49 protein-coding genes and 1 pseudogene (1 of these 50 only partly in view) are annotated in these 57072 nt (G+C 68.7%); 33 read left to right on the top strand and 17 right to left on the bottom strand.

All coding sequences use genetic code 11. The features are described 5' to 3' along the window. Together AC5Y7E_RS24055 and AC5Y7E_RS24050 are read right to left on the bottom strand one after the other, a co-directional pair. Nucleotides 1-1058: the 5' portion of an alpha/beta hydrolase domain-containing protein gene (locus tag AC5Y7E_RS24055; RefSeq protein WP_499917709.1), read on the bottom strand. 352 nt of this gene lie to the left of the window's left edge; the window shows 1058 of its 1410 coding nt (coding positions 1-1058); its start codon is at nucleotides 1056-1058; its stop codon lies off the left edge, out of view. Nucleotides 1059-1071: 13 nt separating this feature from the next. Next, nucleotides 1072-2206: pseudogene (locus tag AC5Y7E_RS24050) on the bottom strand (sigma-70 family RNA polymerase sigma factor). Here AC5Y7E_RS24050 and AC5Y7E_RS24045 point away from each other — a divergent pair. Genes AC5Y7E_RS24045 through AC5Y7E_RS24030 form a run of 4 tightly spaced genes read left to right on the top strand, consistent with a single transcriptional unit; the run spans nucleotide 2199 to nucleotide 6408 of the window. Further along, entirely contained in the window at nucleotides 2199-2993 is a 795-nt protein-coding gene (locus AC5Y7E_RS24045; RefSeq protein WP_499918222.1) for an alpha/beta hydrolase, read from the top strand. The pseudogene AC5Y7E_RS24050 and the gene AC5Y7E_RS24045 overlap by 8 nt on opposite strands. A gap of 36 nt (nucleotides 2994-3029) precedes the next feature. Further along, nucleotides 3030-3779, top strand: coding sequence for a DUF2786 domain-containing protein (locus tag AC5Y7E_RS24040; RefSeq protein WP_499917710.1), 750 nt, complete (start codon nucleotides 3030-3032; stop codon nucleotides 3777-3779). After that, nucleotides 3776-4288: a TIGR04338 family metallohydrolase gene (locus tag AC5Y7E_RS24035; RefSeq protein ID WP_499917711.1), complete on the top strand. Its 513-nt coding sequence runs from the start codon at nucleotides 3776-3778 to the stop codon at nucleotides 4286-4288. The genes AC5Y7E_RS24040 and AC5Y7E_RS24035 overlap by 4 nt, the downstream gene beginning before the upstream one ends. 44 nt (nucleotides 4289-4332) lie before the next feature. Then, entirely contained in the window at nucleotides 4333-6408 is a 2076-nt protein-coding gene (locus AC5Y7E_RS24030) for a beta-glucosidase (RefSeq protein ID WP_499918223.1), read from the top strand. 42 nt (nucleotides 6409-6450) lie between these two features. Here AC5Y7E_RS24030 and mymT read toward each other — a convergent pair whose 3' ends face one another. Continuing rightward, nucleotides 6451-6597 carry a copper-binding metallothionein MymT gene (gene mymT, locus AC5Y7E_RS24025; RefSeq protein WP_067124138.1) on the bottom strand — a complete coding sequence of 49 codons (147 nt, stop codon included), beginning with the start codon at nucleotides 6595-6597 and terminating at the stop codon, nucleotides 6451-6453. 158 nt (nucleotides 6598-6755) lie between these two features. On the opposite strand from mymT, the gene AC5Y7E_RS24020 reads away from it, so the two are divergent. Beyond that, nucleotides 6756-7409 (top strand): O-methyltransferase, encoded by a 654-nt coding sequence (locus tag AC5Y7E_RS24020; RefSeq protein WP_499917712.1) that lies wholly within the window; start codon nucleotides 6756-6758, stop codon nucleotides 7407-7409. Here the strand turns inward: AC5Y7E_RS24020 and AC5Y7E_RS24015 are convergent. Continuing rightward, on the bottom strand, nucleotides 7406-8395 hold the full coding sequence (locus AC5Y7E_RS24015; protein ID WP_499917713.1) for a nitronate monooxygenase: 990 nt from the start codon (nucleotides 8393-8395) through the stop codon (nucleotides 7406-7408). The two genes, AC5Y7E_RS24020 and AC5Y7E_RS24015, sit on opposite strands and share 4 nt — an antisense overlap. A 160-nt stretch (nucleotides 8396-8555) precedes the next feature. Here AC5Y7E_RS24015 and AC5Y7E_RS24010 point away from each other — a divergent pair, with 160 nt between their 5' ends. Then, a complete protein-coding gene (locus AC5Y7E_RS24010) occupies nucleotides 8556-8996 on the top strand; it encodes an SPW repeat protein (protein ID WP_499917714.1) in 441 nt (146 codons plus the stop codon). 69 nt (nucleotides 8997-9065) lie between these two features. Here AC5Y7E_RS24010 and ilvD read toward each other — a convergent pair whose 3' ends face one another. Next, nucleotides 9066-10781, bottom strand: coding sequence for a dihydroxy-acid dehydratase (gene ilvD / locus AC5Y7E_RS24005; protein WP_499917715.1), 1716 nt, complete (start codon nucleotides 10779-10781; stop codon nucleotides 9066-9068). 69 nt (nucleotides 10782-10850) lie between these two features. On the opposite strand from ilvD, the gene ricR reads away from it, so the two are divergent. From ricR to AC5Y7E_RS23980, 5 genes are all read left to right on the top strand, one after another. Then, nucleotides 10851-11141 carry a copper-sensing transcriptional repressor RicR gene (ricR, locus tag AC5Y7E_RS24000; protein ID WP_112634682.1) on the top strand — a complete coding sequence of 97 codons (291 nt, stop codon included), beginning with the start codon at nucleotides 10851-10853 and terminating at the stop codon, nucleotides 11139-11141. Between the two features lie 134 nt (nucleotides 11142-11275). Next, a complete protein-coding gene (locus AC5Y7E_RS23995; RefSeq protein ID WP_499917716.1) occupies nucleotides 11276-12508 on the top strand; it encodes an MFS transporter in 1233 nt (410 codons plus the stop codon). Between the two features lie 118 nt (nucleotides 12509-12626). Continuing rightward, entirely contained in the window at nucleotides 12627-13670 is a 1044-nt protein-coding gene (locus tag AC5Y7E_RS23990) for a L,D-transpeptidase (protein ID WP_499917717.1), read from the top strand. 148 nt (nucleotides 13671-13818) lie between these two features. Then, a complete protein-coding gene (locus AC5Y7E_RS23985; RefSeq protein ID WP_499917718.1) occupies nucleotides 13819-14415 on the top strand; it encodes a TetR/AcrR family transcriptional regulator in 597 nt (198 codons plus the stop codon). Continuing rightward, a complete protein-coding gene (locus tag AC5Y7E_RS23980; RefSeq protein ID WP_499917719.1) occupies nucleotides 14412-16652 on the top strand; it encodes a molybdopterin-dependent oxidoreductase in 2241 nt (746 codons plus the stop codon). The genes AC5Y7E_RS23985 and AC5Y7E_RS23980 overlap by 4 nt, the downstream gene beginning before the upstream one ends. Here the strand turns inward: AC5Y7E_RS23980 and AC5Y7E_RS23975 are convergent. Further along, complete coding sequence (locus AC5Y7E_RS23975) at nucleotides 16636-18624, bottom strand: M13 family metallopeptidase (RefSeq protein ID WP_499917720.1); 1989 nt, start codon at nucleotides 18622-18624, stop codon at nucleotides 16636-16638. The two genes, AC5Y7E_RS23980 and AC5Y7E_RS23975, sit on opposite strands and share 17 nt — an antisense overlap. 41 nt (nucleotides 18625-18665) lie before the next feature. Here AC5Y7E_RS23975 and AC5Y7E_RS23970 point away from each other — a divergent pair, with 41 nt between their 5' ends. Both AC5Y7E_RS23970 and AC5Y7E_RS23965 read left to right on the top strand, forming a co-directional pair. After that, nucleotides 18666-19328, top strand: coding sequence for an Rv1363c family protein (locus AC5Y7E_RS23970; RefSeq protein ID WP_499917721.1), 663 nt, complete (start codon nucleotides 18666-18668; stop codon nucleotides 19326-19328). Beyond that, a complete protein-coding gene (locus AC5Y7E_RS23965; protein WP_499917722.1) occupies nucleotides 19325-20008 on the top strand; it encodes a hypothetical protein in 684 nt (227 codons plus the stop codon). The genes AC5Y7E_RS23970 and AC5Y7E_RS23965 overlap by 4 nt, the downstream gene beginning before the upstream one ends. A gap of 4 nt (nucleotides 20009-20012) precedes the next feature. Here AC5Y7E_RS23965 and AC5Y7E_RS23960 read toward each other — a convergent pair whose 3' ends face one another. Both AC5Y7E_RS23960 and AC5Y7E_RS23955 read right to left on the bottom strand, forming a co-directional pair. After that, on the bottom strand, nucleotides 20013-20549 hold the full coding sequence (locus AC5Y7E_RS23960) for an XRE family transcriptional regulator (protein ID WP_499917723.1): 537 nt from the start codon (nucleotides 20547-20549) through the stop codon (nucleotides 20013-20015). Beyond that, nucleotides 20546-23581, bottom strand: a complete 3036-nt coding sequence (locus AC5Y7E_RS23955) for an MMPL family transporter (RefSeq protein ID WP_499917724.1) — start codon at nucleotides 23579-23581, stop codon at nucleotides 20546-20548. The genes AC5Y7E_RS23960 and AC5Y7E_RS23955 overlap by 4 nt, the downstream gene beginning before the upstream one ends. A 342-nt stretch (nucleotides 23582-23923) precedes the next feature. Here AC5Y7E_RS23955 and AC5Y7E_RS23950 point away from each other — a divergent pair, with 342 nt between their 5' ends. Then, on the top strand, nucleotides 23924-24466 hold the full coding sequence (locus AC5Y7E_RS23950; RefSeq protein WP_499917725.1) for a hemophore: 543 nt from the start codon (nucleotides 23924-23926) through the stop codon (nucleotides 24464-24466). Between the two features lie 104 nt (nucleotides 24467-24570). Here the strand turns inward: AC5Y7E_RS23950 and AC5Y7E_RS23945 are convergent, their stop codons facing one another. Further along, complete coding sequence (locus tag AC5Y7E_RS23945; protein WP_499917726.1) at nucleotides 24571-25740, bottom strand: lysylphosphatidylglycerol synthase transmembrane domain-containing protein; 1170 nt, start codon at nucleotides 25738-25740, stop codon at nucleotides 24571-24573. 180 nt (nucleotides 25741-25920) lie between these two features. On the opposite strand from AC5Y7E_RS23945, the gene AC5Y7E_RS23940 reads away from it, so the two are divergent. Next, complete coding sequence (locus AC5Y7E_RS23940) at nucleotides 25921-27069, top strand: AI-2E family transporter (protein WP_499917727.1); 1149 nt, start codon at nucleotides 25921-25923, stop codon at nucleotides 27067-27069. A 36-nt stretch (nucleotides 27070-27105) separates the two neighbouring features. Here the strand turns inward: AC5Y7E_RS23940 and mmpL3 are convergent, their stop codons facing one another. From mmpL3 to trmB, 3 genes are read right to left on the bottom strand one after another with little or no spacing between them, the layout of a single operon-like run. Further along, entirely contained in the window at nucleotides 27106-29997 is a 2892-nt protein-coding gene (gene mmpL3 / locus AC5Y7E_RS23935; protein ID WP_499950929.1) for a trehalose monomycolate exporter MmpL3, read from the bottom strand. Between the two features lie 49 nt (nucleotides 29998-30046). Beyond that, nucleotides 30047-30760: an NYN domain-containing protein gene (locus AC5Y7E_RS23930; protein WP_499950928.1), complete on the bottom strand. Its 714-nt coding sequence runs from the start codon at nucleotides 30758-30760 to the stop codon at nucleotides 30047-30049. A gap of 13 nt (nucleotides 30761-30773) precedes the next feature. Next, the gene (gene trmB / locus AC5Y7E_RS23925; RefSeq protein ID WP_499918224.1) at nucleotides 30774-31553 is read right to left on the bottom strand and encodes a tRNA (guanosine(46)-N7)-methyltransferase TrmB; all 780 of its coding nucleotides are present in this window, start codon (nucleotides 31551-31553) and stop codon (nucleotides 30774-30776) included. Nucleotides 31554-31745: 192 nt separating this feature from the next. Here trmB and AC5Y7E_RS23920 point away from each other — a divergent pair, with 192 nt between their 5' ends. The 3 genes from AC5Y7E_RS23920 (at nucleotide 31746) to AC5Y7E_RS23910 (ending at nucleotide 36378) form a co-directional block, all read left to right on the top strand. Further along, a complete protein-coding gene (locus AC5Y7E_RS23920) occupies nucleotides 31746-32846 on the top strand; it encodes a hypothetical protein (RefSeq protein WP_499917730.1) in 1101 nt (366 codons plus the stop codon). Further along, entirely contained in the window at nucleotides 32843-34411 is a 1569-nt protein-coding gene (locus AC5Y7E_RS23915) for a hypothetical protein (RefSeq protein WP_499917731.1), read from the top strand. The genes AC5Y7E_RS23920 and AC5Y7E_RS23915 overlap by 4 nt, the downstream gene beginning before the upstream one ends. Nucleotides 34412-34551: 140 nt before the next feature. Next, nucleotides 34552-36378, top strand: coding sequence for a phosphoenolpyruvate carboxykinase (GTP) (locus AC5Y7E_RS23910; RefSeq protein ID WP_499917732.1), 1827 nt, complete (start codon nucleotides 34552-34554; stop codon nucleotides 36376-36378). Between the two features lie 21 nt (nucleotides 36379-36399). On the opposite strand, the gene soxR is transcribed toward AC5Y7E_RS23910, so the two are convergent. Then, complete coding sequence (soxR, locus tag AC5Y7E_RS23905) at nucleotides 36400-36867, bottom strand: redox-sensitive transcriptional activator SoxR (RefSeq protein ID WP_499917733.1); 468 nt, start codon at nucleotides 36865-36867, stop codon at nucleotides 36400-36402. 60 nt (nucleotides 36868-36927) lie between these two features. On the opposite strand from soxR, the gene AC5Y7E_RS23900 reads away from it, so the two are divergent. The 4 genes from AC5Y7E_RS23900 to AC5Y7E_RS23885 are packed head-to-tail and all read left to right on the top strand — an operon-like array spanning nucleotide 36928 to nucleotide 41217. Beyond that, nucleotides 36928-37644 (top strand): SDR family NAD(P)-dependent oxidoreductase, encoded by a 717-nt coding sequence (locus AC5Y7E_RS23900; RefSeq protein WP_499918226.1) that lies wholly within the window; start codon nucleotides 36928-36930, stop codon nucleotides 37642-37644. Continuing rightward, nucleotides 37641-38702, top strand: a complete 1062-nt coding sequence (locus AC5Y7E_RS23895) for an S-adenosylmethionine:tRNA ribosyltransferase-isomerase (RefSeq protein ID WP_499917734.1) — start codon at nucleotides 37641-37643, stop codon at nucleotides 38700-38702. The genes AC5Y7E_RS23900 and AC5Y7E_RS23895 overlap by 4 nt, the downstream gene beginning before the upstream one ends. A 34-nt stretch (nucleotides 38703-38736) precedes the next feature. After that, nucleotides 38737-40254, top strand: coding sequence for a fatty-acid--CoA ligase FadD4 (gene fadD4 / locus AC5Y7E_RS23890; protein ID WP_499917735.1), 1518 nt, complete (start codon nucleotides 38737-38739; stop codon nucleotides 40252-40254). A 3-nt stretch (nucleotides 40255-40257) separates the two neighbouring features. Then, the gene (locus AC5Y7E_RS23885; protein ID WP_499917736.1) at nucleotides 40258-41217 is read left to right on the top strand and encodes an enoyl-CoA hydratase/isomerase family protein; all 960 of its coding nucleotides are present in this window, start codon (nucleotides 40258-40260) and stop codon (nucleotides 41215-41217) included. On the opposite strand, the gene AC5Y7E_RS23880 is transcribed toward AC5Y7E_RS23885, so the two are convergent. Then, nucleotides 41202-41669, bottom strand: a complete 468-nt coding sequence (locus AC5Y7E_RS23880) for a CD225/dispanin family protein (protein WP_499917737.1) — start codon at nucleotides 41667-41669, stop codon at nucleotides 41202-41204. The two genes, AC5Y7E_RS23885 and AC5Y7E_RS23880, sit on opposite strands and share 16 nt — an antisense overlap. 83 nt (nucleotides 41670-41752) lie before the next feature. Next, nucleotides 41753-42895 (bottom strand): acyl-CoA dehydrogenase family protein, encoded by a 1143-nt coding sequence (locus AC5Y7E_RS23875; protein ID WP_499917738.1) that lies wholly within the window; start codon nucleotides 42893-42895, stop codon nucleotides 41753-41755. Nucleotides 42896-43063: 168 nt separating this feature from the next. Here AC5Y7E_RS23875 and AC5Y7E_RS23870 point away from each other — a divergent pair, with 168 nt between their 5' ends. The 3 genes from AC5Y7E_RS23870 to AC5Y7E_RS23860 are packed head-to-tail and all read left to right on the top strand — an operon-like array spanning nucleotide 43064 to nucleotide 46594. Beyond that, nucleotides 43064-44074 (top strand): MaoC family dehydratase, encoded by a 1011-nt coding sequence (locus AC5Y7E_RS23870; RefSeq protein WP_499917739.1) that lies wholly within the window; start codon nucleotides 43064-43066, stop codon nucleotides 44072-44074. Nucleotides 44075-44105: 31 nt separating this feature from the next. Continuing rightward, nucleotides 44106-45287: a CoA transferase gene (locus AC5Y7E_RS23865; RefSeq protein WP_499917740.1), complete on the top strand. Its 1182-nt coding sequence runs from the start codon at nucleotides 44106-44108 to the stop codon at nucleotides 45285-45287. Beyond that, nucleotides 45281-46594, top strand: coding sequence for an amidohydrolase family protein (locus AC5Y7E_RS23860; RefSeq protein ID WP_499917741.1), 1314 nt, complete (start codon nucleotides 45281-45283; stop codon nucleotides 46592-46594). The genes AC5Y7E_RS23865 and AC5Y7E_RS23860 overlap by 7 nt, the downstream gene beginning before the upstream one ends. Before the next feature lie 6 nt (nucleotides 46595-46600). Here the strand turns inward: AC5Y7E_RS23860 and AC5Y7E_RS23855 are convergent, their stop codons facing one another. Continuing rightward, a complete protein-coding gene (locus tag AC5Y7E_RS23855) occupies nucleotides 46601-47500 on the bottom strand; it encodes an alpha/beta hydrolase (protein WP_499950927.1) in 900 nt (299 codons plus the stop codon). A 179-nt stretch (nucleotides 47501-47679) separates the two neighbouring features. Between AC5Y7E_RS23855 and AC5Y7E_RS23850 the strand changes: the two genes are divergently transcribed. The 7 genes from AC5Y7E_RS23850 (at nucleotide 47680) to AC5Y7E_RS23820 (ending at nucleotide 55217) form a co-directional block, all read left to right on the top strand. Continuing rightward, a complete protein-coding gene (locus AC5Y7E_RS23850; RefSeq protein ID WP_499918227.1) occupies nucleotides 47680-48408 on the top strand; it encodes an alpha/beta fold hydrolase in 729 nt (242 codons plus the stop codon). Nucleotides 48409-48721: 313 nt separating this feature from the next. Then, nucleotides 48722-49375, top strand: coding sequence for a class I SAM-dependent methyltransferase (locus AC5Y7E_RS23845; RefSeq protein ID WP_499917743.1), 654 nt, complete (start codon nucleotides 48722-48724; stop codon nucleotides 49373-49375). A 168-nt stretch (nucleotides 49376-49543) separates the two neighbouring features. Beyond that, nucleotides 49544-50749, top strand: a complete 1206-nt coding sequence (locus AC5Y7E_RS23840; RefSeq protein ID WP_499917744.1) for an alpha/beta hydrolase fold domain-containing protein — start codon at nucleotides 49544-49546, stop codon at nucleotides 50747-50749. Nucleotides 50750-50792: 43 nt separating this feature from the next. Then, entirely contained in the window at nucleotides 50793-52202 is a 1410-nt protein-coding gene (locus tag AC5Y7E_RS23835) for a WS/DGAT/MGAT family O-acyltransferase (RefSeq protein WP_499917745.1), read from the top strand. Nucleotides 52203-52343: 141 nt separating this feature from the next. Further along, complete coding sequence (locus AC5Y7E_RS23830; RefSeq protein WP_499917746.1) at nucleotides 52344-53135, top strand: crotonase/enoyl-CoA hydratase family protein; 792 nt, start codon at nucleotides 52344-52346, stop codon at nucleotides 53133-53135. 238 nt (nucleotides 53136-53373) lie between these two features. Further along, nucleotides 53374-54900 (top strand): class I adenylate-forming enzyme family protein, encoded by a 1527-nt coding sequence (locus tag AC5Y7E_RS23825; RefSeq protein ID WP_499917747.1) that lies wholly within the window; start codon nucleotides 53374-53376, stop codon nucleotides 54898-54900. A gap of 20 nt (nucleotides 54901-54920) precedes the next feature. Beyond that, on the top strand, nucleotides 54921-55217 hold the full coding sequence (locus AC5Y7E_RS23820) for a hypothetical protein (RefSeq protein WP_499917748.1): 297 nt from the start codon (nucleotides 54921-54923) through the stop codon (nucleotides 55215-55217). Here AC5Y7E_RS23820 and AC5Y7E_RS23815 read toward each other — a convergent pair. Continuing rightward, nucleotides 55200-55877: a TetR/AcrR family transcriptional regulator gene (locus AC5Y7E_RS23815; RefSeq protein WP_499917749.1), complete on the bottom strand. Its 678-nt coding sequence runs from the start codon at nucleotides 55875-55877 to the stop codon at nucleotides 55200-55202. The genes AC5Y7E_RS23820 and AC5Y7E_RS23815 overlap by 18 nt on opposite strands. A gap of 343 nt (nucleotides 55878-56220) precedes the next feature. Between AC5Y7E_RS23815 and AC5Y7E_RS23810 the strand changes: the two genes are divergently transcribed. Continuing rightward, nucleotides 56221-57036, top strand: coding sequence for a crotonase/enoyl-CoA hydratase family protein (locus AC5Y7E_RS23810; protein ID WP_499917751.1), 816 nt, complete (start codon nucleotides 56221-56223; stop codon nucleotides 57034-57036). Nucleotides 57037-57072 lie beyond the last annotated feature (36 nt).

The following is a 57072-nucleotide window of genomic DNA, read 5'->3' as shown; positions in this document are numbered from 1 at the left end:
TCGCCGGAGACGACCCAGTTATTCAGCGCAGCCACCGCCGCTTGCACCACATAGTGGTGCTGCGGGCCGAAGTTGATGTTGTGTGCCAGCCGCTGGCCCATCAACATGTTGGTCGGCGCGTAGCCCGCCACGATGGTCTCGAGCGGTGCCGAGCCGCTGTCGATGAACGCAACCTGAATCGTGTAGTTGTCGGCGTGTGCGGCGCCGGCGATCTCCCAGACCCGCAGCCGCTCACCGTCCGGCTGCCTGGCGAAGTAGTAGCCGTCGCGCGGACCGCCGAAGACATCCGTCTCGGTGATCACCGCCAGCAGCGGGACACGCAGTTCCGGGCGGAACATAACCGGCTGTGTCGCAGAGGATTCGTCGAAGATCGAGCTGCCGTCCAGCGGGGCGGCCGGGCCGAAGCGGGAGTGCACCAGGAATCCGTCGTAGATGTGGGTCAGCGGGTCGACGGCGTTGACGTAGGTCGTGAGAAACATCGCGGACTGGGATTCGCCCAGCGCGATGACGTGCCGGGCGGGCAACCCGCGCAGGATGGCGTCGTGTTCGCCGTCCTTGATGAGCCCGCCGATCTGGGAGAACATGTCGTAGGAGAACGCGTCGCCCGGATGGTGCAGGGTCGCATACCGTTGCGGGTCTTGGCTTTTCAACGACATGTCCGTGCCGAGCAGGCTTTCGCCGCCTTCGACTCCCACCCGCTGAGCCGAGACCGCGACGTAGGCGTAACCGGCGCGCAGCATCTCGCGGTGCGCCATCATCCACACCGCGGCGGCGTCGATGCCACCGCTCACGTTGAGCCATTCGACCAGCACCGTCCCGTTGAACCGGGCGGGATCGGACGGCGTCAACACCACCATTCGGGTGGTGAAATCGGCCGAGCCCGAAGGTGTTACGTCCCAGCGGCCATCGGGACCCAGCTCGCTCACCGGGCTGTAGCTGCGGGCCGTGCCGGCGACCAGGAACTCCTCGACGCAGTACCCGACGTCGGCCAGGTCGAAGGCGCTCAGCAGCAGCGCCGGCTTGCCCGGGGTGGGGGTCACCTGGGTCGTGTGCGTCATGGCGCCGTCCTTCTCAATGCCGTTCCGCGGGAAGCGAACTGGGCAGGCCGAATTTCGTGAACAACGTGTCGTCGAGGAAGGCCACCACGTGGGACACCTTGCCGCCCCGCACATCCAGCACCTGCAGCTGAAAGGGCATGTGCGCCTCGCCGTCGCGCATGTACATGGCCGCGGCGGGCTGGCCGTTGGCGATCAGCGGCAGCATGCGCATGTCCCCGCTGCCCTCGGCCGGGCACTGCTGATGAATGAGGGTGACGATGGCCCCCGCCCCCTGATACCAACCGGTGTACGGCGGCATCTCCCAGATCGCCTCGGCGGTGAACAGGTCGACCAGCCGGTCGATGTCGTAGGTTTCGAACGCGGCGATGTAGCGTGCCAGCAGGTCCTGCGCTTCGGCCGAATCCGGTTGCACCAGTTGGTCTTCGGTGCTGGGCCCCACCTCCTCGAGCTGAGACCTGGCCCGCTGCAGCAGGCTGTTCACGGCGGTGGTGGTGGTCCCGACCGCATCGGCGACCTCCGCGGAGCGCCACTGCAGCACGTCGCGCAGCAGCAGCACCGCCCGCTGCCGTGGCGGAAGGTATTGCAGCGCAGCGACAAACGCCAACCGCACGGACTCCCGCGACCCGACGACGACCGAAGGGTCGGCCGGATGCTCGGTCAACTCCGGCAGCGGCTCCAGCCACGGCACCTCACGCCGCTCCACCAGCTCGGCTGTCGGGTCCGAGCTCGGACCGCCCAGGCCCACCGGCAGCGGCCTGCGCTGGCGTCCCTCCAGCGCGGTCAGGCAGGTGTTGGTGGCGATGCGATGTAACCACGTCCGCATCGAGGACTTGCCTTCGAAACGGTCGTAGGCCTTCCAGGCCCGGAGCAGGGTCTCTTGCACCAGGTCCTCGGCGTCGTGTAGCGACCCGGTCATTCGGTAGCAGTGGGCCAGCAGTTCGCGTCGATAGGGTTCGGCGTGCTCCGAGAAACCCTCGCCGGTCACCGGGTCACCTTCAGAGTTTTGCGCGAGAAGGCTCATCCGCATGAGCCTACGCAGTGTCGGGCCATCCGGCCCGAATCAACAGCCACTACGCTGCCGGTAATGACGAGGACCTCCGAGTGAACCGCACCGAACGCAGTTTCGACGGCTTCGGCGGTGTGCGCATCGTCTACGACGTCTGGACGCCCGACACCGCCCCGCGAGCCGTCGTGGTGCTCTCCCACGGTCTGGGCGAATACGCCCGGCGCTACGACCACGTCGCACAGCGCTTCGGCGAGGCCGGCCTGGTCACCTACGCGCTGGACCATCGCGGGCACGGCCGCTCCGGCGGCAAGCGGGTGCTGGTGCGCGACATCCATGAGTACACCTCCGACTTCGACACCCTGGTCGGCATCGCCACCCGGGAACACCATGGCCTCAAGTGCGTCGTGCTGGGGCACAGCATGGGCGGCGGAATCGTCTTCGCTTACGGCGTCGAACGCCCGGACAACTACGACCTGATGGTGCTCTCAGGGCCCGCGGTCGCGGCCCAGGACCAGGTCTCGCCGCTGCTGGGGTTGGCCGCCAAGGTGCTCGGGGTCGTCATGCCCGGGCTGCCGGCGCAGGAACTCGACGTCGACGCCATCTCCCGGGACCCCGCGGTGGTGGCGGCCTACAAAGAAGACCCGCTGGTGTATCACGGCAAGGTGCCGGCCGGCATCGGCCGCGCGTTGTTGCTGGTCGGCGAGACCATGCCGCGGCGGGCGCCGGCCCTGACGGCGCCATTGCTGGTGGTGCACGGGGAGCAGGACCGGCTGATTTCGGTCGCGGGCAGCCGGCGCCTCGTCGAGTGCGTGGGGTCCACCGACGTCGAGTTGAAGGTGTATCCGGGGCTCTACCACGAGGTTTTCAACGAGCCCGAGCGCCAGCAGGTGCTTGATGACGTGGTCTCCTGGATCACCGCGCGCCTGTGAGACGGGCGTGTCGGCGGGCTCCAGTATTTTGGCGCCATGACTGACGACAAGATGCTGGCGCGCATCGCCGCGCTGCTGCGTCAGGCCGAGGGCACCGACAACACCCACGAAGCCGACGCGTTCATGTCCGCCGCGCAGCGGCTCGCGACGGCCGCTTCCATCGACCTCGCGGTGGCGCGCTCCCATTCCGCCCAGCGGTCGGCGGCGCAGGCACCGACGCAGCGCACCATCACCATCGGGGCCGCCGGCACCAAGGGGTTACGCACGTATGTACAGCTGTTCGTGCTCATCGCCGCGGCCAACGATGTGCGATGCGACGTGGCGTCGAATTCGACGTTCGTTTATGCCTACGGGTTCGTCGAGGACATCGACGCCAGCCACGCCCTGTACGCCAGCCTGGTCGTACAGATGGTCCGCGCGTCGGACGCCTACCTGGCCTCGGGTGCGCACCGTCCCACGCCGACGATCACCGCCCGGCTCAACTTCCAGCTGGCGTTCGGGGCGCGCGTCGGCCAGCGGCTGACCGAGGCCCGCGACCAGGCCCGGCGGGAAGCCACCAAAGATCGCAGCCGGGCGCCGGGCACCGCTATTGCGTTGCGGGACAAGGAGGTCGAGCTGGTGGACTACTACCGCGGCGCGTCGAAGGCGCGCGGCACCTGGCAGGCCGCCCGGGCATCGGCGGGGTATTCGTCGGCGGCGCGGCGCGCCGGGGACCGGGCCGGCAAGCGAGCGCGGCTCGGCAACAGTCCCGAGCTTCCCGGGGCGCGGAGCGCGTTGAGCGGGTGACCGCGGGGGACTCCCCGCGGCGGGATTCTCAACGCTCCAAGGTCTATGCGGCCGAGGAGTTCGTCCGGACGCTGTTCGACCGTGCCGCCCAGCACGGCTCACCGGTGGTGGACTTCTTCGGCACGCAGTTGACGCTGCCGCCGGAGGCGCGATTCGGTTCGGTGGCCTCCGCGCAGCGCTATGTGGATGACGTGCTGGCGCTTCCGGCGGTGCGGCAACGGTGGCCGGCCGCGTCGACCCTGCGGGTGCGGCAACGGCGCGCCGCCAGCGCCGCGCACTACGAAAACCGTGAGGGCACAGGCATTATCGCGGTTCCCGATCGCGACACCGCCGACTGGGCGCTGCGCGAGCTGGTGATGCTGCACGAAGTGGCGCATCATTTGTGCCAGGCCGAGCCGCCGCACGGCCCCGAGTTCGTTGCGACGATCTGCGAGTTGACGGAGCTGGTGATGGGACCGGAACTGGGGCACGTGCTGCGCGTGGTCTACGCCAAAGAGGGCGTGCGGTGAGCCAGGCCGATCCCGACGCGCGGGCCCGCGACGTCGAGGCCCGGATGACCGACGACGAGCGGTTCGGGCTGCTGGTGTCGGTGCTGGGGGCCGGCGAGATGTGGCCGGTCCGCGACGAGCGGATCCCCGCGGACACGCCGATGAGTGCGGGATACGTGCCGGGCATCCCGCGCCTGGGTGTGTCGGCGTTGCTGATGAGCGACGCCGGCCTGGGCATCACCAACCCGGGTTTCCGCCCGGGCGACACGGCCACTGCGCTGCCCGCCGGTCTGGCGCTGGCCGCCAGCTTCAATCCGTCACTGGCCCGGGCCGCGGGTGAACTGATCGGCCGCGAAGCGCGCAGCCGCGGGTTCAACGTGCAACTGGCCGGTGCGATGAACCTGGCCCGCGACCCGCGCAACGGCCGCAACTTCGAATATCATTCCGAGGACCCGCTTTTGACCGCCACGATGGCCGCCGAGTCGATCGACGGCATCCAGCGCCAAGGCGTGATCTCGACGGTCAAGCACTACTCGTTGAACTGCAACGAAACCAACCGGCACTTCCTGGACGCGGTCATCCATCCCGATGCCCACCGCGAATCCGACTTGCTGGCCTTCGAATTGGCGATCGAGCGCGCGCAACCCGGCGCCGTGATGACCGCCTACAACAAGATCAACGGTGATTACGCCGCGGCGAACTCCGTCTTGATCAACGAGGTCCTGAAGGATGCCTGGGGCTACCCGGGGTGGGTGATGTCGGATTGGGGTGCCACGCCGAGCTGGCGGTGCGCCCTGGCCGGCCTCGATCAGGAGTGTGGCGCCCAGATCGACACGCTGTTGCGGCAGGCCGAGTCCTTCGGTGCGCCGCTGCGCGACGCGTACGCCGACGGGCGGCTGACAAAGGAGCGATTGTCGGACATGGTTCGCCGGATCCTGCGGTCCATGTTCGCCGTCGGTGTCGACAATGCCGAGCCGGCGCCGCCACCGGACCTGGCCGCGCACAACGAGATCGCGCTGAACATCGCCCGGCAGGGAACGGTGCTCCTGACGAACCGGGGGCTGTTGCCGTTGGAGCCCGGGTCGAGTGTGCGTATCGCCGTCATCGGGGGATATGCGCACCTGGGTGTGCCGGCCGGATACGGTTCCAGCACCGTTCTGCCGCGAGGTGGGTACGCGGCCGTGGTGCCCATCGGCGGCACGGGCCTGGAGGCCGGTATGCGCAATCTGTACCTGCTGCCACCGAGTCCGCTGGAAGAGCTACGAAAACAGTTGCCACACGCGCAGATCGAATTCGACCCGGGCATCAGTCCCGCCGAGGCGGTGCGCGCGGCGCACAGGGCCGACATCGCGATCGTGTTCGCGGTCCGCGCGGAGGGTGAAGGCTTCGACATCGCCGACCTGTCGCTGCCGTGGGGCCAAGACGAACTGATCACCGCGGTGTCGGCGGCCAACCCCGACACCGTCGTGGTGCTGCAGACCGGCAATCCGGTGAGCATGCCCTGGCGCGAGACGGTGAACGCCGTTGTGCAGGCGTGGTTTCCGGGCCAGGCCGGCGCCCAGGCCATCGCCGAGGTCCTCACCGGCCGGGTGAATCCTTCGGGCCGGCTGCCGATCACCTTTCCGGTGGACCTCGACCAGACGCCGCGCCCGCAGTTGCCCGACCCCGGCGAACCGTGGGGGAAGGCGAGCACCATCGAATACTTCGAGGGCGCCGACGTCGGTTATCGCTGGTTTGCCACGCGAGGCCACCAGCCGATGTTCGCCTTCGGTCATGGGTTGTCCTACACCAGGTTTGACTACCACGACCTGGTGGCCAGCGGCGGCGAAACGATCCGTGCCAGCTTCACCGTCGTCAACGTCGGCGACCGCGCCGGGACGGACGTTGCCCAGCTCTACCTGACGGCCGCCGCCGGTGAACCGTGCTTGCGGCTGCTGGGATTCGCGCGGGTGGAGCTCGAGCCCGGGGCGACCCACCGGGTGAGTATCGAGGCGGACCCGCGCCTGCTCGCCCGCTACGACGGCGGCGCCAAAAGCTGGCGGATTAGCCCGGGCGCCTATACGGCGGCGGTGGGTGCGTCGGCGATAGCGATGCGGCTGGAAGCCACGGTCGAGGTGACCGGCCGTACGTTCGGGCGGTGAATCACACGGGCACACACCCGAACGCACGACCGGCCCGACGGACTACTTGACGGGGGTCAGCGCGTCGCCGCACGTGCAGCGGTAGGGCTCACCCGAACCCGAGCAGTGGCAGGGGACCTCGATGCGGACGCGACAGCCGCAGCCTTCGTGGCCGCAGGTCAATTCGGTCCCGGCCTCGTAAGTTGCCATGTAACTCACCCTTTTCTCGTTGTGGTGACTCGTGCGGTGCGGGTCGACCGCACCCTCACTATATACCCCCCGAGGGTATGTCGTAAACGGCCACCACCGGTCCGATACCGGTCCGGCTTGCCGTGCCAACCCGGTCGGGCGCGGCTAGCGTGGGCGAAATGACCGAGAAACCAACCCCCGAAGACGTCGACGCATTTCTGGACAGCACGGTGGTGCAGGACGATCCGTCCTTGAGCGCCGCCCTGGAGGCCAGCAGTGCGGCCGGATTGCCCCCGATTGCGGTATCGGTCCAGCAGGGAAAGTTCCTGAGCCTGCTCGCCGGTGCCACCGGCGCGCGCAGCATCCTCGAGCTCGGCACGCTCGGCGGTTTCAGCACCATCTGGCTGGCGCGCGGCGCCGGCCCGCAGGGCCGGGTGGTGACGCTGGAATACGAGCCCAAGCACGCCGAGGTGGCGCGGGCCAACCTCGAGCGGGCCGGCCTCGCCGATCGGGTGGAGGTGGTCGTCGGGGCCGCGCTGGACACGCTGCCGACGGTGACCGGTCCCTTCGATCTGATCTTCATCGACGCCGACAAGGAGAACTACCCCGCCTACCTGGAGTGGTCGGTGCGACTGGCCCGTCCCGGCGCGGTCATCGTGGCGGACAACGTGATTCGGCAGGGACAGATCCTCGACCCGGAATCCAACGCCCAGGCGCAGGCTGTCCGGCGAACGCTGCAGGCGATGGGCGAGGATCCGCGGCTGGACACCGCGGTGATCCAGACGGTGGGCGCCAAGCCTTGGGACGGCTTCGCGCTCGCGTTGGTGCGCTAGGTGTAGCGCGGGGTGAGGTCGGCGACGGCCTGCTCGGCGGAGGTGAGTTCGCCTATCCGCAAAGCGGTTTCGCCCGCGTACAAAGCCGCGCTGTCCAACCAGGAGTCGGGCACGCCCGCCACCGGCGCCAGCGGCGTGAAGAACGGGAAGGCGGGCGACTGCAGGCGCATCAGCGGCCCCGCATCGAAATAACCCAGAGCCGACAGCGGGCGGCTGGCCGCGTTCAGGGCAGAAGGGAGCGCCTTGGCCTTCCCGTCGTGGCCGCACCACCGCCGGGTGGCCGCGTTGGGCACGACGCGGTGGCGCAGCGGCCAGCTCAGCCCGAACAGGTTGGTTTCGATCGTGCTGTCCGCCTGCAGGATTCGCCGCTGGTACTCGCGGTTCGCGTTGGCTTCGTGCGTCAACAGGAATCGTGTGCCGGCGATGACACCGCTGGCGCCGGCATCCAGCGCGGCGCGGGTGTCGGCGCCGGTGGCGATGCCACCGGCCACGAAGACCGGGCGGTTGGCGGACACGGCGAGGGCGTGCGGTAAAAAATCAAGTGCCGCCATCGTGCCCACGAGATGCCCTCCGGCCTCGCGTCCCTGAGCGATCAAACCATCGGCGCCGCCGGCTATCGCGGCACGCGCTTGCGCCTCGGTGCCTACCATCACGAAGACGAAGACCCCGGCATCGCGCAGGTGCGCGACGAGCCCACGCTTGTCGCCGAACGCCAGGACGACGGCGTCCACGCCGGCGTCGACGCAGACCGCGACGTGACGACGATGAACGAAGGGCAGCAACAGGTTTACCGCCACGGCGCGGTCAGGCGCCTGCGCGCGCACCTGTTCGATCGACGTTCGTAGCCGGCGGGGCGTGTCGATGCCCAGCGTGCCGAGCCCGCCCGCCCGGGCGACCGCGCCCGCCAGCGCCGGGCCCGCCAGTCCGCCGCCCATGCCGGCCTGCCCGACTGGTACATCGAGGCGCAGCCGGTCGACGATATCCATGCCCTAAGACGCTACGCGCCTTATCGATACGACCCCGCGGAGCGGCCCAGTCGGGCGCCGCTTTTCGTTGCTGGCCATGGTGCGCCGGCGTAATCTTGACGCCAGATGGATGGGTGCAGTTGGGCTCAAAAGGCTTGCTGCATAACAGAAAGGTCACAAAATGAGTACAGTCCATTCATCAATCGATCACCATCCCGATTTGTTGGCTCTGCGTGCGCGCTATGAGCGCGTCGCCGAGTCGATGAGCGCGCATGTCACGTTCGGACTGGCCCTGCTGACGGGCCTGTATGTGGCCGCGTCGCCGTGGATCGTCGGATTCAACGCCACGGCATCGCTCACCACGTCCGACCTGATCGCGGGGATCGCGGCGGCGTTCTTGGCCTACGGGTTCGCGACCGCGCTGGATCGCGCGCACGGCATGACCTGGACGATGCCGGTTCTGGGCGGTTGGGTCATCGTCTCGACCTGGATCCTGCCGGGCGTCACGCTGAGCGCCGGCATGGTCTGGTCGAATGTCGTTGCGGGCGCGTTGTTGACGTTCTTGGGCCTCAACGCGACCTACTTCGGCATGCGCACTCGCGCGGCGGACACGCGCGCGTAGTCGCGAACTTCGCTAGACCGCAAGGCGGTTCGCCTGCCCCGGGCCGAACCTTACGGCCCGGGGCGGCGATCAGCCGCAGACCGCGCCGATCGCGGCCGAGCTGACCAGCTTCACGTACTTGGCCAGCACCCCGGTCTTGTAGCGGGGCTCCGGCGGCGTGAAATCCTTTCGGCGCGACTCGAATTCGGCAGGATCGGTCAGCACGTCGAGCACGTGGTTGGCCACATCCAGGCGGATGCGGTCGCCGTCTTGCAGGAAGGCGATCGGTCCGGCGTCGACCGCCTCGGGCGCGATATGTCCGACGCACAGGCCGGTGGTCCCGCCCGAGAACCGGCCGTCGGTCAGCAGCAGCACGTCCTTGCCCAGACCCGCACCCTTGATGGCGCCGGTGATGGCCAGCATTTCGCGCATGCCGGGCCCGCCCTTGGGGCCCTCGTAGCGGATCACCACGGCGTCACCCTTGGTGATGGTGCCGTCCTCCAAAGCGTCCAGCGCGGCCCGCTCGCCGTCGAAAACCCTTGCGGTGCCCTCGAACACGTCGGAATCGAAACCGGCCGACTTCACCACCGCCCCCTCGGGCGCCAGCGATCCGCGCAGGATGGTGATCCCGCCGGTCGGGTGAATGGGATTGCTCAGGGCGCGAAGCACCTTGCCGTCCGGGTCGGGCGGCGCGATCTCGGCCAGGTTCTCGGCAACCGTCGCGCCCGTCACCGTCAGGCAGTCGCCGCGCAGCAGACCGGCGTCGAGCAGCGCCTTCATCACGACCGGCACGCCGCCGATGTGGTCGACGTGGGACATGACGTGGCGGCCGAAGGGCTTGACGTCGGCCAGGTGCGGAACCTTCGACCCGATCCGGCTGAAATCGTCGAGCGAGAGCTCGACGCCGGCCTCGTGGGCGATGGCGAGCAGGTGCAGCACCGCGTTCGTCGAGCCGCCGAACGCCATCACCACCGCGATCGCGTTTTCGAAGGCCTCCTTGGTGAGGATGTCGCGGGCGGTGATGCCGCGCCGCAGCAGCTCGACGACGGCCGCACCGCTGCGCCGCGCGAACCCGTCGCGGCGGCGGTCGGTCGCCGGTGGCGCCGCGCTGCCCGGCAGCGACATCCCGAGCGCCTCGGCGGCGCTGGCCATCGTGTTGGCGGTGTACATGCCGCCGCACGCACCCTCACCGGGACAGATCGCGCGCTCGATGGCATCGACGTCCTCGCGGGGCATCAGGCCCCGGGCGCAGGCGCCGACCGCCTCGAACGCGTCGATGATGGTGACCTCGCGCTCGCTGCCGTCGGACAGCTTGGCAACCCCGGGCAGGATGGACCCCGCGTAGAGGAACACCGAGGCCAGGTCGAGTCGTGCGGCGGCCATCAGCATCCCGGGCAGCGACTTGTCGCATCCGGCCAGCAGCACCGACCCGTCGAGCCGCTCGGCCTGCATCACCGTCTCGACGCTGTCGGCGATCACCTCGCGGGAGACCAGCGAGAAGTGCATGCCTTCGTGGCCCATCGAGATGCCGTCGGACACCGAGATGGTGCCGAATTCCAGCGGGTAGCCACCGGCGGAGAACACGCCCTCCTTGACCGCCTTGGCGAGCCGGTCCAGGGAGAGGTTGCACGGGGTGATCTCGTTCCAGGACGACGCCACCCCGATCTGCGGCTTGGCGAAGTCTTCGTCTCCCATGCCTACGGCCCGCAGCATGCCCCGGGCGGCGGCCTTCTCCAGGCCGTCGGTGACGTCACGACTACGCGGCTTGATGTCGGCGGCGGGGGCCGAATCGGTGGTGGGGGGCATCGCTCAAGTATGCGGGAACGCCGTGGCCAGCTGACCGGGGGATACCCCAACGGGGTATAAGCTGGCGGGGTGACGAACGACCACGGGTATTCGCAGCAGAAGGACAACTACGCGAAGCGGCTGCGACGCATCGAGGGCCAGGTGCGTGGCATCGCCCGGATGATCGAGGAAGACAAGTACTGCATCGACGTGCTCACCCAGGTGAGCGCCGTCAACAGCGCGCTGCGGTCGGTCGCCCTGAACCTGCTCGACGAGCACCTGAACCACTGCGTCACCCGCGCCGTCGCCGAGGGCGGCGACGATGCCCAAGCCAAGCTCGACGAGGCGTCCGCCGCGATCGCGCGGTTGGTTCGTTCTTGATCGGTGATGCAGTTGAGACCTTCGCTACGGCCCTGATGCGGGGGGAGGCGTAGTTGCGGTCCGTACGGTAAGGCAGTGTGATCGCATTAGGCGCGACAACCCAGGAAGTGGGTAGTCCGGCCGATACAGAAGCCATGACTGCCGAAATCAACGCTGCCGCGCGAACGTGGACCCCACGGATCGCGGCTCAGTTGGCTGTGCTGGCGGCCGCGGCCTTCACCTACGTCACCGCCGAGATTCTGCCGGTGGGCGCGCTGCCGGCCATCGCTCGCGACCTGCACGTCAGTTTGTTCGCGGTGGGAACGCTGTTGACCTGGTATGCCTTCGTGGCGGCCCTGACGACGTTTCCGCTGGTGCGCTGGACCGCGCACTGGCCGCGGCGGCGCGCGCTCATGCTCAGCCTGACCTGCCTGACGGCCTCGCAGGCGATCTCGGCACTGGCGCCTAATTTTGCGGTGCTGGCCACCGGGCGGGTGCTCTGCGCGATCACCCACGGCCTGCTGTGGGCGGTCATCGCACCGATCGCGACCCGGCTCGTGCCGCCGAGCCATGCCGGGCGGGCCACCATGTCGATCTACGTCGGTACCAGCCTCGCGCTGGTGGTGGGGAGCCCGCTCACCGCGGCCTTGAGCCTGATGTGGGGGTGGCGCCTGGCCGTCGTGTGCGTCACCGTCGCGGCCGCCGCCGTCACGCTCGCCGCCCGGCTGATGCTGCCGGAGATGGTGCTCACCGAGGACCAGCTCGCCCACGTCGGCCCCAGGTCACGACACCACCGCAACCCCCGGCTGATTCTGGTGAGCGTGCTGGCGATGATCGCGGTCACCGGCCACTTCGTGTCCTACACGTTCATCGTCGAGATCATCCGCAACGTCCTCGGCGTGCGGGGGCCCAACCTGGCCTTCGTGCTGGCCGCCTACGGGCTGGCCGGTTTGCTGTCGTTGCCGCTGGTGGCGCGGCCGCTGGATCACCGGCCCAAGAGCGCCGTCATCCTGTGCATGACGGGGTTGACGGCGGCCTTCGTGGCGCTGACCGGGCTGGCGTTCGGTGGCCGGGCCGGCGTGGCCACAGCGCTGATCGGAACCGCCGCCATCGTGCTGTGGGGGGCGATGGCCACCGCGGTCTCGCCGATGATGCAATCCGCCGCGATGCGCAACGGGGCCGACGACCCCGACGGGGCGTCGGGGTTCTACGTCACCGCGTTCCAGGTCGGCATCATGGCCGGCTCACTGGTCGGCGGCCTGCTGTACGAGCGCAGCGTCACGATGATGCTGACGGCTTCGGCAGCGCTGATGGCCGTCGCGCTGGCCGGCATCGCGGCCAACCGGCGGATGCTGGACGTTGCTCCGACAAGCTCACCCGATTCATAGCCGCGCAGGTCAAGTGCGTGAACGCACTCCTTTAGTGTCGCGGCAATCCGTCGGTGACGGTAGCTGGCGTGGCTGCTATGCCACACTGTGTCGAGAACACCGAGTGGAGGTAATGCGTATGTCAGGCTGGACGAGGGCCGGGACGAGGAAGGGCCTTTTCGCCGCTCTGAGCACAACCGGTTTGGCGTCCGTCGTGGGCTTGGCGCTGGTGCTGAGTGCGGCTCCCGCATCGGCGGATCCGGACCCGGCACCCGCTGACCCGGGTGCCGTCGCCGCTCCGCCCGGGCCGCCCCCGCCGCCCGATCCGTTGGCGCCCCCGCCTCCGGCTGACCCGCTGGCGGCCCCGCCGCCGCCCAACCCGCTGGCGCCGCCGGCGCCGTGGGCTCCGCCCAACGCCCAGCCCGCAGCGACGTCGGCCGAGGGGCAGAACGCCACGCCGTTCACCGGCACGGCGCCGTTCGGGCCGCCGTCGTTCGTCCCCAAGAGCGGCTCGACGGTGGGTGTGGGCCAGCCGATCATCATCAACTTCCCCGGAACGGTCGAGAACGCCGACGCGGCGATCGGCGCCGTGCACGTCTCGTCGGTTCCGCCGGTGCCGGGCAAGTTCTACTGGATGACCCCGACCCAGCTGCGCTGGCGCCCGATCAACTTCTGGCCCGCGCACACCGCGGTGACCGTCGACGCCGGCGGCACCGTGTCCACCTTCCAGACCGGTGACACGCTGATCGCCACGGCCGACGACGCCACTCACCAGCTGACCATCACCCGCAACGGCACCGTGGAGAAGACCTTCCCGATGTCGATGGGCATGACGTCGGGCAACCACCAGACCCCCAACGGCACCTACTACGTGCAGGACAAGAAGGCCTCGGTGGTGATGGACTCCTCGACCTACGGGGTGCCGGTGAGCTCGACGTATGGCTACAAGGTGACGGTTGAGGACGCGGTGCGCTTCGACAACGTCGGCGACTACGTGCACAGCGCGCCGTGGTCGGTCGACGACCAGGGCAAGCGCGACGTCAGCCACGGCTGCATCAACATCAGCCCCAGCAACGCGAAGTGGTTCTTCGACAACTTCGGTCCGGGTGATCCCATCGTGGTGAAGAACTCCAGCGGCGGCTCGTACAAGAAGAACGACGGCTCCGCCGACTGGATGAACTAGACCCTTCGCGACAGCGCAGAATCGCCCATTTCCCTCGGAAATGGGCGATTTTGCGTCTTGGCGTTAAGGACGTGTGTGCGCGGGTCTTTCGCGGCCGCGGCGATTATGTATAGCATCATACATACGCCGAGACCGCTGAGGAGCTGCGATGCGTAGTCCACGCGAGCGGATGGTCGTCTCCGCCGCGCTGCTTATCCGGGAGCGGGGCGCGCGCGCCACCGCGATCTCCGACGTGCTCGAGCACAGCGGCGCGCCGCGGGGCTCGGCCTACCACTACTTCCCCGGCGGCCGCACGCAATTGCTCTGCGAGGCGGTCGACTATGCGGGTGAGCACGTCGCCGCCGTGATCGCCGGCGCCGACGATGGCCCGCAACTGCTGGACACGTTGATCGACAAGTACCGCCGGCAGCTACTCGACAGCGACTTCCGCGCCGGCTGCCCCATCGTGGCGGTCTCCGTCGAAGCGGGCGAGCAGCACGACGCCGAACGCATGGTGATCGAGCGCGCCGCCGCGGTCTTCGACCGATGGACGGATTTGATCGCCACGCGGTTCATCGCGGACGGGATTCCGCCGGAGCGGGCACGCGAACTGGCGATCCTCGCGACCACCTCCCTCGAGGGCGCGATCGTGCTGGCGCGGGTTCGTCGTGACCTGACGCCCCTCGACGTCGTCCACCGCCAGCTGCGCGATCTGCTGCTGGCGGCATCGCCCCCTGCGGGGCCAGGGAAAGGAAATCCGCGATGACCGGTGAATGGCAATCCAGCGCGTGCATCCTGTGCGAATGCAACTGCGGCATCGTCGTCCAAGTCGAAGACCGCCGGCTGGCCCGCATCCGCGGCGATAAGGCGCACCCGGCCTCGCAGGGCTATACCTGCAATAAGGCGCTGCGGCTGGACCACTACCAGAACAGCGGCGCCCGGCTGACCTCACCACTGCGCCGCCGCGCGGACGGCAGCTACGAGGAGATCGATTGGGACACGGCGATCGTGGAGATCGCCGAGGGATTCAAGCGCATTCGCGACAGCTACGGCGGCGACAAGATCTTCTACTACGGCGGCGGCGGCCAGGGCAACCACCTGGGCGGGGCCTACAGCGGCGCCTTCTTGAAGGCGCTGGGTTCGCGCTACCGCTCGAATGCGCTGGCGCAGGAGAAGACCGGTGAGGCCTGGATCGACGGACACCTCTACGGCGGCCACACCAGGGGCGAGTTCGAACACGCCGAGGTCGCGGTGTTCGTCGGCAAGAACCCGTGGATGTCGCAGAGCTTTCCGCGGGCCCGGGTGGTGCTCAACGAGATCGCCAAGGATCCGGCCCGTTCGATGATCGTCATCGATCCCGTGGTCACCGACACCGCCAAGATGTCCGACTTCCACCTGCGGGTCCGACCCGGCACCGACGCATGGTGTCTGGCCGCGCTGGCCGCCATCCTGGTGCAGGAAAACCTTTGCAACGAAACATTTCTCGCCGAGCATGTGCGCGGCGCGGATGCCGTGCGCGCGGCGCTGCGCGAGGTGTCGGTGGCCGACTACGCCGAGCAGTGCGGGGTGGACCAGGAACTGCTGCGCGCAGCGGCGCGGCGCATCGGCACGGCCGCCAGCGTCTCGGTGTTCGAAGACCTTGGCGTGCAGCAGGCACCCAACAGCACCCTGTGCTCCTATCTGAACAAGTTGCTCTGGATCCTCACCGGCAACTTCGCGAAAAAGGGTGGCCAGCACCTGCATTCGTCGTTCGCCCCATTGTTCGGCCAGTTCTCCGGCCGTACCCCCGTCACCGGCGCCCCGATCATCAGCGGACTGGTGCCCAGCAATGTGGTGCCCGAGGAAATCCTGACCGACCATCCCGACCGGTTCCGGGCCATGATCGTGGAAAGCAGCAATCCCGCTCACTCGCTGGCCAATTCGGCCGCCTGCCGGGAGGCTTTTCAGGCGCTGGAACTGATGGTGGTGATCGACGTCGCGATGACCGAGACGGCAAGGCTCGCGCATTATGTGCTGCCCGCGGCGTCCCAGTTCGAGAAGCCGGAGGCCACCTTCTTCAACCTCGAATTCCCGCGCAATACCTTCCAGCTGCGCCGTGCGTTGATGGAGCCCCTGCCGGGAACCCTGGACGAACCCGAGATCTGGGCGCGGTTGGTCCGTGCGCTCGGCGTCGTGGACGACGCGGATCTGCGGCCGCTGCACGAAGCGGCCCGACATGGCCGGCAGGCATACACCGAAACGTTCCTCGGTGCCGCCGCGACCAATCCCACTGTGGCGCAACTGCTGCCGTATGTGCTGTACGAAACGCTCGGGCCGACACTGCCCGAGGGGCTGCGCGGCGCGGCCGCCCTGTGGGGGCTTGCCCAGAAAACCGCACTGAGCTATCCGGATGCGGTGCGGCGCGCCGGGCACGCCGACGGCAACGCCCTGTTCGACGCGATCCTGGCCACCCCGTCAGGGGTGACCTTCACCGTGCACAACTACGAGGACGACTTCGCGCTGATCGGTCACGCCGATCACAAGATCGCGCTGGAGATTCCGTCCATGCTCGACGAATTGAAGACGCTGTCCCGCACCCCGTCCCGGCTCACCACCCCTGAATTCCCGATCGTGCTGTCGGTGGGGGAGCGGCGCGCCTACACCGCGAATGACATCTTCCGCGACCCGACCTGGCGCAAACGCGACACCGACGGCGCACTGCGGATCAGCGTCGAGGACGCCCAGATGCTCGGTCTGGCGCAGGGGTGCCGGGCGCGCATCAGCACAGCGGCCGGTAGCGCCGAGGCCACCGTGGAGATCACCGAGACGATGATGGCCGGTCATGCCGCCCTGCCCAACGGTTTTGGGCTCGACTACCGCGACGCCGAGGGGCGCACCGTCACTCCGGGTGTGGCCCCGAACGTACTCACGTCGACCGGGTGGCGCGACCCCTACGCCGGCACGCCGTGGCACAAGCACGTGCCCGCGCGGATCGAGGCCGTGAGCGTCAGTTCCAGATCTTGACCCGGCTGCCCGGCTCCAAAAACAGCGCGCCGGCGTCGGCGCCGTCGAAGGCGTCGTAAAAGGCATCCATGTTGCGCAGCACGCCGTTGCACCGGAACTCCGGCGGCGAGTGCGGATCCACCGCCAGGCGCCGGATCGCCTCCGCCTCACGGGATTTGGTGCGCCACACCTGGGCCCATCCGTAGAACACGCGCTGCACGCCGGTCAGGCCGTCGATCACCGGGGCGGGCCGGCCGTTCAGCGACAACTGGTAGGCCAGCAGCGCGATCGACAAGCCACCCAGGTCGCCGATGTTCTCCCCGACGGTGAAAGCGCCGTTGACGTGGTGGTCGCCGTCCAGGCCCCGCGGAGTGTAAGCGTCGTACTGCTCGATGAGAGCCTTTGTGCGGGAACCGAATTCGGTCCGGTCGGCATCCGTCCACCAGTCGACCAGGTTTCCGTCACCGTCGTATTTGGCCCCCTGGTCGTCGAAGCCGTGCCCGATCTCGTGCCCGATCACCGCGCCGATCCCGCCGTAGTTGGCCGCGTCGTCGGCCTCGGGGTCGAAGAACGGCGGCTGCAGAATCGCTGCCGGGAAGACGATTTCGTTCATCCCGGGGTTGTAGTACGCGTTGACCGTCTGCGGCGTCATGAACCACTCGTCCCTGTCCACCGGCCCGCCCAGCTTGGCCAGCTCACGATCGTGGTTGACCGCGTACCCGCGCAGGTAGTTGCCGTACAGGTCGTCGCGCTCGATCACCAGCGTGGAGTAGTCGCGCCACTTGGCCGGATAGCCGACCTTGGCGGTGAACTTCTCCAGCTTGGCCAGCGCCCGCTCCCGGGTCTGCGGCGTCATCCAGTCCAGGTCGCTGATGCTCATCCGGTACGCCGCACGCAGGTTGGCGACCAGCTCGTCGATGCGGGCCTTCGCCCCGGGCGGGAAATGCCGCTGCACATACAGCTTTCCGACGGCGTCGCCCATCAGGTTCTCCACCAGCGACACCGCACGCTTCCATCGCTCCCGGATCTGCTCGGCGCCGGTCAGCAGCCGGCCGTAGAAGTCGAAGTCCGCGGACACCAGCTCGTCGGTCAGCCAGGAGGCCCGTGCGCGGATCAGCCGCCACCGCGCCCAGCTCTTCCACACCTCGAGGTCCTCGTTGCGCCACAGCTCGGCGAAGGTGCGCAGGTAATCGGGTTGGCGCACAATCACTTCCGCCAGCGACTCGGGGCTCGCACCCAGCGCGGCGGCCCAGCCCGCCCAGTCGAAGCCCACCGACTCGTCACGCAGTTGCGCGAACGTGCGCAGGTTGTAGCTGAGCTCGGCGTCGCGGCGCTTGACCACATCCCAATGCGCCTCGGCGAGCTTGCCCTCCAGCGCGACGATGCGTTCGGCGGTTTGGACGTGGTCGGCCGGGTCCCCGCCGAACACCAGGGCGAACATCCGCGCGATGTGCGCCGGATAGGCCTCCAGCACCTGGAGGTGCCGCTCTTCGCGGTAGTAGGACTCGTCGGGCAGCCCGAGGCCGGACTGGGTGAAATGCACCAGGTAGCGGGCCGAGTTCTTGGCGTCGGTGTCCACGTACACCCCGACGCCGCCGCCCGCGCCGGTGCGCTGCAGCGCGCCGATGGCCCGGGCCAGCGCGTCGGCATCGGCGGCGTCGTCGATCACGGACATCTCGTCGCGCAGCGGCCGCACGCCGCGGCGCTGCACGGTGTCCTCGTCGAGGAAGCTGGCATACAGGTCGCCGATGCGCTGCGCGTCGTCGTCCGTGGCGGCCGAACCCTGCTGGCTGGCCTCCACGATCAGGTCGCGCACCTGTTCTTCGGCGCGGTCGTAGAGCTGGCGGAAGGCGCCGTCGGTCGCCCGGTCTGCGGGTATCTCGTATTCGGCCAGCCAGCGGCCGTTGACGTGACCGAACAGGTCGTCTTGGGGGCGGATGCTTTCGTCGACAAAGCTCAGGTCGATGCCCGAGCGGATGGCCGTATTCGTCACCCCGCCATCCTTCCATCTTTTCCGGGTGCGACGATCGGGCCATGTCCGACGGCGAGCGAACCGAGCAAGAAGATTCCGTTGACGTCGACCCAGACGAGGACTCGAACGACTCCAGCGACGTGGCAGACGAATCCGAAAGAGCCGAAATGTTTTCGCATTACGGCATCGCGTCGGCGGTTCTCGGTGTGCTGTCGGTCGCCGCGGTCGTGCTCGGCTACGTCATCTGGTCCGATCACCGCGACCAGATTGCCGAGCGCGGCTACCTGAGCCGCGCCATGCAGACCGCCGCGGACTGGGCGGACGTGTTGATCAACATGAACAGCGGAAACGTGGATGCCAGCCTGCAACGGCTGCACGACGGGACGGTCGGCGAACTCAACACCGACTTCGATGCCGCCGTGCAGCCATACAAGGCGGTCGTGGAGAAGCTGCAGTCGAAGAGCGCCGGCCGGATCGACGCGGTGGCGATCGAAACCGTGCACCACGACCTGGACACCCAGCCGGCGGGCGCGAGGCCTCCAAGAGAGATCGTCACCACCAAGCTGCCGCCGTTCGCGAGTCGAACCGACTCGGTGATACTGATCGCCACGTCGGTCAGCGAAAACGTCGGAGCCAAACCGCAGACCGTGCACTGGAGTCTGCGGCTGGACGTCTCCGACGTGGACGGCAAGCAGATGATCTCCGGATTGGCGTCGATCAAATGAGAAACATCTGGCGGCTGGCCGCCTTCGACATCTTGGCGCCGCTGGCCGCGATCGCGGCCCTGCTGGCCATCGGGCTGGTGCTCGGCTGGCCGCTGTGGTGGGTGTCGGCGTGCTCGGTGCTGATCCTGCTGATCGTCGAAGGCGTGGCGATCAATTTCTGGTTGTTGCGCCGCGATTCGGTCAGCCTCGGCACCGACGACGACGCGCCCGGGCTGCGGTTGGCGGTCGTCCTGCTGTGCACGGCCGCCCTGGGCGCGGCCGTCGCGACCGGCTACACGCACTGGACCGAGGCGGACAACGACTTCACCGACGACTCCCACCAAGTGGTTCAGATCGCGACCGGCATGGCGGAGGCGATGGCATCGTTCAGCCCCACCGCCCCGACCGGCTCCATCGACCGGGCGACGGCGATGATCGTCCCCGAGCACGCGGCCGCCTTCAAGGAGCAGTACACGAAGTCCAGCACCGAGCTGGCCCAGCACAATGTCACCGCGCAAGCCACCACGGTGTCGGCCGGAGTCGAGGCCCTGGGGCCGTCGGCGGCCAGTGTGGCGGTGGTCCTGCGGGTCACTCAGAACACCCCGGGCCAACCGCCGAGTCAGGCGGCGCCGGCGCTACGGGTGACGCTGACCAAGCGGGGCAGCGACTGGCTGGTCGCCGATGTGCAGCCGGTCAGATAGCGGGTCAGTTCGCTTCGGCTGAGCGAGCGGACTTCACCTTGACGAACCGATCCGACAACCGCCGGATCCGGATCATCAGGGCGGCCGTCGGGCTGGTGCTGCCGTCGAGATAGCCGTCCAGCTCCTCGGCAGTGACCCCGATGCGCGACGCGAACTCCTGCGGGGCCAGACCCGAGCGGTCGATCAGGAGCCCGACGTGACGCGCCACCTCGGCGCGCTCGTTGGCCTCCAGGTGGGTGCGGGCACGCTCGAGCACCTCCCACAGCGCCTTGGCGATGCCGTACGGCCGGGTGCCCTCGAGGACCTCTTCGACCTGTCGGGCGGTCCGCCCGTACGGGTCCCGCTTCAGCGCACCGGCGATGCGCTTCCACGTCGCGATGTCACCGCCCTGCAGGGCGGAACGGATGGCCGCGGTCGGCCAGAACTCCACGGGCTGTTCGGTGTCCTGGAGCGACCCGGACGGTCCGTTGCCGGGTTGACGTTGTGCCGGGGCCGGCCGGCGGGGCGGCGGCGCGGGGCGTCGGTCGGGTGCCAACGTCACCTCGCCTCCTCCAGCATCGCTACGGCCACGGACATGCAGCGTTGCCTGATTCCCTCCCAGTCCGAGTCGGCCTCGGCTTCCGATCCCTGGTCTTCCGGGTAGTCGCAAGGGTCGGGATCTGCGAGTCGACGGACCAGCTGGGTGGCGATCCACTGCTCCCTGGATGATTTACAACAGTAGTACCTGTCCATTCCGGCCAGCACCACCGCGGCGGTCTCGGGCTCCAACGTATCGACCATGTCTGCAAAGTCGGCGTAATCGCGCCGGCTGTTACGGCGCATGATCAGGTAGCCCTTCAGCCGCAGCGTCTCCGCACCGGTCGGGACCAGCAACCGGTCGCCGGTGGGCAACTGCACGTTGGTGGTCTCCACCGGGCTGCGCCGCTCGTATCTCGGCCCGTCGTCGACGGCTGCGCCGGTGTCGCTTTCCAGCGCGTCGATCGCGACCGACAGGCGTCCCCGCCACAACGTCACCGGGTGAACGGGCCTGCCCGTGATGGCCTTGGCGATGCCGTTGCGCGAGGTCAGGCCGTTGACCAGCTTCTTGGCCGCCAGGGAGCCGTTGGTGTGGCCGTTGGCGCCCGGCTTCCTGTCGGCCGCCACGCCGACGCTGACCTTCTCCTCACCCAGGGCGACCTGGTGGGGGATCTGCCCGGGTCCAAGACCACGGGACCGATCCTCGTCGGGGCCCAGCGCCGCCTGCGCGGTGCGGCCACAACCGGTGAAGGCCAGCGGATCGGCCACGCAGATCGCGTCGGGCGCCAGGTGTTTGAGCTTGGCGGCCGACTTGACCACCATCCGCAGGTCGGCGCTCGGGGCCACCAGCGCCGAGATGTCGTCGGGGATGACGACGACGTCGCCGAGGTCGACCTCGGGCAGCGGCCGGTCGAAGTCCACCGACGGCAGCACGCGGGACAGCCACGGCGGCAGCCACCAGTTCCACTGGGCGAACATCGCCATCAACGCCGGCACCATCACCAGCCGCACCACGGTGGCGTCCACCGCGATGGCGACCGCGCACGCCACGCCGATCTCCGCCACCAGCGGCATGCCGGCGAACGCGAACCCGACGAATACCGCGATCATGATCAGCGCCGCGCTGGTGATGGTCCGGGCGCTGGTGCTGACGCCGTAGGCCACCGCATCGCGGGTGTTGCCGGAATGCAGGAAGCGCTCCCGGATGCGGGTGAGCAGGAAGATCTCGTAATCCATCGACAACCCGAAGGTCATCGCGAGCACCAGCGGGGGAACGGTGCTGTCGATCGAGCTGATCTGGGCGAAGCCGAGGTCCTTCAGCCACCCCCACTGGAAGACCATCACCAGGCTGCCGTAGGCGGCGGCGACCGACAGCAGCGTCATCAGGACGCCCTTGAGCGCCAGGAACACCGAGTGAACCGACACCAGCAGCATCACGAACGCGATCAGCGCCACGATGCCCAGCACCAGCGGCTCGGTCTTGGACACCTGGTCGTCGAAGTCCTTGATCAGCGCCGTGGGGCCGCCGACGTCGACGCGCGCGGTGCCCACTTCGGGGATCTTGGGCAACTGCGCACGCATCCAGCCAACGGTCTCGCGGGCCTTCATGTCCTCGGGATCCACCGACAACACCGCGGACAGCAGCGCGCTGCCGTTGTCCTCGGCGAACTGCGGAGGCGACACCGAGACGATGTTGGGGGCCTGCGACATCCGCTGGCGGATCGCGCCGACGGTGTGGCTGTGTTCGGGGGAGGCGGCGCCGCCCTCGGGGAAGTTGATCAGCACGCGGATCGGGCCCAGCGCGCCGGGACCGAGGGCCTGGGCCGCGGCGCCGACGCCGGCGCGAATTTCGTGCGACGAGTCGAACTGGCGCAACAGGCTGTTGCCCAGCACCATCGAGGACGCCGGCGCGGCCATCACGAGCAGCACCAGCGACGCCGCCAGTGCGGACATCCACGGCCGGCGCATCACCCAGCCGATCCAGCGGTTCCAGAACCGCGACTGCGTGCTCTCGGGCCGTCGCGACCAGTGCAGGAAGCCCGACCGTTTGGCGGCCGCGCGGCCGAACGTCGCCAGCGCGGCCGGCGTCAAAGTGGTCGAGGTCAACATGGCGACCGCGACGGCCAGGATGGCGCCCGTGGCCATCGACTTCAGGGCGGGGGTATTGATCACGTAGATCCCGGTCAAGGAGGCCACGACCGTCATGCCCGACAGCACCACCGCCAGACCGGAGGTCGCCATCGCGGCGTCGACGGCTTCGCGGGGCTGGCGCCCGGTCCGCAGCTCCTCCCGGAACCGCATCAAGATGAACAGTGAGTAGTCGACGGCGAGCGCGATCCCGAACATGGACACCGTCGAGGTCACGAACACCGACATGGTGGTGTAGGCGGACAGCAGATAGACCAGGCCCATGGTGACCACGACTGTGCAGATCCCCAAGGCAAGCGGAATGGCCGCGGCGGCCAGCGAACCGAACACCGCGAGCAGCACGATCAAAATGACCGGCAGGTTCCACTTTTCGGCCGCGGCGATGTCGTGTTTGGTGTTGGCCGCGGCGGCGGCGGACAGCGCGCCCTGCCCGATGACATAGAGCCGCACGCGGCCGTTCGCGGTCTGGCCGGGCTGATCGCCCTTGATGCCGACCTTGGTGCGGAGCTGCTTGGCGATGTCGCTCGTGTTGCGGGAATCCAGCCGCACCGACAGCACGTACGGGCGGTCGGGCTGCGGCGGCCGCTGGGTCGGGTTGGGGATTTCGGCGGTGCCGGGGATGCCGCCGGCGATCTGTCGCAGCTGGGCGACGGCGTCGTTCATGTCCTGGTAGCTGGCGTCGGGCCGGGGCGCGGCTACCAGCGCCAGCGACGACCCACCCTGGTCGTGGTACAGCTCCTCGAGCTGGTCATGGACCGCCAGCGATTGCGATCCGGCGACGTCGAACCCACCGCCGGTGAGGTTGCCCGACTGCGTCAGCGCCAGGTACACCGCCGGAACCAATGCCAGCAACCAGCCTGTGAAGACCAACCAGCGGTACTTACGCAGGCTGCGGCTGAGGCGGATCATTAACTGCTGGATTTTGTCGCTCCCCGGTTCTCGCGTAGCGCGTGCTCGCGACGATACCGCAGCGGGCTGTGGAATATGTGGCTTATCTAGTTCCTGAGCTGCGGCGACGGCGTTGTTGCCAAGACGCTGCGAAGACGTTGTGAAGTGGTGACCAAAGCGGGATTTCGGTCACACGCTCCGTCCGAACTGGCAGCGGTGATACCGGCGGTGGCAGGATGTCGAATGGCCCGCCAGGCGGTCCCCGGGGTTCACGGGGATGCCCGCGCTCAGTGGGGCCGTCTGTTGCAGTCGTTTGCGCGGCGCCGATCCGGCGATCCGCCGCAAACTCTTAAGGAGTTATCGATGACGAGAGCCACCGCTGGACGGGGTCGCAGAATCTTCGCCGGGCTGATCGCCGCCACGGTGCCCGCGGTCGCCTTCGCGGTGCTCGCCGGAGCACCGGCGACGGGCGCCAATGACCCGTGCGCGGCCAGTGAGGTCGCCCGGACGATCGGCTCGGTCTCCAAGTCGATGGGTGATTACCTGGATTCGCATCCGGAGACCAATCAGACGATGACCTCGATGCTGCAGCAGCAGGCCGGGCCGCAGTCGGTGAACGGATTGAAGTCCTACTTCGAGGCCAACCCCAAGGTGGCCGGTGACATGACGTCGATCGCGCAGCCGCTGACCACCCTGTCGACGCAGTGCAAGCTGCCGATCTCGATCCCGCAGGCGATGGGCCTGATGCAACAGGCGCAGGGCGCGGCCGGTGGGCTGCCCGCGCTGCCCGGAAACCCTGCGGGCGCATCGCCGTTGGGTGGGACCACCGGAGGAGCCCCGGCCGCGGCGCCGCCCGCGGCGACCAACCCGCTGCCGGGTCCGCCGCGCGGAAACACCGTCGGCTAGTCCCGATGGTGGCGACCCGCTTCGCCCGGCTTGGACTATGCGGCGACCCGCCGCGCCCGGCTACGCCGCGCTTGCGATCGCCGCGGCCGCCCTCGCGATCGCCACTAGAGCTCGGTTTCGGGGTTTCGGTCGGGCGGCAACGGCCCCTGCAGCGCGGTCTCGGTCGGATCGGCCGGGGGGTCGCCCTGCGGCGGCACGACCGGTAGTGGACCCGTGATCGGGTCCTCGTCGGACTCCGCCACGTTCTCGGTGCGGAACACGAAGAAGAACACCACCCAGCCGATCGCGGAGATGAGCAACCAGCTGATCAGCCGGTAGATCAGCATCGCCGAGATCGCGTTGGGCAGCGACATCCCGCTGGACACCAGGCCGGGCACGAGCACCGCCTCGACGATCAACAGCCCGCCGGGCATCAGCGGGATGGTGCCGACCGCGCGGGCGGCGGCGTAGGCCACCGTCAACCCGGCAACCGAGGCGTGGTCCCCGGCGGCGTACGCGGCGAAGCCCAGGCAGGCGACGTCGGCGATCCAGTTGAACATCGACCAGCCGAAGGCCACCCCCAGGTCGCGCCGCCCCAGGCTCACCGATTCCAGCTGCATCAGCGTCTCGCGCCACTTGTCCAGGCCGGCGTCGGCCGGCCTGCCCCGGACCGAGTTGATCCATGCCAACACCCGGCTGCCGATGCCGTCGATCAGCTCCGGGCGTGACGCGACGGCCTGGGCCAGCAGCAGCAGCGCGACGAAGCCGCCGAGGGTGAACAGCAACGAGAACGGGTTGTTCTTCGCGCCCAGCAGGAAGGCGCCGCCCAGGCCGAGCAAAGCCAACCCGACCGCCTGCAGTACGCCCGACATCACCAACTGCCACGACGCCACCACGGTCGAGGCTCCCCACAGCCGCTGCTGGCGGAACAGGAACGTCGCCGACAGGACGGGCCCGCCGGGCAGCGTGGTGCTCAGTGAGTTGGCGGCATAGAAGGCCGCCTCGGAGCGCAACTGCTTGACGTGCACGCCAGCCGACTTGAGCAACGTGCGCTGGATCTGAGCAAAGCTGTGCATCGACGCGGCCGCGGCCGCCACCGACGCTAGCAACCACAACCAGTTCGCCTCGTACAGGCTCATCCAGGCTTTGGCCAGCTGGTCCCAGCCCAGCGAAACCTCGACGGCAAGCACGATGGCTACCGCGCCCAGGATCACCCAGCGCACCCACCAGTACTTGCCACGCGAAGTTTCTTCGCGCGGCAAGTCGAGGTTGCGGGCGGGCGCGTCGTGCGACACGTGATTTAGGGTAACGGTGCAGGTGGCGCCGCGATCGCCGCGGATCGCTTACCGTGTCTCGGACGTTCTTGGGTCGTAACCGGATCGTGCCGACGATTACCGGCTCAGCAGGCGCGCAGACAGCCTCGAGCCAGGCTTGGGCTACGTTTGACCGCGCGCCGCGGCGGATAGGCTGACCAGATGTCAGCAAACGTCGACGATGCCTCGGTCGAACCCCTTGTCCGCAAGACCGCAGCCTGGGCGTGGCGCTTGCTCATCATCCTGATCGCCGTGCTCGCGCTGTTGTGGGTGGTGAAAAAGCTCGAAGTCATCGTCGTTCCGGTCCTGGTGGCGCTGCTGCTGAGCGCACTCTTGGTGCCCGTGGTCGACTGGCTGGACAAGCGCGGCCTGCCCCGCGGCGGCGCGGTGGCCCTGGTGTTGCTGGGCGGCTTCGCGATCCTGGGCGGCATTCTGGCGTTCGTCGTCCTGCAATTCATCGACGGCCTGCCCGGCCTCACCGAACAGGTGACGAACAGCATCGAGTCAACGCGGCGCTGGCTGACTCACGGGCCGGCCCATCTGCGCAACGAACAGATCGACAACGTGGGCAACGCCGCCATCGAGGCGCTGCACAACAATCAGGCGAAGCTGACCAGCGGCGCGCTCTCCACCGCGGCCACCGTCACGGAGCTGGTCACGGCGGCGGTGCTGGTGCTGTTCACGCTGATCTTCTTTCTCTACGGCGGGCGCAACATCTGGCAGTACGTCGTGCAGATCATTCCGTCGGACGTGCGCGGCCGGGTGCACGAAGCCGGTACTGCCGGATACGGGTCGCTGATCGGGTACGTGCGGGCCACGTTTCTGGTGGCCCTGACCGACGCGGCGGGGGTCGGCACGGGTTTGGCGATCATGGGGATCCCGCTGGCGCTGCCGCTGGCATCGCTGGTCTTCCTGGGCGCGTTCATCCCGCTGGTGGGTGCATTGATCTCCGGCCTGGTGGCCGTGGTGGTCGCGCTGCTGGCCAAGGGCTTCGTCTACGCCCTGATCACGCTGGGCCTGCTGATCGCGGTCAACCAGATCGAGGCTCATCTGCTACAGCCGCTGGTGATGGGCCGCGCGGTCTCGATTCACCCGCTCGCGGTGGTGCTCGCGATTGCCACCGGAGGAGTGATCGCCGGGATCGTCGGTGCCCTGCTGGCGGTGCCGACGGTGGCCTTTCTCAACAACGCGATCCAGGTGCTGCTGGCACCCGATCCATCCGTCGAAGCCGAGAAGCAGACCGAGGAAGCGGACGAAAAGAACGCGATTTTGCAGGCCGAGCCCGACAAACCCAAGGACGAATCCGGCTGAGCCGCTAGTCCTTTCGGTGCCGTTGCGAAGACCTGGTTACAGCCGACCCTCGCGACGCAGCAGGTCTTGCGCGGACAGGCCGCCGCCGGAACGCCGGCGTTGCCGCGCGGGGTCGCCGTTCTCGCCCTGCCCGCGCGCGTCCGCCTGATCGGTGGCCGCGTTGGGGTCGTTGCCCTCCGGGCGCATCTTCGGCAGGGCGGTGGTGGGTTCGGCGGCGTCGCTGGTGTCGTCGGTCCGGTGGCCGGGCACCGGTATGGCCCGCGTCTGATCGCCGGACGGCGGGGCGGTCGGGGCCGGCGCCGGCGGTCGTTGGGCAGGCTGCGGTGCGGAGCTGGTCGCGGGGCGCGGCTCGGCCGGGCGGTCATGCCCGGGCACGCCCGGCGCGGAGAAGCGCGTCGTCTTGGCTTCGGTGGGCTGGCTGGAGCGGGCGGGGACGCGGGTGCCGCCCGCGGTTTCACCCGAAGACGGTTCCCGCGCGGGCCGTGGCTCGGCCGGACCCGGACGGGCCGGGCGCGGCGGCTCCAGCGCGCCGGGATGGGTGGGGTCATGCGGCGGCCGCGGTGCGGCCGCGACCAGGCTTGCGGCGACCGGCGGCCGCGCGGGCCGGCCGTTGAGCGTGGGCCGCTTGCGCTCGTCGGGCAGGTCGATCTCGCCGAGCCCGATCTTGTTCTGCAGGCGCCGGGCCCAGCGCGGCGCCCACCAGCAGTCGTCGCCGAGCAGCTTCATCACCGACGGCACCAGGAACATGCGGACGACGGTGGCGTCCAGCAGCAGCGCCGCCATCAGACCGAAGGCCAGATACTTCATCAACACCAGGTCGGAGAACACGAACGAGCCAGCGACCACCGCCAGCACCAGTGCGGCGGCCGTGATCAGGCGCCCGGTGGTCGCGGTGCCGATCCGGATGGCCTCGGCCGTCGACATGCCGCGCTCGCGCGCCTCGACCATTCGCGACACCAGGAACACCTCGTAGTCGGTGGCCAGACCGAAACCGACCGCGACGACCAGCGCGATGACCACGACCATCAGGGGGGTAGGCGTGAAGTTCAGCACGTTCGCGAAGTGCCCGTCGACGAAAATCCAGGTCAGGATGCCCATCGTCGAGCCCAACGTCAGCGCGCTCATCACCGCCGCCTTGATCGGCAACACCACCGACCCGAACGCCAGGAACATCAGCAACATGGTCGCGCCCAGCAGCAGCACCAGCATCAGCGGAGCCTTGTCGAACAAGCTGTGGATGCTGTCCTGCTCCAGGGCCGGCGTACCGCCGACGTACAGGTTGAGCCCCTTCGGAGGGTTGATCGAGCGAAGTTCGGCGAGCTTCTTGGCGGCGTCGTTCTTGTTGACCAGACCGTTCTGGATCACCCGCACCGAGCCGTCCTTGGGCACCGTCGTCCCGTTCGGTCCGGCGACGCAGGGGTTGCCGGCGATGGTCGGGCAGGCCCGCTCCTCCCACTGCTTGTCGGTGAAGCCGCCGATCGAGGAGATCCTGTTGCGGATGTCGGCGACCTGTTGGTCGGTGACCTTGCTGCCGTTGCTGCTCTGGATGACGACCGTCAGCTGCTCGGTCCGGTAACCGGGGAAGAGCTTGTCGAAGTGCTCCTGGGCCATGCGCACCGGGTTGTCCGGCGGCAGGTATTTCTCGCTCATGCCGCCGAACGACAGGTTGCCCAGCGGGATGACCAGCAGGATCATGCCGATGGCGATCGGCAGGGCGAACGCCAGCGGGCGCTTCATCACCCAGTTGACGAGCTTGCCCCAGAAGCCGGCCTCGACCTCTTCACGGGTCTTGGTCTTCTGCAACCGGTCGGCCAGCCAGTTCAGGTAGGCCCGCGAATATTTCCAATTCCGCAGGAAGGGCACCCGGAATGCGGTCCGGACCCCGAGCGCGTCGACGTGGCGGCCGAGGATGCCCAGGCAGGCGGGCAGGAACGTGATCGACAGCAGCGCCGCCAGGCCCACCGCGGCGAAGATCGCGTACGTCAGCGAATGCACGAAGCCCTGGGGCAACACCAGCAGGCTGGCGCTGGACGCGATGATCAGCACCGCCGAGAACGTCACGGTGCGGCCGGCCGTCATCACCGTTCTTCGCACGGCGGCCTCGGTGTCGTAGCCCTCGGCTATCTCCTCGCGGAATCTGCTCACCACGAACAGCCCGTAGTCGATGGCGATACCCAGGCCGATCAGCGAGACCACCGGCTGGGCGAAGAAGTGCACCGGCCCGAACACGGCGACCAGGCGCAGGATGCCCAGCGAGCCCGCGATGCTCAGGCCGCCCACGATGGCCGGCAGGCCGGCGGCGACCGCGCCCCCGAAGACGAGGAACAGCACGACGGCGACCAGCGGCACCGCGAGTACCTCCATGCGGCGCTGGTCGGTGGCGATGGTGCCCGTCAGGGCGTTGGCGATCGGCTCGAGGCCGGCCAGCTGCACGGTGCCCCCGTCGAGCTTCTGCAGATCCGGCTGGATGGCCTTGTAGTTGTTGAGGATGCTGTCGTCGTCGTCGCCCTTGAGCGGAATGCTGACGAAGGTGTGCTTTCGGTCCTCGCTGACCATCCCCTTGATGACCGGGTTGGTGCTGTTCGGCGCCGCGAGCCAGCCGGCCCAGCCGACGACCTGGTCGGGGTGGTCGGTCTTGAACTTGTTGAGTTCGCCGACGAGCTTGTCGCGCCACGCCGGGTCGTCGGCCGATTTGCCGTCGGGAGCGGTGAAGGTGGCCACGATGTGGCTGGTGCGGTCGCGGCCGTAGGTCTGGTCGCCCAGTACCGAGGCTTTGACGGATTGGCTGCCGTCGTCATAGAAGCCGCTCTGTGTAACATGCTTGCCCAGGCTTACTCCGAAGACGCCACCCAGCAGACACAGAGCTACCGTGACCCCGATCACGATGTACCGGTACCGGTACACAGTTCGACCCCACCAGGCGAACACGCAAGCTCCTTACTGGATCGTCAACGACCCGCGCATAGGTTTTCCAGTGTCACACACGGGCGGTCAGCAGCGCGGAGAGCGGCCGGAACGGCTGTAGCCACGCACCCTGGTCAGGCAGCGAATCTAGGCCGATCCGCGGCAACGGTTCCCGGAAGACACCAGCGATATCCTCCAGATCAACGAAGTCCAAGGTATCCGACGCTAGCGCCCAACTCGCATGTTCGCGAAATCCGATCACCTGGACGCTGACCCCGGTTCGTGCGATGTCTTCCAGCGGATGACGAAAAGCCTGGCCGTCGGCGGAGGCCACCACCAGCGCCGCCAATCCCTGGGTGCGCCGCAGTTCGATGTGGGCCAGCATGTCGCGGTCCACGTCGCTGTCCTCGTCGATCTTCGGCTTGGCGAACACCGCGAATCCCACGTTACGAAGCGCGTCCACCCAGGGCCGGACGACGTCGGCGCTGCCCGGTGCGATGTTGGTGAAGACGGTGGCCTCGGGTTCCACCACCACGCCGGGGCGACTGGCGCTGACCTCGGCCGTGCGCGACAACAGCCAGCGCCCCAGGGCGTCGAACCGCGGGCGTTCCAGGGCCGTCGGGCGGCGGCCGAGGATCGATCCCAGGCCCATGTCGAGGTTGGGTGCGTCCCACACCAGCAGTACGCGTCCACCTGGCGGGGCGTAGTCGGCCAGCTCGTCGCCGGTCAGCACCGCCGGCGGCGCGACGGGCTCCGCTCCCGCCGCGGTCTCTTCAGTCAGGCTCATACTCATCGCCTACTCATCGTCTAAGCCAAATGAATTCGGTGACGGCGCTGCCCGCTTCTTGAGCCTTCGTCTCGTACTTGGTGCTGGGGCGCACGATCGAGATCGGCAGCGCACTGTCGGGACCGGCCGGGTGCAGTCGGGATTCACCCGCGCCGACCTCGGCGATGTGCTCGGCGTAGCCGGCGTGGTCCGTCGCAACGTGCAGGACACCACCAGGGAGTAGCCGGTCGGCTATCAAGCCAATCGTGCCGGGCTGCAGGAACCGGCGTTTGTGGTGCCGGGCTTTCGGCCACGGATCGGGAAAGAAGACGCGAACCCCGGTCAGCGACCCCGGCGCGATGAGGCGTTGCAGGACATCGAGGGCGTTGCCGCGGATCAGCCGGATGTTGCTCACCTGGTCGCGGTCGATGGCGGACAGCAGTTGCGCCAGCCCGCGGCGGTAGATTTCCACCGCGACCACATCGACATCGGGCTCGTCTTTGGCCATCGCCAAGGTGGAAATGCCACTGCCGCAACCGATTTCGAGTACCACCGGGGCCTGCCGGCCGAACCACGCGGCCGTATCCAGCGGGGGCTCGGAGCTGTCGGGTTCGTCGGGGGTGGCCACTGACAGGCCGAGTTCGGGCCAGCGTCGCTCCCAGGTCTGGCGCTGGGCGTCGGACAGCGTCGAGCGTCGCGATCGGAACGCCGTTGCCGGGAGATAGCGCTGGTCGGGACGGTCGGAGTCCCCGGTCGACGTGTCGGCAGACATCGCCACCCCGCGCTGCGCGTGCATTTGTCCATGGTGGCCTATGAACCCCGGATGTAGCCGCCCCTGGTCCGGATTGATACCCAACAGTTGCGTTCAACTGGTAACTGATTAACGGTGGCTCGCTTCTTCGTGACGCGGATGCCACCATTCGGTGGGACCGCTCGGTCCCGGCGCTGCATCGCCTAGCGGTTGCGCCGGCCGGGCAGGGGGTCATCCAGACCGAACAGGCGGGATATGAGGGCACAAGGACACCGAACTTTCGTCGACGAGCTGGCGCGGTTCGCTGCCGGCCACGTCGACCCGCGCATCACGGCGATCGCAACGCGATCCGCCACCCCGTTGCGCGTGGCCGTTTGCGGCCGTCGGGGCGTCGGCTGCAGCACCGTGCGCCGCGCCCTGTCCGGCGCGGGACCCGCGGCGGGCATCGCGGTCGACGGCCCGGCGACGGATGGTCGCGTGGATGCGGTGGTCTACGTGCTCACGGAGGTGGTCAAGCCCGAGGACACCCGGGCGATCGCCCAACTCGCAGCGGCGGGGCGCCCGGTGCTGGCGGTGCTGAACAAGGCCGACCTGGCGGGCTCGCTGTCCGGCCGTGGCGGAGACGGCCCGATCGCCGCCGCGCGCGCGAGGTGCGTGGAGCTGTCGGCGCTGAGCGGCGTGCCCATGGAACCGATGACCGGCCTGCTCGCGGTCGCCGCGCTCGACGACCTGGACAGCACCCAGTGGACGGCGCTGTCCACGCTCGCCGCGCACCCCGGCGGCACCGCGTGTTTCGCCGGCTCCTTCGCCGGATTCCTGTCCGCCGACGTCCCCGTTCCGGTCGAGGTGCGGCGGCGCCTGCTGGACACCCTCGACCTGTTCGGCACCGCGCTGGCGGTCGCCGCGTTCCGGCAGGGCCGGACCCCGGCCCAGGTGCTGACCCTGCTGCACCGGATGAGTGGCATCGAGGCCGTCGTGGCCAGGATCGGCGCGCTGGGCGCCGAGGCGCGCTACCAGCGGGTGCTGGACGCCGTCGCCGAACTCGAGGCGCTGGCCGCCGGCGGCGGCAGGCTGGGTGAGCGCATCGGCGGGTTCCTGTCCCGCGACGAGACCGTGCTCGCAAGGATGGCGGCCGCGGTGGACCTGGCCGAGGCGGCCGGCCTGGAGCCGGGCGACCGGAAGGCCGTCGACGCCCATCGAGACCCGGCCGCGCACCTGCCTCGGGCGGTGCGGTGGCAGCGCTACAGCCGCGCGTCGGCCAGCGACCTGCACCGCGCCTGCGGCGCCGACATCGCCCGGGGGTCGCTGCGGCTGTGGTCCCAGGCCTGCGCGTCGCTGCCGGGGGAATCCTGGTGAGCGGCGAGACAAGCCACGATCCCGTCGCCGACGTGGACGCGTTGGTCGCGGCGGCCGGCCCCGGGCTGGATCCGCCGGCGATTCAGCGCCGCGACGCGGTGCTGGTGACCGGTCCGTGGATGGCCGGGGTAAGCGCGGTGGTCGACGCACTGCGTGAGCGGCTGCCACAACGCGAATTCGTCGAGTCGACGGACCTGGGTCCCGGCGAGGCACCGGTGGCTGTGGTGTTCGTCGTGTCGGCGGCGGCGAACCTGACGCCGTCGGACTGCGCGCTGCTGGACGCCGCGACCGAGCACACCGACGCGGTCGTCGGCGTGGTGTCCAAGATCGACGTGCATCTCAACTGGCGGGACATCGTCGCCGCCAACCGAGACTCGCTCGGCGCGCACGCGCCCCGCTACGGCCGGGCGCCCTGGGTGGGCGCGGCGGCCCTGCCCGACCTGGGTGACCCGGACGTCGACGACGTGGTCGAAGCCGTCACGGCGGTGTTGGAGGCCCCCGATCTCGCGCGCCGGAACCGGTTGCGGGCGTGGGAGTCTCGGCTTGAAACGATGGCGCGCAGGCATGAGCGCGAGGTCGAGGGGTCCGGCCGGCGGGCCCGGGTCGAGGCGCTGCGCGAGGAGCGCAGCACCGCGCTGAAACAGCAACGCCAGGCGAAAAGCGAGCGGACCATCACGCTGCGCGGTCAGATCCAGCAGGCGCGGGTCGCCCTGTCGCACTCGGCGCGTAACCGGTGTGCGGCGGTGCGCACCGACCTGCAGGAGCACGCGGCGGGTTTGTCGCGGCGCGGTATGTCCGGCTTCGAGGCGCTCACCCGTGATCAGGTGGATGCGGTGGTGGCCGAGGTCAGCGAGGGCGCCGACGCGCGCCTGGCCGAGGTGGCGCAGGTGGTCGGCCTGCCGATGGAGCTACCGCCGCCCGAGCGGCTGCCAAAAGTCGACATCTCGCCGCCGCCGCTGAAATCGCGCCGACACGAAACCTGGCTGATGATCGTGCTGGGCGTCGGGTTCGGCCTCGGGGTGGCGCTGACACTGAGCCGGCTGATGAGCGGCCTGGCCTCGCGGCTCAATCCCGCGCTGGCCGTCGCCGCGGCTGTGGCGTGCGTGGCGATCTCGGTGGGGCTCACGTTCATGGTGATCAACATTCGTGCGCTGCTGCACGACCGGGCGCTGCTGGACCGCTGGGCGGGCGGCGTCACGTCCTCGCTGCAGTCGGTCGTCGAGGAGCTGGTCGCCACCCGGGTGCTGGTGGTCGAGTCGGTGTTGAGCAGGGCGCTGCTGGCTCAGGACGAGGCCGAGAACGCGCAGGTGTCGGCGTCGGTGGGCGTCATCGACACCGAACTGCGCGAGCACGCCCTGGCCGCCGCGCGGGCCGCGGCTGCGCGCGACCGGGACATGCCCGCGGTGGCGGCGGGCCTGGCCGTCGTACGTGCAGAACTGGGAGAACCGGGTATACGAGAAGACGAAAGTCACTCCGGAGACGACGGCGGTGACGACGACGCCGGAAAACCCGCTTCGAGGAGCGAAGATGACAGCCCGTCGGGATCTTCTGAATCGTTGTTGTGAGAAGGCTTATACCTGCCCGAGACCCACCCGACAAGATCCTCACGATAACCTGTTGTTAACGCCACCAATTCCTTAATTGTGTGGGCGAGAGCATAGCGAGCAACACCAGCCCGATACGCAGAAGAATCCAGGAGAGTTCGATGACCTCAGCGACCATTCCCGGTTTGGACACAGCACCCACGAACCACCCGGGCCTGTTGTCATGGGTGCAGGAGGTCGCCGAGCTCACCCAGCCCGACCGGGTCGTTTTCGCTGACGGCTCCGACGAGGAGTTCAACCGGCTGGCCACGCACCTGGTCGAGGCCGGCACCCTGACGAAGCTGAACGAGAAGAAGCACCCCAACTCCTACCTGGCGCTGTCCGACCCGTCCGACGTGGCGCGGGTGGAGTCGCGGACCTTCATCTGTTCCGAGCGCCAGATCGACGCCGGGCCGACGAACAACTGGATGGACCCCTCCGAGATGCGGGCCACCATGACCGATCTCTACCGCGGCTGCATGCGCGGCCGCACCATGTGGGTGGTGCCGTTCTGCATGGGCCCGCTGGGCGCCGACGACCCCAAGCTGGGTGTGGAGATCACCGACTCCGAGTACGTCGTCATCTCGATGAAGGTGATGACCCGGATGGGCAAGGCCGCCCTGGAGAAGATCGGCGACGACGGATTCTTCGTCAAGGCGATGCACTCGGTGGGCGCTCCGCTGGAGCCGGGCCAACAGGACGTGCCGTGGCCCTGCAACGACACCAAGTACATCACCCACTTCCCGGAGACCCGCGAGATCATGAGCTACGGCTCGGGCTACGGCGGGAACGCGCTGCTGGGCAAGAAGTGCTACTCGCTGCGCATCGCCTCGGCGATGGCCCACGACGAGGGCTGGCTCGCCGAGCACATGCTGATCCTCAAGCTCATCTCCCCGGAGAACAAGGCCTACTACTTCGCCGCGGCGTTCCCGTCAGCGTGCGGCAAGACGAACCTCGCCATGCTGCAGCCGACCATCCCGGGCTGGCGCGCCGAGACCCTCGGCGACGACATCGCCTGGATGCGGTTCGGCAAGGACGGCCGCCTGTACGCGGTCAACCCCGAGTTCGGTTTCTTCGGCGTCGCGCCGGGGACCAACTGGAAGTCCAACCCCAACGCGATGCGCACCATCGAGGGGGGCAACACCGTCTTCACCAACGTGGCGCTCACCGACGACAACGACGTGTGGTGGGAGGGCCTCGAGGGCGAGCCGGAGCACCTGACCGACTGGAAGGGCCGCGACTGGACGCCCGATTCCGGCGAGAAGGCCGCCCACCCCAACTCGCGCTACTGCACCCCGATGTCGCAGTGCCCGATCCTGGCGCCGGAGTGGGACGACCCGCAGGGCGTACCGATCTCCGGCATCCTGTTCGGCGCGCGCCGCAAGACGACGGTGCCGCTGGTGACGCAGGCCCGCGACTGGCAGCACGGCGTGTTCATGGGAGCCACCATGGGCAGCGAGCAGACCGCCGCCGCCGAGGGCAAGGTCGGCACCGTGCGCCGCGACCCGATGGCCATGCTGCCGTTCCTGGGCTACCACGTCGGTGACTACTTCCAGCACTGGATCGACCTGGGCAAGAACTCCGACGAGTCGAAGATGCCGAAGGTGTTCTTCGTCAACTGGTTCCGCCGCGACGAAGACGGTGGCTTCCTGTGGCCGGGCTTCGGCGAGAACAGCCGGGTGCTCAAGTGGATCGTGGACCGCATCGAGCACCAGGCCGGCGGCCAGGACACCCCGATCGGCATCGTGCCGACGGCCGACGATTTGGACCTGGACGGCCTGGACGTCGACGGCGATGACGTGGCCAAGGCGCTCGCCGTCAACCCGGCGGAGTGGCGCGAGGAACTGCCGCTGATCGAGGAGTGGTTCGAGTTCGTCGGCGACAAGCTGCCCACCGGTGTGCGCGACGAGTTCGAGGCGCTCAAGCAGCGGCTGTCCGAAGCGCGTTAAAGCCGCGCGGTGACGTAGGCCTCAGCCGCTAATCGCCTGCCGCCGTAGCGATCTGGGCAGGTAGACCGCTCCCGCCCCGGAGCTGGCCGCCAGGTCGCCCGGATTGGAGATCGCGCAGCGCTTCAGTGACAGGCAGCCGCAGCCGATGCACGAATCCAGGTTGTCGCGCAGCGCGATCAACCCGGCGATCTGATCGTCGAGGCGCGCGCGCCAAATTTTGGACAGCCGGCCCCAATCAGCTCGGGTCGGGGTGCGCCCGTCCGGAAGTGTGGCGAGTGCGTCGGCGACCTCATCCAGGCTCAGGCCGACGTTGCGGGCGGCCTTGATGAAGGCCAGGCGTCGCAGCATCTGACGATCGAAGCGGCGCTGACCGCCGGCGGTCCGGGTCGCCGTGATCAGCCCCTGACTCTCATAGAACCGGATCGCCGATGCCGCGAAGCCGCTGCGCTTCGCTATCTCACCGACGGTGAACAAGTCTCGCTTATCCATTGTGGCCTTCTCGAATTCGTGACTTGACTTAAAGTTTACTTCAACTATCAGTATGGGGGGATTACTCAATCCGAACAGCGACCCGTCGCTATTGTCACCGGCACCTCGCGCGGCTTCGGACGTGCGGTCTCCGCCGCCCTGCTCGACCGCGGTTGGACGGTCGTCGGCGATGCCCGACGCGCCTACGAACTGGAATCAACTGCCCGAGAACTGAATTCACCGAACTTCATCACGCTGGCCGGTGACGTCACCGACGCGTCGCACCGTGCCGACGTGGTGGCGGCCGCGCTAGCCGCCGGGCCGCTTGGCCTGTTGGTGAACAACGCCAGTCGGCTGGGGCCCAGCCCGCAACCGGTCCTCGCCGATTACCCCGCGAGCGAATTGTGGACGGTGTACCAGACGAACCTGTTCGCGCCGCTGGCCCTCATCCAGGCGACACTGCCGGCGCTCGCCGAAAACGGCGGCGCGATCGTCAATCTGACCTCCGACGCCGCCGTCGAACCGTACCCGGGCTGGGGCGGATACGGCTCGTCGAAGGCCGCACTCGACCAGCTCTCGGCCGTCCTCGCCGCCGAGAAGCCCACGGTGCCCGCGTACGCCTTCGACCCGGGTGACATGCGCACCGAGATGCACCAGGCCGCCTTCCCGGGCGAGGACATCTCCGACCGTGCCGAGCCGGAGGCGAAAGTGCCGGCGCTACTGCGATTGCTTGACACCCGGCCCCCCGCGGGCCGCTATCGCGCCGCGGACCTGGCGCCATCCGGAGCGGCGCGATGACCCTGACGGCCCCGCACACCCGCTTCCACCGCCCCCCGAACTCCGATGCCATCGAGCCGCCCGAAGCGCACGGCGTCGCCCGCGACGGCGTCAAGCTACTGATCGCTCGCCCCGACGGCGTCAGCCATGCCCGCTTCGCCGACCTCGTCGATCACCTGCGCCCGGGCGATCTGCTGGTGGTGAATAACTCCGCCACCATGCCGGCCGCCGTGGACGGCCGCCGCGACGGGCGGCCCATCGCAGTGCACTTCTCTACCCGGCGCGCCGAGAGGGTCTGGGTGGTCGAACTGCGGCCTGCGGGAGAAGCGGCCGGACACCTCCCAGACGTCCGGCCGGGCGAACGCATCGACATGCCGGGCGGCGGCGCGTTGGTCGTCGAGGCCTCCTACCCGCAACCCGGGATCAGCGGCGCGCGGTTGTGGTCCGCGCGAGTCGTCGTAGAGGGAGACGTCGCGTCGTATCTGGCCCGCCACGGCCGGCCCATTCGGTACGCGTACGTGCCACGGCCGTGGCCGCTGCGCTACTACCAGACCGTGTTCGCCCGGCACCCGGGCAGTGCCGAAATGCCCAGCGCGGCCCGTCCTTTCAGCACCGAATTGGTCACCGCCCTGGTTTCCGCGGGCATCGCGATCGCACCGATCACGCTGCACGCGGGGGTGTCGTCGGCCGACGCCGGCGAGCCACCGACTCCCGAGCCCTTCGCCGTACCGGCCGCGACCGCGCGACTGGTGAACGTCACGCGCACGACCGGCGGGCGGGTGATCGCGGTGGGAACGACGGTGACGCGCGCTCTGGAGTCCGCGGCCACCGCGGACGGCGCGGTGCGGCAGGTGGACGGCTGGACGGACCTCGTGCTCGGCCCTGGCCGGCCGTGCCGGGTGGTCGACGGCCTGATCACCGGCTGGCACGACGCCGGCGCCTCGCACCTGCTGTTGCTGGAGGCGGTCGCCGGCCCCGAGCTGGTCGGGCTGGCGTATCGGGAGGCAGTGGAGCACGGCTACCTGTGGCATGAATTCGGCGACAGCGCGCTGCTACTGCCCGCACCGGAGCCCACTTAACACCTGTCAAGTTTCGCGGCGGTACAGTTTGCGCATGCAGATCCGCCCCTACATCGGCGCCGACAAACCTGCTGTCATCCTGTACCCGTCCGGAACGGTCGTCACCTTCGACGACCTCGAGGCGCGCGCCAATCGACTGGCGCACCGGTTCCGCGCCGCGGGCCTGCGCGAAGGCGACACCGTCGCAATCCTGATGGAGAACAACGAGCACATCCACGCGGTGATGTGGGCGGCTCGTCGCAGCGGGTTGTACTACGTGCCGATCAACACGCACCTGACCGCGGCAGAGGCCGCCTACATCATCGACAACAGCAGCGCCAAGGCCATCATCGGCTCGGCGGCGCTGCGTGACACCCTCGCCGGCCTCGGCGAGCATTTGCCGGGCGGGCTACCCGAGCTGCTGCTGATTGCTGACGGCGACCTGCCGGGCTGGGAGCGCTACCCGGAATGCGTTGCCGGGCAGCCCGATACACCGATCGATGACGAAGTCGAGGGCGACCTGCTGCAGTACTCGTCGGGCACCACCGGCCGGCCCAAGGGCATCAAACGCGAATTGCCGCACGTGCCACCGGCCGACGCGCCCGGCATGATGTCCGCACTCGTCGGCTTCTGGATGACGCCCGACTCGATCTATCTCAGCCCCGCGCCGCTGTACCACACGGCGCCCTCGGTGTGGTCGATGAGCGCGCAGGCCGGCGGCATCACCACGGTGGTGATGGAGAAGTTCGACGCCGAAGGATGCTTGGACGCCATCGCGCGCCACCGAGTCACGCATGGCCAGTTCGTCCCGGCGATGTTCACCCGCATGCTGAAACTGCCTGACCGGGTGCGTCATTCGTACGACCTGTCCAGCCTGCAGCGGGTGATGCACGCGGCGGCCCCGTGTCCGGTGGAGATCAAGAAGCAGATGATCGACTGGTGGGGGCCGATCATCGACGAGTACTACGCGTCCTCGGAAGCGCACGGCTCGACGCTGATCACGGCCGAGGACTGGCTGGCGCACCCGGGTTCCGTCGGCAAACCCATGGGCGGCGCCGTACACATCCTCGACGAACACGGCGACGAGTTGCCACCCGGGCAGGCCGGCGAGATCTACTTCGAAGGCGGCTATTCCTTCGAATACCTCAATGACGAGGCGAAAACCGCCTCATCGCGCGACAAGCACGGCTGGGCCACGGTCGGGGACATCGGCTACCTCGACGACGAGGGTTACCTGTACCTGACCGACCGGCGGCACCACATGATCATCTCCGGCGGAGTGAACATCTACCCGCAGGAAGCCGAGAACCTTCTGGTCACCCACCCGAAGGTGTTGGACGCCGCGGTGTTCGGGGTGCCCGACGACGAAATGGGCCAGCGCGTGGTGGCGGCCGTGCAGACCGTCGACGCCGCCGATGCCACCGACGGATTCGCCGAGGAGTTGACGGCGTGGCTGCGAGACCGGTTGGCGCACTACAAGTGCCCGCGATCGATCGCCTTCGAAGCACAGCTGCCGCGCACCGACACGGGCAAGCTCTACAAGAACGGGCTGATCGAGAAGTACTCGGTGTGACCGATGCTCCGGGTGGTCGACCTGTCGAAGGCGCCGCACGACGGCCCGGCGTCGCCGCCCGGGGTGATCGTCGCCGTCGGCTCGGCCACCGACATCGCCGACGCTGAATTCTGGCTCGACGCAGCGACTTTCACGCTGACCGAGGATCGCTGCGCCGACCGGCGCGTGGTCACCGTCGCGTCGGTGCCGGCGACCGTGGCGGAGCTGACGGCACGCTGTCAACGCTGGCCGCACGCCAGCGGGGTCTGTGATGACGTGCTGCGCGCGGTGGATCCGCGGGGCTCGACGCTGGCTGGGGTGACGACGGAGTCGTTGGCGTACTCGACCCTGCAGGCCGGCCCGGAGTTCGCGCGGTGGTTACGCGAGCGGGGCCCGGTCCGGATGCCCGAGATCCCCGACCCGGTGCGGGCGACCCGCGACGGCGACGTTGTGCGTATCGCGTTCAACCGGCCGCAGCGGCACAACGCGTTCTCCACCGATGCGCGCGCGGCGCTGCTGGAGGCCCTGACGGTGGCTCAGCTGGACCCGTCGGTCACCGGCATCGTGTTGAGCGGCAACGGTCCGTCGTTCTGCAGCGGTGGGGACCTGGCCGAGTTCGGCACGTTCGCCGACCCGGCGAGTGCGCACCTGGCGCGTACCCGCCACAGCCCCGCCCTGGCGCTCGACGCGCTGGCCACCAGGCTCGGCCGCGCATGCCGGGCCGAAGTGCACGGGCGGGTTATGGGCAGCGGACTGGAGATGGCGGCGTTTTGCGGGTGGGTCACCGCCCGCAATGACGCGATGTTCGGGCTACCCGAGCTGGCGTTGGGCCTGCTCCCCGGAGCCGGTGGCACCGTCAGCGTCACACGGCGGATCGGCCGTTGGCGCACAGCGTATCTCGTATTGTCCGGTCGCACCGTCGATGCGGAAACCGCGTTGGCCTGGGGGCTGGTGGACGAGGCCTGGGGTCAGAAGCCCGAATAGGTGGTGGTGGTCGTGGACGGGATGGAAGAGACGATCGCCGCGAACATGGCGAACCACAGCACGACGCCGATCACCGCGGCGGCGGCGCCCACGACCGCACCGATGATGGCCCACTTCTTGGCGTTGTTGGACGCCTCATAGGCCTCGGCGTACCGGCCCTGGGCCCACAGCCCGGACACCTTGTTGGAGTAGACGATCGACACGATCCCGAAAGGCAGGCAGCACAGCACCGTGCACAGGATCGCCCAGACCAGATAGTTCTCGGGCTCCTGCATTCCCGGCTGCTGCGCCGGCCATCCCGCCGGTGGCGGCTGGCCCTGCCATCCCGGTGGGTACTGAGCTTGCCACCCGGCGGGCCGCTGGCCTTGCCACTCCGGTTGTTGGCCTTGCCATTCCGGTTGCTGCGCTGGCCATTCCGGCGAACCTCCGGGCGGCACGGGAGGATAACTCATGGCGGCTGCCTTTCCCTTTGGTTCAGAGTCAGGTAAATATACTCCCAAACTATGTTCTCGGGCCGCGAGATTGGTGAGCCGGATCAGACGCCGCCGCGCGTCACCAGTTGCCGGGCAATCACATTTCGCTGGATCTCGTTCGTGCCTTCGCCGACGATCATCAACGGTGCGTCCCGGAAGTAGCGTTCGACGTCGTATTCGGTGGAATAGCCGTATCCGCCGTGTATTCGCACCGCGTTCAGCGCGATCTCCATGGCGACCTCGGAGGCAAACAATTTCGCCATGCCGGCTTCCATGTCGCAGCGTTCGCCACTGTCGTACCGCTCGGCGGCATACCGGGTGAGCTGGCGGGCCGCGGTGAGTTTGGTGGCCATGTCGGCCAGGTAATTACCGATCGACTGGTGCTGCCAGATCGGCTGGCCGAAGCTCTCCCGCTGCTGGGCATAAGCCAGCGCGTCCTCGAGCGCCGCGGTGGCCACCCCCAGGGCACGAGAGGCCACCTGGATACGTCCCGTCTCGAGTCCCTTCATCATCTGCGAAAAGCCTTCGCCCGCAACGCCTCCCAGCAGCGCCGTGCGGGGTGTCCGGAAGTTGTCGAACGACAGCTCGCACGACTCGACGCCCTTGTAGCCCAGCTTCGGCAGATCCCGCGACACCGTCAGGCCCGGGCCGTGCTCGACGAGCACGATCGAGATGCCCTTGTGGCGCGGTGTGGCATCCGGATCGGTCTTACACAGCAGCGCGATCAGTCCGGAACGGCGCGCGTTGCTGATCCAGGTCTTGGATCCGTTGATCACCAGCCCGTCGGCATCGGGCAGCGCGGTGGTCGTCATGTTCTGCAGATCCGAGCCGCCGCCGGGCTCGGTCAGCGCCATGGTGGCGCGCACCTCTCCGCTGGCCATCCGCGGCAGGTAAGTCCGCTTCTGATCCTCGGTGCCGAACAGCGTCAGCAGTTTGGCGACAACGGTGTGCCCGCCCATCGCACCGGCCAGGCTCATCCAGCCGCGCGCCAGTTCCTCGGTGACCCGCACGTAGCACGGCATGGACACCGGCGACCCGCCGTATTCCTCCGGAACGGCCAGGCCGTAGATGCCGATCCGCTTCATCTGGTCGATCCACGCCTCGGGGTAGGTGTTGGCGTGCTCGACCTCGCGAATGCTCGGTTTGACGTCGCGGTCGATGAACGCCCGCACCGTGGCGACCAGCATCTCTTCTTCGTCGTTCACCTGCGATCACCTTCCAGCCCTGATGGTGGCGACCCGCTTCGCCCGGCTTCGCCGCACTCGCGATCGCCACGAGCCCAGATGGTGGCGACCCGCTTCGCCCGGCTTCGCCGCACTCGCGATCGCCACGAAGTTGACCCTCGATTCCACAGCCTGCCAGCATGGGGCGTTGTGACGAGTGACGGGTATGCGGGGATTCGCGAGGGGGGACCCTACTTCGACGACCTGTCGGTTGGGCAGGTGTTCGACTGGGCGCCGTCGATGACGTTGTCGTCGGGGCTGGCCGGCGCCCATCAGGCCATCGTGGGCGACCGGTTGCGCCTGGCGCTGGACGCTGACCTGTGCGGCGCGGTGACGGGCCTACCGGCGCCGCTGGCCCACCCGGGGCTGGTGTGCGACGTGGCGATCGGGCAGTCGACGTTGGTGACCCAGCGGGTCAAGGCCAACCTGTTTTATCGCAACCTGGTGTTCCACCGGTTCCCGGTGATCGGCGATTCCCTCTACACCCGCACCGAAGTGGTTGGGCTGCGCGCGAATTCGCCCAAGCCGGGCCGGGCGCCGACGGGCCTTGCGGCGCTGCGGATGATCACGATAGACCAGGCCGATCAGCTGGTGCTCGACTTCTACCGCTGCGGCATGCTGCCCGCCAGCCCGGATTGGCGGCCGGAGGACGGGCCCGACGACGATCTGTCGGCCATCGGCGCCGACGTGCCCGGCCCGGCCCACGATCCGACCGCGCAGTGGGACGGAAAGGTGTTCCGCGACAAGGTGCCCGGGCCGCACTTCGATGCCGGCTTGGCGGGCTCGGTGTTGCACAGCACCGCCGACGTGGTCAGCAGCGCACCCGAACTGGCCCGGCTCACCCTGAATATCGCTGCCACGCATCACGATTCGCGAGTCGGTGGGCGCCGGCTCGTGTACGGCGGGCATACCATCGGGCTGGCTTTGGCGCAGGCGAGCAGGCTGCTGCCCAATCTGGTCACGGTGCTGAACTGGCAGTCCTGCGACCACACCGGACCCGTGCACGAGGGCGACACCCTGTACAGCGAGCTGCACATCGAATCCACGGAGCCGGCCGATCACGGCGGCGTGTTGGGGCTGCGGTCGCTGGTGTACGCCGTCGGCGACGCAGAACCGGACCGTCCGGTGCTGGACTGGCGGTTTCACGCGCTGCAGTTCTGAGGCCGCCGTGCGCCACGCGCACAATGGGGTCGTGAGCTCGGCCGCAACCAACTGGGGCAGCAGCGGGCTGGCCTACTTGACCGGCCTGCCCGACGGTCCCGCCGACTTCTCCCGCGCCAGCGTGCTGGCCCGCGCGCACCAGGTCGCGACGGCCATCGGCGGCGGACTGGGTATCGACGTCGACGCGGTGAGCCTGCTGACCGGGCGGGCCGCACTGCTGGGGCTGACTCGTCGCGGTCGGGTGTCGCCGGGCGGCGGCACCCGCCTGTTCGCCGCCCGGGACGGCTGCTGCGCGCTCACCCTCTCGCGGCCCGACGACCTCGCCGCCGTCCCGGCCCTGCTGCAGGTCGACGACGTCGACGCCGACCCGTGGCCGGTGTTGGGGCGCTGGGTGGCGGCCCGTCCGGTGGCCGAAATCGTCGAGCGGGCGGCGCTGCTCGACCTTCCGGTGGCGGGCCTGGGCGAGGCCGCGCCCGCGCCGCCGCGGATACGCGTGACAGGACCGCGGTCGGCGCCGCGCGTGTTACCGGGCCTGCTGGTGGCCGACCTGTCCTCGATGTGGGCGGGGCCGCTGTGCGGGCGGCTGCTGGCCCGCGCCGGAGCGACCGTCGTCAAGGTCGAAAGCCCGCGCCGCCGAGACGGTACCCGGGCCGGCCATCCGGCCTTCTTCGATTGGATCAACGGCCAAAAGCTTTGTTACGAAGCCGATTTCGACAGCCAGGCCGACGAACTGCGTGACCTGCTCGCGGCCAGCGACGTCGTCATCGAGGGCTCGCGCCGCGCGGCGCTGGCGCGCCGGGGCCTCGGGCCCGATGACATCGCCCCACGCGCGGGTCGAATCTGGTTGCAGATCACCGGATATGACGGCCGCCGGCCGGGATTCGGGGACGACACCGCGGTGGCCGGCGGACTGGTCGGCACCAGCGCCGGCGGGCCGGTGTTCTGCGGCGACGCCATCGCCGACCCGTTGACCGGGCTCGAGGCGACGCTCGCGGTGGCCAAATCCCTGGCCCGCGGTGGCGGCGAGTTGATCGGCGTGTCCATGGCCGGGGTCGCCGCGACCTACGCGGCCCTGCCGGTCGAGGCGTCGGCGTCGTCGGCGCCGGTGTCTGCACCGTCGGCCCCGCCGGCGTCGGGTCCGGCATCCGGGCCGGGCGCCGACAACGCGGCGGTGCGCCATTTGGTGAGCCAAAGGCGCGTGCTGTCATGCTGATTCAGCGGGCAACCCTGCTGGACGGCACCACGACAGACATCCGGGTGGGCGCGCTGATCGAGGAGATGGCGCCGCCGGGGGAGGGTCTGGTGCCCCGGGCGGGCGAGGGTGTGCTGTACGCGGGCGGCGGCGCCGTCCTGCCCGGGCTACACGACCACCATGTGCACGTGCGTTCTGCGGCCTCGGCGCTCGATTCGTTCTTCGTCGGGCCGCCGGGGGTCAGCAACGCGTCGCAGCTCACGCAATTGCTCGCGAACGCCACCCCGGGACCCGACGGCTGGATTCGCGCTGTGGGATACCACGATTCGGTTGCCGGAGAACTCGATCGGGGCACCCTCGACGCCATCGTTTCGCACGTGCCGGTGCGCATTCAGCACCGCAGCGGGGCGCTGTGGATCCTCAATTCCGAGGCGCTGGGCCGCGTCGGCCTGGCCGATCATCCCGATGGGCGGCTGCGCAGCGCCGACCGGGGCTGGTCGCTGGCGCTGCAGCGGCGCGAAACCGATCTGGCCGAATTGAGCCGCCGGATCACCGCGACCGGTGTCACCGGCGTCACGGACGCAACCCCCGATCTCGATGCCGACGACATGGAGTCGCTGACGGCGGCGCACCAGCGCGGCGAGTTCCGGCCCCGGCTGAGTTTCCTGTCGCCGGGCAAGAAGATCCTGCACGACGACCGCCTCGACCTCGATGCCCTCACGGAATGGATTGCGCGCCAACATGACAGTGGACAACCGGTCGCGGTGCACTGCGTGACCGCGGCACAGCTGGTGGTGGCCCTAGCGGCGCTGCGCGCGGCCGGCGGCCATCCGAAGGACCGCATCGAACACGCCGCCGTGGTGCCCGACGACAACCTGGCCGACCTGGCCGACCTCGGGGTCACGGTGGTGACGCAGCCCAACTTCGTCGCCGAGCGCGGCGATCAGTACCTCGCCGAAGTCCCCGTCGCCGAGCACGATCAGCTGTGGCGCGTCGCCTCCCTGCGCTACGCGAGGGTGCCGGTCGCGCTGTCCACCGACATGCCGTTCGGCCATGGCGACCCATGGACGGCGATGCGCGCCGCGGTCCACCGCACCACTCCGCGGGGCGCCGTGCTGGGGGCGCGCGAATGTGTCTCTGCGCGAGAGGCTTTGACGATGTTTCTGGGCAGGGCCGATCAGCCCGGCCGGCCACGCACCGTGGAGATCGGGCAGCCGGGCGACCTGTGCGTGCTCAACGAGCCGCCGGCTACGGCGCTGGCGGCCCTGGACGCGGGGCTGGTGGCGGCCACCATCATCGGTGGCGAGCTGGTGTACTTCGCGATGTGAGGCGGATCAAGCGGCGGGGGCCAACGCCGCCCGAAGACTGTCGCATTGGCTGTCGAAAAACCGCTGGGACACTTGGGCTTTCGGCAAAATCAGGTCGAAACCGTGGAAGGCGCCCGGAATGGTTTCCACCTGGCACGGCACCCCCGCGGCGCGCAGGCGCTCGGCGTAGGCCAGGTTTTCGTCGTGGAACAGGTCATGCGTACCCACCCCGATCCAGGCCGGCGGCAATCCGCCCAGGTCGTCGCGGCGGCCGGGGACGGCCACCTGCGGGTCGGCGTCGCCCAGGTAGGCCGCCCAGCCGAACCTGTTGCTGCGGTTGTCCCACAGCCGGTAGTTCGCATTGGGCGCGGTGGCCGAACTGCGGTCGTCGAGCATGGGATAGGTCAGCAGCTGGAACGCCGGGTTCACCTCGGCACGGTCGCGGGCCAGCAGGGCCAGGGCCGCCGCGAGCCCACCGCCGGCGCTGGCGCCGCCGATGGCGATGCGGTAGCGGTCCACCGATGGCAGCCCGGCCAGCCAGGTGAGTGCCGCATAGCAGTCTTCCAGCGGGGTGGGATAGGGATGTTGGGGCGCCAGGCGGTATTCGACCGAGGCGACGGTGATGCCCAACCGCCTGCTGAATCGGCTGCAGAGCCGGTCGTCCTGCTGGGCGGTGCCGATCACGTATCCGCCACCATGGATCCACAACAGCGCAGGGGTGGCCTCGGTGGCCCCCGCGGGCCGGAACAGCCGGACGCCGGCCCCGGAACCGAGCGTGATCGCCTCGACGCCGGCGACGGGCTTGCCGAGGCGCCCCCGCCACGCCATCCCCACCCGCATCAGCGGCAGGGTGCGCGGACTGACGAGCCGCCGCGGAGCGAAGCGGGCAAATCGCTGCAGGTCGGGATGAACATCGTTGTTCGTCACCGGACAAGTATCACCGACGCGGAAAATCAAGGGACGGCGATGCGTGGTCCGCCGTACCCACTAGGACTTCAGGAGGCAGCGTGACCGTCGACAATCCCCGGCTGGCTTCGCGGTTGGTCGATACGGCTCTCGGGGCGATCCGGGTGCAGGTGAGTGCGGGGACCGGGCCCGCCGTCCTGATGTGGCCCAGCCTGTTGATGACTGGCGATCTGTGGGCCGGCCAGGCCGCACGCTTCGGCGACTCACACCGCCTGGTGCTGATCGATCCGCCCGGCCACGGGCGCAGTGCGCCGCTGCGCGCGATGTTCAGCTTCACCGACTGCGCGCGCTGCGTCGTCGAACTACTGGACGGCCTCAACATCGACAGGGCGCATTTCGTCGGCAACTCGTGGGGCGGGATGATCGGCGGCACCTTCGCCGCCCTCTACCCCGACCGCGTCGACCGCGCGGTGCTGATGAATTGCACGGCCTCGAAAGCGCCTGTCGTGCAACAGGTGCAGTACGCTGCCATGCTCCGGGTGGCGAGGCTGCTGGGCGGCATCCGGCCGCCGCTGACCCGCTCGGCCGTCCGCGCCTTCTTGGGCCCGACGACGCTGCGCACCCGCCCGGACGTGGTGGCGACGGTGCGGGCAGCCGTGCAGTCGGTGAACACCGATTCGGTCCGTTGGGCGGTGCGCAGCGTGGTGTCCGCCCGACCCGACCAGCACGCCCTGCTGGGTCGCGTCACGGCCCGGGTGCTGGTGGTCGCGGGCGCTGAAGACGCCACCTTCCCGGTGCGCGAGACGCGGGCGATGGCCGACTCCATCGGCGGCGCATGCTTCACCGTGCTCGACGGGGTGGCCCACCTGGCGGCGCTGGAAGATCCCGCGCGGGTCAACGAGCTGCTGGACGCATTCCTGTTCGGCTGATTTGGACAGGATTCGCAGCGGCGAAAAGCCCTGCCGGCGGCCATGATTCGGGCGCTATCGGTTGCGCGGTGGCCACGCCGGTCTGCCGCCGATCGCCGCCGTGGGTGAACCACGCCCGGCGCTGCAACGTAGCCGCAGGAAGGGCCTTGAAAGAGAGGGGGATTAACCGAGCCACGATCGGGGTATCGGAGCAGTGCTGGCGCACGTGCTTGCCGTCAGCTTGTTGGGGTTTGCCGGTACGTCGCCGCAACGTCCTTCGGGGGGACCGAGCGCCGGTGCGCCGCCCGATCGGCCAGGACGCGAGGGACGTGAAATGCTTGGGCAACTCTACGATCGGGCACTCGGCGGCGAGCGATGTTGGATCCGTCATGACGACGGCGAACTGCGGCCACTGCCGACGCACAAATGGTTGGGTGTGCGATGTCCCGGTGATGGATCTGGTGGCGCCTTCGACGAAATCTTCGACGAAGCCGTCACGCAGATGTGCACCGGGCCGACGATCGAGTTGGGCTGCGGCCCGGGCCGATTGGTGGCGAGGCTGATCCGGCGGGGCATCCCGGCGCTCGGCATCGACCGGTCTGCGACCGCGATTCAGCTGGCGGGCCGCGGCGGTGCGCCGGCCCTGTTGGGCGATGTGTTCGAGCCGCTGCCGGGAATGGGCCTGTGGCAGACGGTTTTGCTGGTCGATGGCAATGTCGGGCTGGGTGGGGATCCGCTGCGAATTCTCCGGCGCGCCTTCGAACTGCTGGCCCGCGGTGGCCGTTGCATTGCCGAATTCGACGCCGAGGCCATCGGGATCTGTTCGCGATGGGTCCGGCTGGAGGCGTCGGGCGAGGTCGGCCCCTGGTTTCGCTGGGCATCCGTCGGGGTGGACAGCGCTGCCGCGCTGGCCGCGCAGGTGGGGCTCACGCTGACCGGCGTCAGCCTGGTCGGTGGCCGGGTGATCGCCGACCTGACGGTCAGGTAAGCGTGTCGTACACAGCAACATGCGTCGCAGGCTGAAAACCGCGAAAGGCGGTTCAAGCAGCGTAAATACCGCCTGCAACGTGCGCACTGGGCAAAGCGTTTTCGCTGCCGTCGCCCGTTCGACGGAAACGTCAGTTTGTCAATCGCGGTGAGGGGTACAGTCCCCTCCATGACGGTGACTGGACCGGGCATTACCAATTGCGTGAAATGGTTGCTGCGGGCCCGCCCCGGCGACTATGCGCTGGCGTTGAGCGTGGCGGGGACTTCGCTGCCCGTGGTCGGCAAGCATCTCGAACCCCTGGGTGGCCTGACCGCCATGGGCGTCTGGGGAGCCCGGCACGCTCCGGAGGCGATCTCCGCGGCGACCAGGGACTGGTTCACGCCGGGGATCAGCGACGTACGCCGCCGCGACCGCGAAAGCACGCAACGGGTATCCCTCGCCGCGCTACGCGGGGTCGTGTCGGCAGCCGATCTCGAGACGGACTGGCCCGTCGCCGCAAAGACACCGCCGATCTGGGCGGGCCTGCGCCAGCGCCGCTATCTCTACCGCCGCGCCGTGCACTACGGCGACCACCCCGATCAGGTGCTCGACGTCTGGCGGCGCCAAGACCTGCCCGCGCAGCCCGCGCCGGTCCTGATCTTCCTGCCGGGCGGCGCCTGGGTGCACGGCAAGTGCATGGGTCAGGGTTCGGCGCTCATGTCGCGGCTCGCGGAGCAGGGCTGGGTGTGCCTGGCGGTCAACTACCGCGCCGCCCCGCACCACCGCTGGCCACGCCACATCATCGACGTCAAAACCGCCATCGCCTGGGCACGAGCCAACGTCGACAAGTTCGGCGGTGACCGCGATTTCGTGGCGATAGCGGGATGTTCGGCCGGCGGCCACCTGTGCGCGCTGGCCGGGCTCACGCCCGACGATCCGCAGTTTCAGGCCAAGCTGCCCGAGGGCGCGAACACCTCCGTGGACGCGGTCGTCGGGATCTACGGCCGCTACGACTGGGAGGATCGCTCGACGCCGGAGCGCGAACGGTTCGTCGAGTTCCTGGAGCGCATCGTGGTGAAGAAGTCGATCGCGCGGCGCCCCGACATCTTTCACGACGCATCGCCGATCGCGCGTGTGCACCGCAACGCGCCGCCCTTCCTGGTCATTCACGGCAGCAAAGACTCGGTGATACCCGTCGAACAGGCACGCAGCTTCGTCGAGCGGCTTCGGGCGGTATCGCATTCGATGGTCGGCTACCTCGAATTCCCCGGCGCCGGCCACGGGTATGACCTCGTCGACGGCGAGCGCGCCGCCGCCGCCGCGCACGTCACCTCGTTGTTCCTCAACCAGATCTACCGCACCAAGACACGCGTCGGGGCAAAAGAGGTCATCTGAACGTCGCCGCTGAGTATGGTCCCTCTATGGGCAAGGGGCAGCGGTGAAGAGGCTTAGCGGGTGGGACGCCGTACTCCTGTACAGCGAAACGCCGAACGTCCACATGCACACCATCAAAGCGGCCGTGATCGAGCTGGACGCCGACCGCCGCTCGCTGAACGTCGACACGTTTCGCGAAGTCATCGCCGGGCGGCTGAACAAGCTCGATCCGTTCTGCTACCAGCTCGTCGAGGTGCCGCTGCACTTACACCACCCGATGTGGCGAGAGAACTGCGACCTGGACCTGGACTATCACATCCGCCCCTGGCGGGTGTCGCCGCCAGGGGGCCGGCGCGAACTGGACGAGGCCATCGGGCAGATCGCCAGCACGCAACTCGACCGCAGCCGTCCGCTGTGGGAGATGTACTTCGTGGAGGGTTTGGCCAACAACCGGATCGCGGTCGTCGGCAAAATCCATCACGCGCTGGCCGACGGCGTCGCGTCCGCGAACCTGTTGGCCCGGGGCATGGACCTGCAGCCCGGCCCGGAGGGCGGTCCGTACGTGTGCGACCCGGCGCCCACCACGCGGCAGCTGATGGCATCGGCATTCGCCGACCACATGCGCCATGTCGGAGCGCTGCCCCACACCTTCCGCTACACCGCCCAGGGCCTGGGCCGGGTGCGCCGCAGCTCCCGCAAACTCTCCCCGGAACTGACGCGGCCGTTCGAGCCGCCGCCGACCTTCATGAACCACAAGATCACCCCGGAACGGCGGTTCGCGACCGCCACCCTGGCCCTGGCCGACGTCAAGGAGACCGGCAAGCGGCTCGGGGCGACGATCAACGACATGGTGCTGGCCATGGCGACCGGCGCCCTTCGCACCCTGCTGTTGCGATACGACGGCAAGGCCGAACCGCTGCTCGCGTCGGTGCCGATGAGTTTCGACTTCTCGCCCGAACGGATCTCGGGCAATCGCTTCACCGGCGTACTGGTGGGCCTGCCGACGAACTCCGACGATCCGCTGGAGCGGGTGCGGTGCTGCCACGAAAACGCCATCGCCGCAAAGGAAAGCAACCAGCTGATGGGGCCGGAGCTGGTCAGCAGGTGGGCGGCCTACATGCCACCGGCGCCCACCCAGGCCTTCTTCCGCTGGGCCTCCGGTCGCGACGGACACAACAAGATCCTCAACCTGAACATCTCCAACGTGCCCGGCCCCCGGGAACGCGGCCGGGTGGGCGGGGCACTGGTCACCGAGATCTATTCGGTGGGCCCGTTGACCGCCGGCAGCGGCCTCAACATCACCGTGTGGAGTTACGTCGATCAGCTCAACATCTCGGTGCTCTCGGACGGCTCCACGCTCGAGGACCCGCACGAGGTTTCCGACGCCATGGTCGCCGACTTCATCGAGATACGCAGGGCCGCAGGGCTTTCCGAGAACCTAACGGTCATCGAAGCGGCAATGGCTCCGGCGTGATCGACACGGATTCCTGGCCGACTCGGCGTTGGCGGTAAGCCGAATCTCTTTGGGCTGTTAACGCCATTTCCGCCGACCGTTACCATCGGTCCGACAGGAGCTATCCCAGAGCCACCGATCCGTGTAAGGAGCCGCGGCACCGTGAGCAGTGGAAATCAAGAGGCCGGCACCGAAGAACCCGAAGTTCTGGTCGAACAACGGGATCGAATCCTCATCATCACGATCAACCGGCCCAAGGCCAAGAATGCGGTCAACTCCGCGGTGGCCAATGGCCTGGCCGCGGCCGTGGATCGGCTCGACAACGAGACCGGCCTCTCGGTGGGCATCCTGACCGGCGCGGGCGGTTCGTTCTGCGCCGGCATGGACCTCAAGGCCTTCGCCCGCGGCGAGCTTCCCATCGTCGAGGGCCGGGGTATGGGCTTCACCGAGCGTCCCCCGGTCAAGCCGCTGATCGCCGCGGTGGAGGGCTACGCGCTGGCCGGCGGTACCGAGCTGGCGTTGGCCACCGACCTGATCGTGGCATCGAAGGACGCCGCGTTCGGCATTCCGGAAGTCAAGCGTGGGCTGGTCGCCGGTGGCGGCGGGCTGCTGCGGCTGCCGCAGCGCATCCCGTCCGCGATCGCCATGGAACTGGCGCTGACCGGCGAGAACCTGAGCGCCGAGCGCGCGCATGCGCTGGGCATGGTGAACGTGCTGGCCGAGCCGGGCGCCGCGCTGGACGCCGCGGTCGAGCTGGCCGAAAAGATCGCGGCGAACGGGCCGCTCGCGGTGGCGGCCACCAAGCGGATCATCGTGGAGTCCCGGGGCTGGAGCCCCGACGAGATGTTCGCCGAGCAGAACAAGCTGCTGACTCCGGTGTTTTCCTCCAACGACGCCAAGGAGGGTGCCATCGCGTTCGCCGAGAAGCGCCCACCCAAGTGGACTGGCACCTGATATCAGGCGGTTCAAAGCTGTTGTGCCGCAAGGCTTGCGATAGTTGTGAGCGCGCAACTGCGCCGAGTTCCAGCAGCGGGACGGCCACGCGCATCGAGCGCCTGGCCGCGCCGCCACGCCCGGGTGATGCAGCGGGCGACCGGTGCCGGGTCCGCGGAATGTTGCGTGATCTAAACTACAGACGGGCATGACACTTTTGGCCGGCTTTGTAACGTGTTGATACCGGAGAAAGACCGAGATGAGCATTTCGCTGCTGCTCGAGATGGCCGCGTCGGACAGCGCGGAGCGCACCGCGGTGGTGTCCGGAGACCTGCGGCTGAGCACGCAACAGCTCAGCGATCTTGCCGACGGCGGCGCGGGGGTGATCGCCGCATCGAATGCCAAGCACGTCGCGTACGTGGGCACCGGCGGCGCGATGCTGCCGGTGCTGATCTTCGCCGCGGCGCGCGCCGGGGTGACCTTCACCCCGATCAATTACCGGCTCTCCGCCGAGGGGATCCAGGCGCTGATCGAGCGGCTGCCCGACCCGTTGGTGATCGTCGACAGTCGCTACCGCGACGCCGTCGGCGACGTGTCGGACCGGATGATGGTGTCCGACGATTTCCTGGCGGCCGCGCGCACCGCCGAACCGGCCACTGAAGGCCTCGCGTTCCCCGACCCGGACTCCGTCGCGATCGTGCTGTTCACCTCGGGCACCACGTCGCAGCCCAAGGCCGTCGAACTCTCGCACAACAACCTGACCAGTTACGTCACCGGCACGGTGGAATTCGGGTCGGCCGCCGGCACCGACGCCGCCCTGATCTGCGTGCCGCCGTATCACATCGCCGGGGTCAGCGCCGCGCTGTCGAATATCTATGCCGGCCGCAAGATGGTGTACCTGCCGAATTTCGATGCGCGGGAATGGGTTCGGCTGATCAACGCCGAGAAGGTGACCACCGCGACGGTGGTGCCGACCATGCTGGACCGCATCGTCACCGTGCTGGAGAACGGCGACGGGACGGCCATCGAGCTGCCGTCGTTGCGCAACCTGGCCTACGGCGGCTCCAAGGTCGGGCTGCCGCTGGTCCGCCGTGCACTCGAGCTGCTGCCCGACGTGGGCTTCGTCAATGCGTACGGCCTGACCGAGACCAGCTCGACGATCGCGGTGTTGACGCCCGACGACCATCGCGCGGCGCAGGCGGCGGATACGCCCGATGTCGCCCGCCGGCTGGGATCGGTGGGCCGAGCGGTCGCCGGCATCGAGCTGCAGATCCGCGACGAGGCCGGCCATGTGCTGCCGCCGGGTGCGACGGGCGAGCTGTTTGTGCGGGGCGAGCAGGTGTCGGGCCGCTACACCGGGATCGGTTCGGTGCTCGACGAAAACGGCTGGTTTCCCACCAAGGACATCGCCATGCTCGACGACGAGGGCTACCTGTTCATCGGCGGGCGCAGCGACGACACCATCATCCGCGGCGGCGAGAACATCGCGCCCGCCGAGCTGGAAGAGGTCCTGGTCGAGCACCCCCACGTGCGTGACGTCGCCGTGGTTGGTGTCGAGGACCCGCAGTGGGGGCAGGCGATCGTCGCGGTGGTGGTGCCCGCCGCGGGCGTGGAGCCCGACCCCGAAGAATTGCGCGACTTCGTCCGCAAGAGTTTGCGCGGATCGCGCACTCCCGACGAGGTAGTGTTTCGCGACGAGCTGCCCACCACCGCCACCGGCAAGGTCTTGCGGCGGGAAATCATCCAGACCCTGACCGGATTGCGCGCCGCGCCGGCCCAGCAGTAAGCGATCAAGGACGGAAATCAATGATCAAGAACGGAACTCGTCTCGCCAGCCAGGTCTGTGACACCCAGGTGATCGTCGTCAGAAGTTCCGACAGCCTGGACGATCTGCGGTGTGGGGGTGCGCCGATGGTGCCGGTCGGTGGCGAGCGGTCGGGCGAACTGGACCCGGCGTTCGCCGGCGGCACGGTGATGGGCAAGCGCTACGTCGACGAAACCGGTGCCGAGGTACTGGTGACCAAGCCGGGTGCGGGAAGCCTGAGCATCGGGCAGACCGCCCTGCAGCTCAAAGAGGTCAAGCCGTTACCGGCCAGCGACTGAGCCGCCCTGCTTTCCGGAAATCTTGTTCCGGGCGACGAATTCCTTTGCCTTGATCAGGAATTCGAGCTGCTCGCCCACCTGGTGTAGCGGGCCCGCATTGCGCGTTGAGCGGGAGAGCACGATGGCGCCCTCCAGCGCGGCGATCGACATCACGGCCAGCGACGCGGCATCGGCCTGCTCGAAGCCGTCGTTGACGAATGCGCGGGTGAGCGCGGTGCACCAACGGCCCAGGATCGCGCCGGCCTCGGTGGAGAGCTTAGGGCCGTCGTCGTCCGAACAGCCGATCGCCGCCGCCACGACCGGGCAGCCGGCGGTGAATCCGCCCTCGGTCAGCAGCCGCTCCCAGAACCCGACGAATTCCTGCAACAACACCCGGGCGCCCCGGCCGGCGGCCTCGTCGATGATGGCCGTGATCGAGTCACCGGAGTACCGCAGCGCCTCGGTCAGGATCTGGTTGCGCCCGTCGGGAAAGTGGTAATAAACCGAACCGCGTGGGGCGCCGCTGCGGGCGAGCACGGCGTCGATGGTGACGCCCGCGGCTCCTCGTTCGCGCATCACCTCGGCGGCGCTGGCCAACATTTTCGTCCGGGTGCCCCCACGTTTCGCCGGGGCTTGGTCCGGCGCGGCCTTCCCGATAGTCGGCGTTCGAGTACCTTCCATGGCCCGACTCATGCAGCGTGCGAATGCCGCAACGCCGGCCAGTGCATTTGGCGTGGGGTTAAGCGAAATGTGCGGCGCCGCAAGTCCGGCATCTCGCGGGTGAATTGGTAGCCGGCGACGTTGAGCTCGATGATCCACATGATGTTCTCCCGGCCTGTGTAGGGCCCTAGATTATGCTATGAACCATATAAGACATTTGTAAATTAATCTATTTCTCAGGCGCGGTGTGACGTAAGTCGCAAAATCTTCTGCCTGGTGGACGAGGCCGCCGCTTACGTGCACCTAAACAAGTCCGAGATTATGTCTTATTGCATAATTCATAGATTTCCGCTTCACTGGGCGGATGGTCAGCAGCCCCGAGCCCCCGCCCCTGCCGGAACTGGACACCGTGGCGCTGCGGCGCGACGGCCATGTCCTACTCATCGGGCTGAACCGACCGCACAAACGCAACGCGTTGGACCGGGCGATGCTCGCCGACCTTTCCCGCGCCTACGGCGTGCTGGAGTCCGATCCCTCGGTGCGGGCCGGCGTGCTGTTCGCGCAGGGCGACCACTTCACCGCAGGTCTGGATCTGGTCGACGTCGGCCCGGGGATCGCGAGCGGGGAGCTGTCCTTTCCGGACGATGGCCGCGATCCCTGGCGCCTCGACGGCACCTGGACCACGCCACTGGTCGCCGTGGCGCACGGCTGGTGCATGACGCTGGGCATCGAGTTGTTGCTGGCCGCAGACATCCGCATCGCGGCGACCGGCACCCGGTTCACACAGCTGGAGGTGCAGCGCGGGATCTATCCGTTCGGCGGTGCGACGATCCGCCTGCCCCGAACCGCCGGGTGGGGCAACGCGATGCGCTGGCTGCTCACCGGCGAGGAGTTCGACGCCGCCGAGGCGCACCGCATCGGACTGGTCCAGGAGGTGGCCGACGACGCCGCGGCGGGCCTGGCCCGGGCTCGCGACATCGCGCACACCATCGCCGATCGCGCCGCGCCGCTGGGTGTGCGGGCGACGCTGGAGTCGGCCCATCTGGCGCGCGATCGCGGGGAAGCTGCGGCGATCGAACGGCTACGCCCGGCCGTCATCGAACTCTTCGCCAGCCAGGACGCCGCCGAGGGAGTGCAGTCGTTCGTCGAACGCCGCGACGCCCAGTTCTGCGGCCGCTGACCGGGCTCGAGCGTCACGCGAGCGTGGTACGGGACG

Source organism: Mycobacterium sp. NGS17, from assembly GCF_059813205.1.
The sequence above is the reverse complement of the archived record's forward strand: the minus strand, read 5'-3'. Positions and strand labels throughout refer to the sequence as shown.

What these genes read in the sequence shown, in the direction of transcription:
- AC5Y7E_RS24040 (WP_499917710.1), top strand. Translation starts at nt 3,030, where the DNA reads ATGACTGACGACAAGATGCTGGCGCGCATCGCCGCGCTGCTGCGTCAG.
- AC5Y7E_RS24030 (WP_499918223.1), top strand. Translation starts at nt 4,333, where the DNA reads ATGACCGACGACGAGCGGTTCGGGCTGCTGGTGTCGGTGCTGGGGGCC.
- mymT (WP_067124138.1), bottom strand. Translation starts at nt 6,597, where the DNA reads ATGGCAACTTACGAGGCCGGGACCGAATTGACCTGCGGCCACGAAGGC.
- AC5Y7E_RS24020 (WP_499917712.1), top strand. Translation starts at nt 6,756, where the DNA reads ATGACCGAGAAACCAACCCCCGAAGACGTCGACGCATTTCTGGACAGC.
- AC5Y7E_RS24015 (WP_499917713.1), bottom strand. Translation starts at nt 8,395, where the DNA reads ATGGATATCGTCGACCGGCTGCGCCTCGATGTACCAGTCGGGCAGGCC.
- AC5Y7E_RS24010 (WP_499917714.1), top strand. Translation starts at nt 8,556, where the DNA reads ATGAGTACAGTCCATTCATCAATCGATCACCATCCCGATTTGTTGGCT.
- ilvD (WP_499917715.1), bottom strand. Translation starts at nt 10,781, where the DNA reads ATGCCCCCCACCACCGATTCGGCCCCCGCCGCCGACATCAAGCCGCGT.
- AC5Y7E_RS23995 (WP_499917716.1), top strand. Translation starts at nt 11,276, where the DNA reads ATGACTGCCGAAATCAACGCTGCCGCGCGAACGTGGACCCCACGGATC.
- AC5Y7E_RS23990 (WP_499917717.1), top strand. Translation starts at nt 12,627, where the DNA reads ATGTCAGGCTGGACGAGGGCCGGGACGAGGAAGGGCCTTTTCGCCGCT.
- AC5Y7E_RS23985 (WP_499917718.1), top strand. Translation starts at nt 13,819, where the DNA reads ATGCGTAGTCCACGCGAGCGGATGGTCGTCTCCGCCGCGCTGCTTATC.
- AC5Y7E_RS23980 (WP_499917719.1), top strand. Translation starts at nt 14,412, where the DNA reads ATGACCGGTGAATGGCAATCCAGCGCGTGCATCCTGTGCGAATGCAAC.
- AC5Y7E_RS23970 (WP_499917721.1), top strand. Translation starts at nt 18,666, where the DNA reads ATGTCCGACGGCGAGCGAACCGAGCAAGAAGATTCCGTTGACGTCGAC.
- AC5Y7E_RS23965 (WP_499917722.1), top strand. Translation starts at nt 19,325, where the DNA reads ATGAGAAACATCTGGCGGCTGGCCGCCTTCGACATCTTGGCGCCGCTG.
- AC5Y7E_RS23955 (WP_499917724.1), bottom strand. Translation starts at nt 23,581, where the DNA reads ATGATCCGCCTCAGCCGCAGCCTGCGTAAGTACCGCTGGTTGGTCTTC.
- AC5Y7E_RS23950 (WP_499917725.1), top strand. Translation starts at nt 23,924, where the DNA reads ATGACGAGAGCCACCGCTGGACGGGGTCGCAGAATCTTCGCCGGGCTG.
- AC5Y7E_RS23940 (WP_499917727.1), top strand. Translation starts at nt 25,921, where the DNA reads ATGTCAGCAAACGTCGACGATGCCTCGGTCGAACCCCTTGTCCGCAAG.
- AC5Y7E_RS23930 (WP_499950928.1), bottom strand. Translation starts at nt 30,760, where the DNA reads ATGAGCCTGACTGAAGAGACCGCGGCGGGAGCGGAGCCCGTCGCGCCG.
- AC5Y7E_RS23920 (WP_499917730.1), top strand. Translation starts at nt 31,746, where the DNA reads ATGAGGGCACAAGGACACCGAACTTTCGTCGACGAGCTGGCGCGGTTC.
- AC5Y7E_RS23910 (WP_499917732.1), top strand. Translation starts at nt 34,552, where the DNA reads ATGACCTCAGCGACCATTCCCGGTTTGGACACAGCACCCACGAACCAC.
- soxR (WP_499917733.1), bottom strand. Translation starts at nt 36,867, where the DNA reads ATGGATAAGCGAGACTTGTTCACCGTCGGTGAGATAGCGAAGCGCAGC.
- AC5Y7E_RS23895 (WP_499917734.1), top strand. Translation starts at nt 37,641, where the DNA reads ATGACCCTGACGGCCCCGCACACCCGCTTCCACCGCCCCCCGAACTCC.
- fadD4 (WP_499917735.1), top strand. Translation starts at nt 38,737, where the DNA reads ATGCAGATCCGCCCCTACATCGGCGCCGACAAACCTGCTGTCATCCTG.
- AC5Y7E_RS23885 (WP_499917736.1), top strand. Translation starts at nt 40,258, where the DNA reads ATGCTCCGGGTGGTCGACCTGTCGAAGGCGCCGCACGACGGCCCGGCG.
- AC5Y7E_RS23880 (WP_499917737.1), bottom strand. Translation starts at nt 41,669, where the DNA reads ATGAGTTATCCTCCCGTGCCGCCCGGAGGTTCGCCGGAATGGCCAGCG.
- AC5Y7E_RS23860 (WP_499917741.1), top strand. Translation starts at nt 45,281, where the DNA reads ATGCTGATTCAGCGGGCAACCCTGCTGGACGGCACCACGACAGACATC.
- AC5Y7E_RS23850 (WP_499918227.1), top strand. Translation starts at nt 47,680, where the DNA reads ATGTGGCCCAGCCTGTTGATGACTGGCGATCTGTGGGCCGGCCAGGCC.
- AC5Y7E_RS23845 (WP_499917743.1), top strand. Translation starts at nt 48,722, where the DNA reads ATGCTTGGGCAACTCTACGATCGGGCACTCGGCGGCGAGCGATGTTGG.
- AC5Y7E_RS23840 (WP_499917744.1), top strand. Translation starts at nt 49,544, where the DNA reads ATGACGGTGACTGGACCGGGCATTACCAATTGCGTGAAATGGTTGCTG.
- AC5Y7E_RS23825 (WP_499917747.1), top strand. Translation starts at nt 53,374, where the DNA reads ATGAGCATTTCGCTGCTGCTCGAGATGGCCGCGTCGGACAGCGCGGAG.
- AC5Y7E_RS23820 (WP_499917748.1), top strand. Translation starts at nt 54,921, where the DNA reads ATGATCAAGAACGGAACTCGTCTCGCCAGCCAGGTCTGTGACACCCAG.
- AC5Y7E_RS23815 (WP_499917749.1), bottom strand. Translation starts at nt 55,877, where the DNA reads ATGGAAGGTACTCGAACGCCGACTATCGGGAAGGCCGCGCCGGACCAA.
- AC5Y7E_RS23810 (WP_499917751.1), top strand. Translation starts at nt 56,221, where the DNA reads ATGGTCAGCAGCCCCGAGCCCCCGCCCCTGCCGGAACTGGACACCGTG.